The sequence below is a fragment of the Povalibacter uvarum genome (assembly GCF_014202975.1).
Taxonomy (GTDB): domain Bacteria; phylum Pseudomonadota; class Gammaproteobacteria; order Steroidobacterales; family Steroidobacteraceae; genus Steroidobacter; species Steroidobacter uvarum.
In genome coordinates this window covers 403,700-461,370 of the sequence record NZ_JACHHZ010000001.1, presented here as the reverse complement: position 1 = coordinate 461,370, position 57,671 = coordinate 403,700, and the positions used below count along the sequence as shown (strand labels likewise).

The window sequence follows — 57,671 nt, the reverse complement described above, 5'->3', positions numbered from 1 at the left end:
TGCTCATCGAACGGCTGCCGGCTCTCGTCGCTCTTGATGATGCGCGGCATGACGAGTTCGGCGCTTTCGAACGTCGTGAAACGTTCGCCGCATTTCAGGCATTCGCGACGCCTGCGGATCTGCTGCCCCTCGCTCGCGAGCCGCGAGTCGATGACTTTGGTTTCTTCGAAGTTGCAGAAGGGGCAGTGCATGAGGAAGTGATTGGCGGACGGCGGACGGTGAAGGAAATCTTGACTGCCTCTTCACCGTCCGCCGTTCGCCGTCCGCCCTTCACCGCGTGCCGTACACCGGAAACTTCCGGCAAAGCGCCTCGACCTTCGTGCGCGTGGCATTCACCGCGTCCTCGCCTCCATTCGCATCGAGGATGTCGGCAATCCAGCCGGCGAGCTCGATGACTTCAGCTTCCTTGAAGCCGCGGGTCGTCGCAGCAGGTGTACCGATACGCAAGCCGCTCGTGACGAACGGAGGACGGGGATCGTTCGGCACGGCGTTCTTGTTCACGGTGATGTGCGCGCGGCCAAGAGCGGCATCAGCCTCCTTGCCCGTGATGTCGCGACCGATGAGGTCGACGAGGAACAGGTGATTATCGGTGCCGCCGGAAACGATCTTGTAGCCGCGCTTCATCAACGCACCTGCCATCGCACGCGCGTTCGCCAGCACTTGCATCTGGTAGGCCTTGAAGTCCGGCTGCAGCGCTTCGAGCAGCGCGACCGCCTTCGCGGCGATGACGTGCATCAGCGGACCGCCCTGAGTGCCGGGGAAGACGAGCGAATTCAGCTTCTTCTCGATCTCCGGGTTGGCGCGCGCGAGGATCAGGCCGCCACGCGGACCGCGCAGCGTCTTGTGAGTCGTCGTCGTGACGACATCCGCGAACGGAACCGGGTTCGGATAGATGCCCGCGGCGATCAGCCCTGCGACGTGCGCCATGTCGACTACGAAATAGGCGCCAACGCCGTCAGCGATGCGGCGGAAGCGTTCCCAATCGACGACGCGCGAGTACGCCGAGAACCCGGCGATGATCATGCGCGGACGATGTTCCTGCGCGAGCTTCTCCACCTGCACGTAGTCGATCTCGCCAGAGACGGGATCGATGCCGTACTGCACGGACTTGAAGATCTTTCCGGAGAAGTTGACCTTGGCGCCGTGCGTGAGGTGGCCGCCGTGATCGAGGCTCATGCCAAGGATCGTGTCGCCGGCGTTGATGAGCGCGAGATAGGCAGCAGCGTTCGCCTGCGATCCCGAGTGCGGCTGCACGTTGGCGTAGTCGGCACCGAAGAGCTTCTTGGCGCGATCGATCGCGAGCTGTTCGGCGATGTCGACGAATTCGCAGCCGCCGTAGTAGCGCTTGCCCGGATACCCCTCGGCGTACTTGTTCGTCAGCACCGACCCCTGAGCCTCGAGCACGCGCGGGCTCGCATAATTTTCGGAAGCGATCAGCTCGATGTGATCTTCCTGGCGACGGACTTCCGCATCGATGGCGGCCTTGAGCTCAGGGTCGAAACCGGCGATTTTCTGATCGGCTGGGAACATGGAGGGGCGACTCGTACCGCGTGGGGAAAGGGCCGAGATTGTACGAGAAAGAAGCAGCGCGCGGTTGGCCGGCTCCCGTTGTGGGTCCGACTTTGGTCGGACGTCATCCGTCCGGAGCGCGCCAGCGCGTAACGTCCGGCTAAAGCCGGACCCACAGCCAGAACCCGAGCCGGCACCGAACCAGCCACCCTGGTGGGCTCAGGAATCGAGCAGCGCCTCGACCACCCCGCTCCACGCCCGGGCCAGGTTGCGCCGGTTGTAGCCCCCGCCGCCCATGGCCACGACGCGGCCGTGTCCCAGACGGTCTGCGATCGCGCACAGGCGCCCGGCGGCGACCTTGTGGGCTGCGGGCGTGAATTGCATGTGCGTCAGGGGATCACCGTCGACGCTGTCCGCGCCGCACTGAAGGAGGATGAATTCCGGACGCCCGGCTTCGACGTACTCCTCGACCCGCGACCAGGCCTCCTGGAATGCCTCATCCGAGGCGCCCGGCGGTAACGGGATGTTGAGCTTCGTCCCCTCCGCCGGACCGCGCCCCGTCTCGTCGTCGCGACCCGTGCCGGGGTACAGATGGCGGCCGTCCTCGTGGAGGTCGGCGAACAGCAGGTCGGGGTCGGATTCGAACGCGTAGAAGACGCCGTCGCCGTGATGGGCGTCGATATCGACGTAGGCGATCCGCCGCAGCCCATGCTTGCGACGCAATTGCTCGATCGCCACGCCGCAATCGTTGAACACGCAGAATCCAGCGGCGCTGCGACGGGCCGCATGGTGCAATCCCGCGATCGGGATGAAGGCGCGCCCCGCCCTGCCCTCCATGACGGCGTCGACAGCATTGAGAGTCGCGCCGACGACATGGCTCGCCGCCTCGAAAACCCCCTTCCAGGCAGGCGTATCACCACCGTCGAGAAACCCGAGCCCGCTGATGGAGCGGCTCTGGACGAGATCGATGTACTCGGGCGTATGGAACGACTCGAGCTCCTCCCGCGTCGCCTCGCGTGGCTTGCCGCGCACGACCTTCTGGTCGAGCCCCCGCTGCTGCAGTTCGCGCATGAACGCCTCGTGGCGGTCAGGCCCGAAAGGATGGCCGTCAGGGAACCCGTACCGGGCGATCTGCTCGCCGGCGACGAGGAGGACGGGTTTGGGAGATGGGGTCACAGAGCGGCGACTGTCAACCGTCAACTGTCAACCGTCAACTCCCGGTATCATCCGCCCCCTCCCCAGTCCAGCCGAGCAGAGCGAATGGCCCAGTTCATTTACACGATGAATCGCGTCTCCAAGGTGGTCCCGCCGAAGCGGGTCATCCTGCGCGACATTTCCCTGTCCTTTTTCCCCGGCGCCAAGATCGGCGTGCTCGGTCTCAACGGCTCGGGCAAGTCCTCGCTGCTGCGGATCATGGCCGGTGTCGACAAGGAACATGACGGCGAGGCGCGACCGCAGCCCGGCATCAAGATCGGCCTGCTTTCGCAGGAGCCAGGACTGGATGCGACGAAGGACGTGCGCGGCAATGTGATCGAAGGCGTCGGCGACGTGCAGTCGCTGATCGATCGCTTCAACGCCGTCAGCGATCGGTTCTCCGATCCCGAGCTCGGCGAAGACGAAATGAACAAGCTGCTCGAAGAGCAGGCCAAGCTGCAGGATGCCATCGACGCGAAAGGCGGCTGGGAACTGGAGCGCAAGCTCGAAGTGGCCGCTGACGCATTGCGCCTGCCGCCGTGGGATGCCGACGTCACGAAGATCTCCGGCGGCGAACGCCGCCGCGTTGCTCTCTGCCGCCTGCTTCTATCGCAGCCCGACATGCTGCTGCTCGACGAACCGACGAACCATCTCGACGCCGAATCTGTCGCCTGGCTGGAACGCTATCTCGAAGCCTATCCCGGTACGGTCATCGCCGTTACGCACGATCGCTACTTCCTCGACAACGTCGCCGGCTGGATTCTCGAGCTCGACCGCGGCCACGGCATTCCGTGGCAAGGCAACTACTCTTCCTGGCTCGACCAGAAAGAAAAGCGCCTCGCGACCGAAGAGAAGCAGCAGGAAGCGCTGCGCAAAGCCCTCGAGCGCGAGCTCGAGTGGGTGCGTGCGAATCCCAAGGCACGCCAGGCGAAGAGCAAGGCGCGTCTGCAGCGCTTCGAAGAACTGTCGTCGCAGGAATTCCAGAAGCGCAACGAAACGAATGAAATCTACATCCCGCCGGGCCCGCGCCTCGGCGACCTCGTGATCGAAGCCAAGGCACTGAAGAAGGGCTTCGGCGATCGCCTGCTGTTCGACAACCTGAATTTCAATCTGCCGGCCGGCGGCATCGTCGGCGTCATCGGCCCGAACGGCGCCGGCAAGACGACGCTCTTCCGCATGATGACGGGCCAGGAGAAGCCGGATTCCGGCGAACTGCGGCTCGGCCCCTCGGTGCAGCTCGCATACGTCGATCAGTCGCGCCAGTCGCTCGACGATTCGAAGACTGTCTGGCAGGAAATCTCCGGCGGCCTGGACATGATCACGGTCGGCAACTACGAAACTTCGTCGCGCGGCTATGTCGGCCGGTTCAATTTCCGCGGCACGCAGCAGCAGCAGGTCATCGGTGAGTTGTCCGGCGGCGAACGCAACCGCGTGCACCTGGCCAAGGTGCTCAAGTCCGGCGGCAACGTTCTCATGCTCGACGAACCGACGAACGACCTCGACATCGAAACACTGCGAGCGCTCGAAGAAGCGCTGCTCAGTTTCCCCGGCTGCGCGATCGTGATCTCGCACGATCGCTGGTTCCTGGACCGGATCGCCACACACATCCTCGCGTTCGAAGGCAACAGCGAAGTCGTCTGGTTCGAAGGCAACTACGCGGAATACGTAGAAGACCTGCGCCGTCGCAAGGGCGACGATGCCGATTCGCCGCATCGCATCCGGTACAAGAAACTGGAGGCGTGATCACAGAAGCGAGGAGGTGACGAACGGCCAGAGTGTATGCAACGCACTCTCGACGTTCGTCGCTATCGTCACTCGGGGTCATCGGCAGTAAGCTCTCGCCCATGAGCTCCGCGCGCACCCTGTATCTCGATGGGAAGAATCTTTCGCTGGCACACCTGCGCACGTTCGAGAACGAGCGACCGCGCGTCGAGCTCGCGCCCTCAGCGCGAGCGCAAATGCAATCGAGCATCGATGTCGTTCGCGAGGCTGTTCGCACGGACCGGCTGAGCTACGGCATCACGACGGGCTTCGGTGCTTTCGCCAACAAGCGGATTTCTTCGGATCAGCTGCGCCAGTTGCAACTGAACCTTCTGCGCAGCCACACCACCGGCGTCGGCGCGCCACTGCGTGCGCCTCTGGTGCGGCGAATGCTGCTGCTGAAGATCAACAGCCTGGCGGCCGGTTTCTCAGGCATCCGCCATGAAGTCCTCGAAGGTCTGATCGCCCTGCTGAACGCCGACGTGCTGCCGATCATTCCCGAACGCGGCTCGGTCGGCGCATCGGGCGATCTCGCACCGCTCGCGCACATGTCGCTTTGCCTCATCGGCGAAGGCGAAGCGATGCGGGGCGAGCGACGGCTCGAAGGTCCCGCCGTCTGCGAAGCCGCCGGATTCGCACCGCTGACGCTCGAGGCCAAGGAAGGACTCGCGCTGATCAACGGGACGCAACTCAGTCTCACCCTCGCGCTCGATGGGCTCTTCCGTGCCGAGTCGCTCATCGATGCGTCTGTCGTCGTCGGAGCACTCACCGTCGACGGCCTCGCGGGCAGTTACACGCCTTTCGATCGACGTATTCACGAGGCGAGCCGCCTGCCCCACCAGATCGAAATCGCGCGACGCTTCGGCGTTCTGCTCACCGACAGCGCGATTCACAGCGATCACGAGAACTGCGATCGCGTGCAGGATCCATATGCGGTGCGCTGCATGCCGCAGGTGTTCGGCGCCGTCGAGGCGGCTCTCGACCATGGCCGCAACGTTCTGGGCGCCGCGATCAACGGCGTTTCGGACAATCCACTGATCTTCGGCAACGACATTCTCTCGGGCGGAAACTTCCACGCCGAACCGCTTGCGATGCTCAGCGACTACCTGGCCATTGCGGTGTCGGAACTCGCGAGCATTTCAGAGCGACGCACCGACCTGCTCGACCGCCGCGTGAACCCCGCGCTCAACATGTTCCTTACGACGGAGCCAGGACTCGAATCGGGCTTCATGATCGCGCACGTCACCGCAGCCGCCCTGACCTCGGAGAACCGCACGCTTGCGCATCCCGCGTCGGTGGACAACGTCACGACTTCCGCGGGGCAGGAAGATCACGTGAGCATGGCACCGTGGGCCGGCTACAAATTACGTCGCATCTGTACGAACACCGCCCACGTTCTTGCGATCGAGTTGCTTGCCGCCGCTCACGCCATCGATAAGCTGACACCCCTGAAGACGACGGATAGCCTGCAACAAGTGCATGCCTTCGTGCGTCGTTACGTGGAGCACCGTCCATACGATCACCGGCTGGACAAGGATATCGCCGTGCTGGCGGACCTGATCGAGCGCGGCGACCTGAGCAACTTCCTGAAGGATTGAGTGAGAAGTGATCGGATCCGTCTCCTACTCTTGCTAACCGCCAACCGCTAACCGCCAACCGCCTCTCCCAATGAACTCCGACGCCATTGCGCTAATCATCGCGATTTTCGGCGGCTTGCTGCTGATCCTTGCCTGTCAGCGTCTGCTGCGCGCGAGATTCTTCGCTGCGGGCGGCACTGCTCTCATGGGATTCCTCCTGCTTGCATGCGCGGGGTTGTTCTTCGTCGTCTCGCTGAACATGCACACCTATGCGCGGCTGACCTACGAACGACCGGTCGCTGAGATCGTGTTCGAAGGCCGAGGGCCCCAGAGCTACCGCGCGACGCTCACCGAAATGCCCGGCGGCGAGATGCAGATTTTCATGCTCGCGGGCGACGAATGGCAGCTCGATGCCCGCGTGCTCAAATGGAAAGGCTGGGCGAACCTGCTGGGCCTCGATGCGCAGTATCGACTCGAGCGCGTCGGCGGCCGCTATCGCGACATCGAACAGGAACGGCATGCAACGCGAACGGTGTACGCGCTGAGCGAGAACCCGGGTATCGACCTGTGGCAGGTGTCGACGGAGCACCCGCGCTGGCTGCCGTTCGTGGACGCGGTTTACGGCAGCGCGACGTACATGCCGATGGCCGACGGCGCGCGTTACCAGGTGTCGATCACGCAATCAGGACTGATTGCGCGGCCACTGAATCCGGCGGCGGACGCGGTGGCGAAGATGAAGATGGTCGGTGACGAGTGACCTGGTTGTGGGTCCGGCTTTAGCCGGACGTCATCGCGCCAGCGATCCGCGGGCCTTCGGCCTGACGTCCGACTAGTGTCGGACCCACAGGCAGATTCACCCCACCCACACTCTCGCATTCCTGAAGATCCGCATCCACGGGCTGTCCTCGCCCCATTCGTCCGGATGCCAGGAATTCTGCACGGTTCTGTAGACGCGCTCCGGATGCGGCATGACCAGCGTCACGCGTCCATCCGGCGTCGTGATGCCCGTGATGCCCTGAGGCGAGCCGTTCGGGTTCGCGGGATAGCGTTCGGTCGGGCGACCCGCATTGTCGACGAAGCGCAGCGACAGCAGTCCCGTGTCCGCGCACGCCATCAGATCGGAAGGCGAGCGGAATTCAGCCAGTCCTTCGCCGTGTGCGACCGCGATCGGCATCCGCGATCCTTCCATGCCCTTGAGGAAAATCGACGGCGACTTCATGACCTCGACGAGGCTCAGGCGACCTTCGAACTGTTCGGAACGATTGCGCACGAAACGCGGCCAGTGCTGCGTTCCGGGAATCAGCGTGCTCAGCGCGGACATCATCTGGCAGCCGTTGCAGACACCGAGCGAGAAGGTGTTCGTGCGGGCGAAGAATGCGGTGAACTCATCGCGCAATCGCGAATGGAACAGGATCGACTTCGCCCAACCCTCGCCTGCGCCGAGCACGTCGCCGTACGAGAAGCCGCCGCAGATCACGAGGCCGAGGTAATCCTGAAGCTGCGTTCGCTGCGCGAACAGATCCGTCATGTGCACGTCGAACGGTTCGAAACCGGCGCGATGAAACGCTGCCGCCATCTCGACGTGGCTGTTCACGCCCTGCTCGCGCAGGATTGCCACTTTAGGCCGGGCACCCTTTGCGATGAATGGCGCGGCGATATCGGCTTGCAGGTCGAACGTCAGCCGGGCGTTCAGGCCCGGGTCCTGCGGATCAACCGCAGTCTCGAACTGCTCGACCGCGCACTTCGGGTTGTCGCGCAGTTCAACCATGCGATAGCTGGTCTCCGACCAGGCACGACGCAGGTCCGTGCGTGACTCGTCGAGCACTGTCGCGGTGCCAGCACGCAATCGCACGCGATCTTCATTCGTGACCTTGCCGAACGTATGGCAGATCGATGCGAGACGATGCTTCGCCAGCACCGCGTTGACGGCAGCGACGTCCCGCTCGCGAACCTGGAGCACGGCGCCGAGTTCTTCGCTGAAGAGTCGCTGAGCGGCGCTGCCCGCATCGCCACCGATGTCAGCGTCAATGCCACAGCGCCCGGCGAAGGCCATCTCGGCGAGCGTGGCGAACAAGCCGCCATCCGAGCGGTCGTGATATGCCAGCAGCAGACCACCGGCCCGCAATTCAGTGATCGCCGCGAAGAACGACTTCAGTACCTGAGGATCTTCGCAATCAGGTGCATTGCTGCCGAGCTGGCCATAGACCTGCGCGAGACACGACCCGCCGAGTCGATTGCGACCCGCACCAAGATCGACGAGCACCAGCCGCGTCTCACCCTGGTCTGTTCGCAATTGCGGTGTGAGCGTGCGACGCACGTCCTTCACGGGAGCGAACGCGGAAATGATCAGCGACAGCGGCGCCACCATCTTTCGCTGCGCTCCGCGATCGTTCCAGGTGGTCTTCATCGACAGCGAGTCCTTGCCGACCGGGATCGTGATCCCGAGGGCCGGACAGAATTCCTCGCCGACAGCCTTCACTGTTGCGTAGAGATCTGCATCCTCACCGGGTTCGCCGCACGCAGCCATCCAGTTGGCGGACAGGCGTACGTCGGAGATCTTCTCGATGTCCGCTGCGGCAATGTTGGTGACCGCCTCAGCGACTGCCATTCGCCCCGAAGCCGCGGCGTCCAGCAACGCGAGCGGCGTGCGCTCGCCCATCGCCATCGCTTCGCCCGAGTTCGACGTGTAGTCGCTCACAGTGACCGCCACATCGCTCACCGGCACCTGCCACGGACCGACGAACGGATCGCGGCTGATCATGCCGCCGACCGAACGATCGCCGATGGTGATGAGGAAGGTCTTGTCCGCAATCGCGGGATAGCGCAGCAATCGATAAGCCGCGTCGCGGATATCGATGCCCGTCGTATCGAAGCCATCGCTCAAAGCCGGGATCGACTTCACGTCGCGCGTCATGCGCGGCGGCTTGCCGAGAATGACGTTGAGCGGCACATCGACGGGTGACGCTTTCAGTTTCGGATCGGCGACCTTCAGCCAGCCATCGTCGGTGATGTCGCCAACCACTGCGTACGGACAACGCTCGCGCTCGCACATCGCTGCGAACGTATCGAGCTGGTCTTGCGCGATGGCGAGCACGTAGCGCTCCTGCGCCTCGTTGCACCAGATCTCGAGCGGCGACATGCCCGGCTCGTCCGACGGCACTTTGCGCAGGTCGATGCGACCGCCGCGCTTGCTGTGATCGATCGATTCCGGGATGGCGTTCGACAGGCCGCCAGCGCCTACATCGTGAATGAGAAGGATCGGATTGCGCTGGCCCATTGCCCAGCACTGGTCGATCACTTCCTGCGCGCGGCGCTGGATTTCAGGATTGCCGCGCTGCACGGATGCGAAGTCGAGATCCTCGGCGCTGGTGCCGCTGCCGACGGACGAAGCTGCGCTGCCGCCCAGCCCGATCAGCATCGCCGGTCCGCCGAGCACGATCAGCTTCGCGCCCGGCACGACATCGGATTTCTCGACATGCATGCGCCGGACGTTGCCGACGCCGCCCGCGATCATGATCGGCTTGTGATAGCCGCGAAGACCTGCGCGCTGCCCGCTGTCCGCCTGCAGCTCGAAGGTCCGGAAGTAACCGAGAATGTTCGGCCGGCCGAACTCGTTGTTGAACGCAGCGGCGCCGAGCGGACCCTCGATCATGATGTCGAGCGCAGAGGCAATGCGCGCCGGCCGGCCGTGATCCTTTTCCCAGGGCTGTTCGAAGCCGGGGATGCGAAGGTTCGAGACGGAGAACCCCGCGAGCCCGGCTTTCGGCTTGCCGCCGCGTCCGGTCGCGCCCTCATCGCGAATCTCGCCGCCTGAACCCGTGGAAGCGCCCGGGAACGGAGAAATGGCGGTCGGATGATTGTGCGTCTCCACCTTCATCAGGATGTCGATCGTCTCCTCATTCGACTCGTAACGATGCGTCCCCACATCCGGGAACCACCGCTTGCCGACGGGGCCTTCGATGACGGCCGCGTTGTCGCGATACGCCGAGAGCACCCCGTGCGGGTTGAGCTCGTGCGTGTTGCGGATCATCGAGAACAGCGACTTCTTCTGCCGCTCGCCGTCGATGAGCCAGTCCGCATTGAAGATCTTGTGCCGACAATGCTCGGAGTTCGCCTGCGCGAACATCATCAGTTCGACATCCGTCGGATCGCGGCCGAGCTTGTTGAAGCTTTCGACGAGGTAGTCGATTTCGTCCGCGGAAAGCGCGAGACCCAACTGCCGATTCGCATCTTCGAGAGCCGCGCGCCCGCGAGCGAGCAACGCAACGGTCGCGAGCGGACGAGGCTGCTCATGCGAGAACAGCTGCGCCGCTTCGTCGAAAGAAAGGACGGCGGCTTCGGTCATCCGATCGTGCAGCAATGGCGCGATCGATCGCAGCGTCTGCGCATCGAGCGGCATGGAAGCGCGCACCCAGAAAGCGATTCCGCGCTCGAGACGCTCAATCGCGTCGAGCCCACAGACATGCGCGATGTCCGTTGCCTTGCTCGACCACGGCGAAATGGTTCCAGGCCGGGGAATGATGACGAGCGACGCGGCCGTGCCCGAAGCCTCAGCGTCGGAGCGAGGTCCGTACGTCAGCAACGCCTCGACGACGCGCCGCTCTTCGGACGTGAGATCGCGTCGCGTCTGCACGAAGTGCACGAAGCGCGAACCCAGGGACTCGATCTGTGGATGCCGCGCGCGGACCGCGGCCAGGAGTTTGCTGATGCGAAAGTCAGAGAGCGCAGGCGCGCCAGTCAGTGTCAGCATTCTTGAGGAGCCAGTCGGCCCGCGGAAAGCGCGAGCCGCGAGAGAAAATACGGGAGGGGATGATACAGGGAGAAGCGGCGAGCTGCGAGCGGTGAGCGGCGAGCCAGGGGACCGGAAGTCGGAACCCCGGCTACTCGTGGTGCCGTTGTTCGCGCTCGCAGCTCGTCGCTCGTCGCTTCCTCGCTACTTCTTCTCCGGCGTATACATCGGCACCGGAAACGGCGCGACGTTCGAGCCGCCTTCCAGCACGCTGATCTTGCTGACGCCCTGCTTGCGGACTTCGTCGATCCGGAGCACCGAATGCATCGGCAGATAGGTGCGTTTCACCCCTTCGAACTCGGACTTGATCCTTTCTTCCGAAGGATCCAGGACCACCGTCGAACGCTCTCCGAACACGAGCTCTTCGACCTCGATGAAACCGAAAATCGAGCCGTGGCTGACTTTGCGGGCATAGATCTCGTAGACCTTGCCCTGGTTGACGAAAACGACCTTAAAAATGTGAACAGTTGCCATATCTGGGGGCTACGGGGGTTGGTACGCTGGGAGCATATTACATAGCGCGGTCCGCCGGCCTTAAAGGCCTGGTCCGGATCGGGTTGTTCATGCGACGGCGGCTGCAGGAATCCCTCATCCAATGGCCCTGAAACTGAGAGTCATCAGCGACCATTACAAGGCGCTCGGCAAGCGCAGCTCGCAGCTGTTCGGTGTCACCGGCGGCCGGATCGGGCGTGCGCAGGATAACGACTGGGTGCTGCCGGACCCGGATCGATACGTGTCCAGCCACCATGTGAAAGTCGGCTTCCGGGGCGGCAAGTGGGTTCTCGAAGACACCAGCACCAACGGCACGTTCATCAACGGGTCGGATACCCCCGCTTCGCTCGAAGGTCCCTATTCCCTGCAGGACGGCGACCGCCTGCGCCTGGGCGACTATGAGCTGCTGGTCAGCATCGACGAGCGCAACGATTTCCCTTCGGATGCCACCGGCCAGTTGCCGACGCCCAAGCGGGTGCGCAACGGCACCAAGGCGCCTGAACCTCCCGAAGATCTGGGCGAAGAGCTCGACATCACTGACCTCCTGAGCGACTCGTTCCTGATGAACGACCCGGCACCCGTGCCGGCGCCGGTGACGAAGTCGGGACTCAAACCCGATCCGTTCGTGCTCACCGACGATCTGGAGCTGGCCGCGCCGGCGGACCCTCGCGCCGCGGCAAAGCCGACGCCAGCAGCGACCCAGGGTGGATTCAATTCCCTGCTCGAAAGCCTGACCCAGGACGAAGGCGAGCGGACGGTCGCACACGGCAAGAAGTCTGACGACTGGCAGATGCAGACGCGTCCGTACGATCGTCGCACGCTGGCAGCTCTCACTCCCGCATCGCTGGCACCGAAGGCGGCACCAGCCGCAGCCCCCACACTTCCCCCCGCACCGCCGAAGCCGGCCGCTGCGCCAGCCCCGACGCCTGCACCCCGCGATCCTGAACGGTCGCGACGGGCCGGCGATCACGTGGATGGCGGCGTCGATGCATTCTGCCGCGGCGCGGGCATCGATCCCTCAGCCCTGCCCTCCGACGCCCAGGTCGCACTGCTGACGCTCGCCGGTCAGTTGCTGCGCGAGACAGTGATGGGCCTGACCGAGACGCTCAAGGTCCGGTCCGACGTCAAGGACAAGATGCGCCTGTCGCAGACGATGATTCAGCCGGCCGAGAACAATCCGCTGAAGTTCTCGCCGAGCGTCGATGAAGCGCTGCTCAAGCTGCTCGCCCCGCACGGCAGCCGCTATCTCGGGCCGGTCGACGCGATCCGCGATTCCTTCGCGGACCTGCGCGCCCATCACAACTCGCTGATGACGGCGATGCAGGCCGGCATGGATGAATTCATGAATCGCATCGAGCCCGGCGAGCTCCAGGAACGCTTCGATCGCGGCCTCAAGCGCGGCTCACTGCTCGGCGCCGCCAACAAGATGAAGTACTGGGATCTCTACGGCGAGTTCTACCAGGCACTGAATCAGCGCAATGAGCAGGGTCTGCCGATCGTGTTCGCCGAAGAGCTGGCGCGCACCTACGCCGAGAGGGCGCAGAAGAAAAAGTGATGGCGTGATCCCCTGAGGCTCACGTGATCACTCGATCACCGGATCGCCTGTCCCTCTCTGTGCCGGCGGTCCTGAATCCGCCGCCACCCAATCCAGAATGTCGATGTAGCTGCGGATGTTGTCCACGAACCGCACGGGTTCCCATCCGCGCGCGTAGCCCCGCTTCACTTGCGTGTACCACTTCGACTGCGTGAGCAGTGGCAGGTGCTCGCGCACGTCGTTCCATGAGTCCGGGTTCTTGCCATGGATCTGCGTGAGGATTCGTGCGTCCTCGAGATGTCCGAGCCCGACGTTGTAAGCGGCAAGCGTCATCCACGTGCGATCAGGCTCGAGGATGCGATTCGGGATCTGGTTGCGGACGAGCAGGAAATACTGCGCGCCGCCGAAGATGCTTTCACGTGGATCGAGACGGTCCTGCACACCGAGACCCCGTGCCGTTTCTTCAGTGAGCATCATCAGGCCGCGAACGCCTGTGGGCGAAGTCGCCGTCGGCACCCAATGCGATTCCTGGTAGCCGATCGCGGCCAGCAAGCGCCAATCGATGCCGACCTGGGCAGCCGCCTCCTTGAACCAGTGACGGTATTGCGGCAGGCGCTCGGCGATGTCGTCGATGAAGACGCGGGCCTGGATGTAGTCGAAGCGATCGACGTCGCCGTAATAAGTGTCGAGGATCGAAGCGAGCCGGCCTTCGGCTTTCGCCGACGCATAGAAGGCGATGACTCGCTGCAAGAGGCTGGGATCCCGCGCGTCGACCGCCCATGCGAGCGCCTTGCCGCCCGTCAGATCGAAGGCGATGCGGATGTCGGGATGGAAAGCACGTCCGATCGCGAACTCGTTCGAATCCGCAACCGTGTAGTCGATCTCGCGCCGGGACAGCCGATAGAGCAGTTCTTCCGTCTCAGTCGCCGCGTTCTCGACCCAGGAAAGCTTGGGAACGAGCAATCGCGAAGCTTCGAGCGATGCCGCATGCGCGCTGCCCGCGACCACTTCGATATGCGAGTCGACGGTCTGCTGCAGATTCCGGGCCCGCGTCGAGCCCTGCCGGTAGATCAGGTGTTCCCTGACTTGCTGATAGGGAGGTCCGAATGCGAGCTCCGGCGGCAGCTTCATGCCACGGGTCAATCCCGCAGCTCCGATATGCGCGCGCTTCAGCGCGAGCTCGCGAACGACGTCGCCGACGTTGGGAACGGAATAAATGTACAGCCGGACGCCCAGCTCGGCCGCCATCTGGCTGGCGAGCTCGTATTCGGGCCCCTGCGGCCCGGAGGCACCGAGGTAATAGGTGCTGGGCAGGTTGCGGGTAACGACGCGCAGCTCACCCGCCTCCATGATCTCGTCCAGCACCGAAGGCGGCTGAGAACAGGTCCCGAGGAGCAGGAGCGCGACGATTGCCAGGGCAATCTTCAACGGCGCCCCCCGTTTCGGGGGACCTGGGTCCAGAATGTGAACAAGATCCGGCTACCTCAGCCGCTAAAGATTGCGCACAGCCTACAGTCTTGCGCCCGGCCTGGTATAGAATGCGCGCCCTCGCGCGGAAGGGTACCGAAGCGGTCACAACGGCACCGATTCGAAATCGGTTGAGGGCATAACCGCCCTACGAGGGTTCGAATCCCTCCCCTTCCGCCACTTACATGAAAGGCCCTCCGGAAACGGAGGGCCTTTGTCGTTTGTGGGTCTTTGTGGCTCCCACCGAACCGATCGCGGCCCTGCCGGTCCAATCCGGCGCGCTTTACATTCCTGGCGGCGCGGCACCACACTTCCCTTCCGACCCGGTCGAACGCACTGATGCGAAAAATCCTCACATTCCTCGGGACTGCGCTGCTCGCCTTTGCCGCGGGCGCACAGACCAATGTCGGCGACGATCTGCCCGATATCGGCAGCCCGGCGCAGACGATGATGACGCTCGAGGATGAGTACCAGATCGGCCGCATGGTGGTGCGTGGGTTGCGCGATCAGGACCAGGTCCTCGACGACCCGGAGGTCGCCGAATATCTCCAGTCCCTCGGTTCACGCCTGGCTAGCGAAGCCCACGATGGCGTCCAGCGCTTCACCTTCTTCGCGGTGAAGGATCGGGCGATCAACGCGTTTGCCCTGCCAGGTGGCTTCATCGGCATGAACGCCGGGCTCGTCCTCGAAACCAAGAATGAGAGCGAACTGGCCGGCGTCATGGCGCACGAAATCGCGCACGTTACGCAACGCCACATCGCGCGCAGCATTGCTGCACAGAGCCGCACGAGTCTCGTATCGACCGCTGCGATGCTCGCTGCGATTCTCCTGGGTGCCGCTGCAGGCGGCGGCGATGGCGCAATGGCAGGTGTCGCGGCAGCGCAGTCCCTCGCCATCCAGCAGCAGATCAGCTTCACCCGCGCGAACGAAACTGAAGCCGATCGCGTGGGCCTCGGCATTCTCGCCCGCTCGGGCTTCGATCCCGAAGGCATGCCCGCCTTCTTCGAAACCATGAGCCGCCACGCCGGCAGCAGCGAGCTCAACATTCCGGAAATGCTGCGCACGCACCCTGTGACGAGCACTCGTATCGCCGAGACGAAGCAGCGCGCCGAGCAGATCGAGATAACCCCGAATCCGGACAGCGTCAGCTATGCCTTGAGCCGCGAACGTCTGCGCGTACTCTCGACACCGGCGGGCAAGGATCCGCTCGAGTACTACACGGCAGTCATTCACAGCGAGCCCGACGCAAGTTCAGCCGAGATCTACGGGCAAGGGCTCGCGATGATGGTGTCGGGTCGCGCCGACAAGGCGATCGGCATCTTCCAGCGTCTGCGCGACGCGGACCCGACAGTCATGCAGTACCACACGGCTCTCGGTCAGGCGCAGCTGAAAGCCGGCAAAGGCAAGGAGTCCCTGGCTACGCTGGAAAAGGCACGCGAACTCTTCCCCCGCAACGTCGCAGTTACAGTGCGCTACGCCGAATCGCTGATGCAGACCGGCGATTCCAAGCGGGCTCACGAAATCCTGCTCGATCTGTTCAACGTGGTGCCGCCGACGCCGGAACAGGCACGATTGACGGCACTCGCCGCCAACGCCGCCGGAGACGTCGCGGACTCGTATTTCTACATGTCCGAGTACCACATCATGAGCGGCGACCTGCCGCTTTCGATCAATCAGCTGCAACTTGCGCTCGCCGTCCCGAAGATCACATCGGTGCAGCGCGCCCGCTTCCAGGCGCGGCTCGAAGAAGTGCAGCAAGCGATGCCCAAACGCGGAGCACGCCGCGCGTCTACCGGGCAGTCAAGACTGCAGGACATGAATTGATACAATGCCCCGCGGCGCCGCTCTTCCAAAGCGGTTCCTCTTTCATCGAAGCCAAGGATTTCTTCACCGCATGTCGTCCCTGATCCGCGGCGCAATCGCGCCGATGCGCGCGATCGCAATCATCGCAATCCTCCTCACTGCCGCCGGCTGCGCAACGACGCCCGGCCGCACTCGCAGCGACGATCCCTGGGAAGGCGCGAATCGCGGCATCTACAAATTCAACGACACGCTGGATCGCGCCGCCCTGAAGCCTGTAGCCAAGGGCTATCGCGCGATCACGCCACGCTGGTTTCGCACCGGCGTGGGCAATTTCTTCTCGAACCTCTCTTACCCCGCGACGGTCGTGAATCAGTTCCTGCAGGGCAAGCCGGGCACAGGCGCTCGTGACGCCGGCCGCTTCCTGTTGAACTCAACGATCGGTGTCGCCGGCCTGCTCGATGTTGCAACGCCGCTCGGGCTCGTCGCGAACGACGAAGATTTCGGTCAGACGCTCGCCGTGTGGGGCGTGGGATCCGGCCCGTACATCACGATGCCGCTGTTCGGCCCCTCCTCTTTGCGCGATGCGCCATCGAGGATCTTCGACTACTTCCTCGGTCCGCTCGAATACATGCACATCCCCTGGGAAGCCGAATGGGGCTTGCGCGGGATCGACATCGTGCACACGCGATCGGAGTTGTTGTCCCTCGATGCGACATTGCAGAGCGCATTCGATCCGTACGCCTTCATCCGGGATGCGTGGGTGCAGCAACGCGAGTTCGCGATCTACGACGGCAACCCGCCGCCGGAAACGCTGGAAGATTTTTCGGATGAGGAAGAGCCGGCGACGGGAGAGTCCGCTGCGGACGCACCAGCGCCGGAAGAACCTGCGACTGCCGAAGAGCCGGCGGCGGAGCCACCGACGCCCTGAACGTAGTCATCCCCGCGCAGGCGGGGATCCATCTTTGTCGAAAGGCATGGATTCCCGCGTACGCGGGAATGACGAATCGCGCTACGCCTTTTCGGCCGGGGCGTCGACCATCGGCGTAGCCGGCACCACACCCGAGCCGTTCTCGAGCAGCAGATCGTCGACTTCGCTGATCCGTGCAAGCGCCATGATCTGCTGCGGGACATCCTGGAAATAGATCTTGCCGCCGACGCTTCGCGTCTGGCGCAACCACTCGAGCACCAGCGCGAGACCCGCACTGTCACTCTCCTTGACCAGGGAGAGATCGACAGTGATGCTGGCATGCCCCTCGAACTTGCGGCTGCTCTCTTCGAGAATTCCCGTCACGGTGCTCGCGTCGAGGATTCCGCTTACACGAAAGCGGCCATCCCCGAGAGATTCGAGCTTCGCCTTGGGTGTCTGAGCGCGACTCACAAAGAAGACTTCAGGAAGCTTTGGCCGTGGGCTTCTGGACGGTGCCGCTCGCGATCTGGTCCTCGAGTCGCTTGATCACCGCCTCCAGGCCCTTCTGCTGGATCTCGGCGCCGAAGTCCGTACGGAACGACTTCACGTACGACACACCTTCGATCTGCACGTCGTACGCCTTCCAGCCGGCCGGCGTCTTGCGCAGCGAGTAGTTCACAGGAATGCGCGAACCGTTGTCGCGACGCACTTCGCTGCGGACCGTCACGTTCGAGTCCTGGGGATTACCCTGGAACGGCAGGATCTTCAGACGATCCGGCGTGAACTCGAGCAGCGCCGAGCCGTAGTTCTGCAGCATCGACTGGTAGAACGCGTCGATGAAGCGCTTGCGCTGTTCCGGCGTCGCCGTGCGCCAGTTCTTGGCGAGCACGAGCTGAGCGGCATACGCGGTGTCGAAGTACGGCAGCATGTTCTTGTCGACGAGCTCGCGCACCCGCGCCGGATTCTGCTTGTACTCGGCGCGATGCGCGTCGAGATCCTTCAGCGTGTCCTGCGCGACCTTGGTCACGAGCTCTGCTGGCCCGAGCTGCGCCGCGTCCTGGGCAATGGCCCGCCCACCCGTCGCCAGAAGGAATGCAGTCGCGAATCCGGCTGCAACCCATGCTCTGCGATTCATCATTGCTTCGTCTCCTCTGCTGCAGGCTCGTTCGCCTTGCTTGCGTCACCGCTGCCGCGCGCGAAAGTCGCGAACAGCTGATTGATCAGGTTCTCCAGCACGAACGCATCCTGGACCAGTTCGATGCGGTCGCCTTCCTTCAGGAATTCTTCCGCGCCGCCGGCCGTAATGCCGATGTACTGACCGCCCAGCAGACCCGACGTCATGATCGCGGCGTCGCTGTCCGTGGGAATGCGGTTGTAGGCCGAGCTGATGCGCAGCTTCACGACCGCCTTGTAGATCTGCTGGTCGTAGCCGATCGAGTCGACGCGGCCGATTGTGACGCCCGCCATCGAAACGGCGGCTCCCGGCTTCAGGCTGCCGACGTTCTCGAACTGCGCGTTCACCTGGTAACTGCCGCCGGAGATCGCCAGTTCCCGATTGGTGATCTGCGTCACCAGGAAGAACAGCGACGCGAATCCGAGCAGCACGAACAGCCCGGTGGAAATTTCTACAGCGCGTGTCGAACGCATGGCAAACCTCGGGTCAGATCACAGCATCAGGGCTGTGAGCATGTAATCCAGGATCAACGTCAGCACGGCGGACGTCACGACGGTACGGGTCGTTGCGCGACCTACGCCTTCGGCCGTGGGCGTCGCCGTGTAGCCTTCGTAGACCGCAATCAGGCTGCAGGCGAATCCGAACACACAGCCCTTGATGATGCCTTCGTAGACATCGTCGACACCGACGCTGGAACGCATCTGCGACCAGAACGATGCCGAGTCGACGCCGAACAACTGCACGCCGACGACCTGCACGCCGAAGATGCCGATCGCGATGAAGATCACCGTCAGCAGCGGCATCGCCAGGACACCGCCGAGAAAGCGTGGCGCCACGACGCGGCGAATGGGATCGACAGCCATCATTTCCATCGCGGTGAGCTGATCCGTGGCACGCATCAATCCGATCTCGGACGCCAGCGCGGTGCCGGCGCGCCCGGCGAAAAGCAGAGCGGTAACGACGGGCCCCAGCTCCTTGACGAGCGCCAGCGCCGCAGCGGTTCCCAGCGCATCTTCCGAACCGAAGCGCTGCAGCAAGTCATAGCCCTGCAATCCCAGCACGGCACCGACGAAGAGTCCGCACGTCATGATGATGACGAGCGACAGCGCACCGGCGTTGTGGACCTGCTCGATGATCAGTCCCGGACGCAGGAACGCTCGCGGCACCTGCGCAAGCACACGCCCCAGAAACAGGGTGGTCGCGCCGATGGTGGCGATGAACTGGCGCAGATTTTCCAGCAGCTCGCGCAGCAGGTTCATGATTTACCCGAGAGGAGCTGCTCGTAGTAATCGGGCGCCGGGTAGTGGAACGGCACCGGACCGTCGGCCAAACCGTTCATGAACTGATTCACGATTTCCGACGCGTGATCCTTGAGCTCCACGAACGTCCCCGCCGCGGCGACCTTGCCGCCGGCGATGATGTAGCTCGTGTCCGCCAGGATCGAAAGCTCCTCGACGTCGTGCGATACGACGATGCTCGTGATGCCGAGCGCGTAGTTCATCTGGCGCACCAGCCTCACAATCATGCCCATCGAGATCGGATCGAGGCCGGTGAACGGCTCGTCGTAGATGAGCATTTCCGGATCGGTCGCCATCGCGCGCGCCAGCGCGACACGACGCGCCATGCCCCCCGACAACTCGGACGGCATGAGTTGCGCTGCCCCGCGCAGACCAACGGCCTGCAGCTTAGTGAGCACGATGTTCCGGATCAGCGAATCGGGCAGATCGGTGTGCTCGCGCAGCGGAAACGCCACGTTCTCGAATACGTCGATGTCCGTCAGCAGCGCGCCGTTCTGGAACAGCATGCCCATGCGCATGCGCAGGTCATACAGCTCCTGGCGCGAGAGGCGGGAAACGTCGACGCCGTCGAAAAGGATCTGCCCGCGGTCCGGCTTGATCTGGCCCGTGACGAGCCGCAGAAGCGTCGTTTTGCCCGTGCCGCTCGGCCCCATCACGGCCGTGATACGGCCGCGTGGGATCGACATCGTGAGACCAGAGAAAATCGGCCGGTTGCCGACCGAGTAGTGAACGTCGCGGATCTCGACGATGTAGTCGGTGGCAGCGGACCGTGCGACTTCGGGTTGCGCCGTCACCGATTGCAACATTCAGCCTTCTTTGTGAGGGGCAGGGAAGCGGCTCAAGCCGCTTCCTGCTCCTGCTTGGACGAGTAGCTGCCGGTCTGCGCAAGACCGGTGAGACGCGCACGACGAGCGAATGCGCCCTGGCCGGCCGAGAAGTTCTCGGGCTTGCCGCCCCAGGCCTTCAGAGCCTCATCCTGCAGCGCGCGGCCGTACGAGAACGTCAGTGCCCACGGCAACGGGCCCATCTGATTCATGAGGCTCAGGTGTTCGGTCGCTTCCGCGGCGCTCTGTCCACCCGACAGGAATGCGATGCCCGGCACGGCGCCAGGCACGTAGCGCTTGAGAGTGCGCACCGTTGCTTCGGCGACCTGCTGCGCGTTCGCACGCGATGCTGCCTTCTTGCCCGAGATGACCATATTGGGCTTCAGGATCATGCCTTCCAGGTGAATGCGATGTGAATGCAGCTGCGAGAACACCTCCGAAAGCGTGTTCGACGTCACTTCTTCACAACGTTCGATGCTGTGAGCGCCGTCCATCAGCACTTCCGGCTCGACGATCGGGACGATGTTCGCTTCCTGGCACAGCGCCGCGTAACGGGCGAGTGCATGTGCATTCGCTTCGATCGCGAATGCCGTGGGGATGTCCTGTGCGATGTCGATCACCGCGCGCCACTTGGCGAAACGCGCACCGAGCTTGTAGTACTCGGCGAGACGCTCACGCAGGCCGTCGAGGCCTTCGGTGATCGTCTCATTGGGGAAATTCGTGAAGGGCTTCGCGCCCATGTCGACCTTGATGCCCGGGATGATGCCGAGCTTGCTCAGGTACTGCGGGAACGGCACGCCGTCCTTCGTCTTCTGCCGCAGCGTTTCGTCGTAGCAGATCACGCCGCTGATGTAGTCGGCCGCTTTCGGCGTAGTGAACAGCAGCTCGCGATACGTGCGACGGGCTTCTTCCGTCGACTCCAGTTTGATCGTGTCGAAACGCTTCTTGATCGTGCCGCTCGACTCGTCGGCCGCGAGGATGCCCTTGCCTTTCGCGACCATCGCTTTCGCGGTGGTCTCGAGTTCACTGCGATTCATACGTCCTGCACCTCTTGTAATTGCAGGGCCAGCCGTCGGATCAGCGCCTCGGATGGGCGCCTCGGGGCCGGGCCTGCGTTCGGGGGCGCGTAGGATAGCAAAATCATCCCCTCCCTCCCCTGTCGACGCTGAGCGACGGCGTTGTTGTCAGCATCAGACATCGCCGACGGGAAAAGTTGCCTTCGCATTTTGCAGTGGCTCGATCCGGTCCATTGGGACTAAAATAGTCCCATATTCGTCAGCCCCTGCCGGGTCCCATGCTCCGCATCAGCAAACTCACTGACTATGGAACGGTCATCCTCGCGTATCTGGCTTCGCAGCCGGATCGGCTCCTGGCCGCCGCCGAAGTGGCCGAGCGCACGCGCGTTGCGCTGCCGACCGTCAGTAAGCTCTTGAAAACACTGCAGCGCAGCGGCCTCGTCACATCGACCCGCGGCAGCCATGGCGGCTATCAGCTTGCCCTGCCCGCCGCGGAAATCACCGCGGCCAGGATCCTCGACGCACTCGAAGGGCCTTTTGCTATCACCGAGTGCAGCGGCCAGCACAGCAGCTGCGGTATCGAATCGAATTGCCGCGTCGGGCACGTCTGGCAGCGGGTGAATTCGGCGATCCGCCGGGCCCTGAACGATGTGACGCTGGCACAACTGGCCGGGGTTGAACGCGCCGGCACCACCACCATTCCATTGACCCGCATCACTCGCGCGACACACGAGTGAAGCCAACGATTATGTCCAGCAATCCGCAGACCGATCCCGCGCTCGAAGCCCTGGTTGGCCAGAAGTACCGCCACGGTTTCGTCACCGATATCGAATCCGACACCGTCCCTCCCGGGCTGGATGAGGACGTCATTCGTCTCATCTCCCGCAAGAAGAGCGAGCCGGAGTTCATGCTCGAGTGGCGCCTCAAGTCGTTCCGCCACTGGCTGACGATGCGTGAGCCGCACTGGGCACACCTGCGCGTCGCGCCGATCGACTACCAGGGCATCTCGTACTACTCCGCGCCGAAGTCGAAGGCGAATGCACCGAAGAGCATCGAGGAAGTCGATCCGAAGCTGCTCGAGACCTACGACAAGCTCGGCATTCCGCTGCATGAGCGTGCCCGTCTCGCGGGTGTCGCCGTCGACGCCGTGTTCGACAGCGTGTCGGTCGCGACGACATTCAAAGAACGCCTCGCCAAAGCAGGCGTCATCTTCTGCTCCTTCTCGGAAGCGGTCCGCAATCATCCCGAGCTGATCGAGCGTTACCTCGGCAGCGTCGTTGCGTATACGGACAACTTCTTCGCGACCCTGAATTCGGCGGTGTTTTCCGACGGTTCCTTCGTCTACGTGCCGAAAGGCGTGCGCTGCCCGATGGAGCTGTCGACCTACTTCCGCATCAACGCGGCCAACACCGGCCAGTTCGAGCGCACGCTGATCGTCGCCGACGAAGGCTCGTACGTGAGCTATCTGGAAGGTTGCACGGCGCCGATGCGCGACGAGAACCAGCTGCACGCCGCCGTCGTGGAGCTCGTCGCCCTCGACAATGCGCAGATCAAATACTCGACCGTACAGAACTGGTACCCGGGCGACGAACAAGGTCGCGGCGGCATCTACAACTTCGTCACCAAGCGCGGCGAATGCCGTGGCGCGAACTCGAAGATCAGCTGGACGCAGGTGGAAACCGGCTCCGCGATCACCTGGAAATATCCGAGCTGCATCCTGACGGGCGAGAACTCGGTCGGCGAGTTCTATTCGGTCGCGGTGACGAACAACTACCAGCAGGCCGACACCGGCACGAAGATGATCCACATCGGCCGCAACACGCGCAGCACGATCGTGTCGAAAGGCATCTCGGCCGGCCACGCCCAGAACAGCTATCGCGGCCTGGTGAAGATCCTGCCGAGCGCAACGAACGCCCGCAACTTCACGCAGTGCGACTCGCTGCTGATGGGCGATCAGTGCGGCGCACACACCTTTCCCTACATGGAAGTGCGTACGCCGACGGCCAGCGTCGAACATGAAGCCACCACGTCGAAGATCGGCGACGACCAGCTGTTCTATTGCCTGAGCCGGGGCATCTCGGAAGAAGACGCGGTGAACATGATCGTGAACGGCTTCTGCAAAGCCGTGTTCAAGGAATTGCCGATGGAGTTCGCGGTGGAAGCTCAGAACCTCCTCGCGGTGAGCCTGGAAGGCGCGGTGGGATAGGAATTGGGAGTGGGAGTTTCACACCGAGATCACGCAGTGCACGGAGTGAAGAATTCGTTCGCTTACGATCTGCGTGATCTCCGTGAACTCCGTGTGAAACGTCTTGGGTCTTGAGATCGAAGAAATGCTGAAGATAGAAAACCTGCAGGTGAAGGCCGGCGACAAGCAGATCCTCAAGGGACTGAACCTCGAGGTGAAGGCCGGTGAAGTGCACGCCATCATGGGCCCGAACGGCTCCGGCAAGAGCACGCTGGTGCAAGTGCTCGCGGGCCGTGAAGGCTATGAAGTGACCGGCGGCACCGCGACGTACAACGGCAAGGACCTGCTCGCCATGGCGCCGGAAGAGCGGGCGCGCGAAGGTGTGTTCCTCGCCTTCCAGTACCCTGTTGAGATCCCCGGCGTGAACAACGTCTACCTGCTCAAGGCCGGCCTCAATGCGATCCGCAAGCATCGCGGCGAGGCGGAAGTCGATGCGTTCGAATTCCTCTCGCTCGTCCGCGAGAAGATGAAGCTGATGCAGATGGACGAAAGCTTCCTCAATCGTGGCGTGAACGAAGGCTTTTCCGGCGGCGAGAAGAAGCGCAACGAGATCCTGCAGATGGCAGTACTCGAACCGGCGCTGGCCCTGCTCGACGAAACCGACTCCGGCCTCGACATCGATGCGCTTCGCGTCGTGGCCAACGGCGTCAACAGCCTGCGCCGCCAGGACCGCGCCATTCTCATGGTCACTCACTATCAGCGCCTGCTCGACTACATCGAGCCCGATCGCGTGCACGTGCTTTCCGGCGGTCAGATTCTCAAGAGCGGCGACAAGTCGCTCGCGCTCGAACTGGAGAAGCGCGGCTACGACTGGATCCGCCAGGGAGCTGCAGCAGCATGAGCGCTGCCGCCCCAAAAGCCACCACGTCTGTCGATCGGTATCGATCGCTGTTCGACGCGCGTCCGCTGCCCGACAACGCACTGACGCAGTGGCGTCGCGCTGCGTTCGAGAGATTCGCAGCGATCGGACTGCCGACGCAGCGCGAAGAGGACTGGAAGTACACGAACCTGCGTCGACTGGAGTCGCGGCAGTTCACGCCGGCGACCCCTGCCCCTGTCGCGACCGACGAAAGCCGCTGGATCGCGAATGCAGGCGCCCGGATCGTGCTGGCGAATGGACATGCGCTTGCCTCGCTGTCCACCGTGTCGCCCCAGCCTCCGGGCGTCACGCTGCTCACGCTTGGCCAGTGGATCGCGAACAGCCCCGAACAGGTCGCTGAGTTTCTCCAGAAGCAGCGTCGCGACGCATCCTCGTTCGAACTGCTGAACGCAGCTTTCCTCGAGGATGGCGTCGTCATCGATCTCGCCGACGGCGCCCGCTTCGATCAGCCCATCTATGTGATTCACCAGATGGGCCCGGGCAACGGCATGAGTCATCCGCGGATCTTCGTCCGCTGCGGGCGCAACAGCGCATGCACGCTGGTCGAGCATTACATCGGTGCTGCTGACAGCGAGACGCTGACGAACAGCGTGGTCTCGCTCGATCTCGCGCAGGGCGCGAAGGTTGCGCACTACCGGCTGCAGCAGGAATCCAGCCGCAGCTTTCATATCGGCACTGTGCACGCGCACCTCGATCGGGACAGCCGCTACGCCTGTCGCGACATCGCGCTCGGCGCAACGCTTGCACGGACACACATCACAGCGACGCTCGCGGGACCTGGAGCCGAAGCGACGCTACAGGGTCTGTTCGCGCCGAGCGGCACGCAGCACCTGGATACCTACACGCTGGTCGACCACGCTGCTCCGCACACGCTCAGCAACGAAGAATATCGGGGCGTCGCGGATGGTCGCGGCCGCGGTGTCTATCGCGGCAAGGTCATCGTCCGCAAGGACGCCCAGAAGATCGATTCGCGCCAGTCGAGCCGCAACCTGCTTCTCTCGCCGACCGCCGAGATCGACACGCGGCCGGAACTCGAGATCTACGCGAACGACGTGAAATGCAGCCACGGCGCCACGACCGGCCAGCTCGACTCGACTGCCCTTTTCTACTTGCGATCGCGCGGATTGTCTGAAGACGAGGCACGCGGCCTGCTCATCCGGGCATTCGCCGAATCCATCCTTTCCACCATCGAACTGGAACCGCTGCGACAGCATCTCGAGCAGCAGCTGAACGAGCGGTTCGCCAGCAGCGAGGCTCGAGCATGAGCGCCCGCCCAGCCCCCCGACCCAGCAGCTTCGACGTTGCGGCGATTCGTCGCGACTTTCCGATCCTCGACCAGAAGATCAACGGCAAGCCGCTCGTCTATCTCGACAACGCCGCATCGAGCCAGCGTCCGCAACAGGTGCTCGACGCTATCACGCACTATTACACTCATGACCACGCGAACGTGCATCGCGGTGTTCACACGCTGAGCCAGCGAGCGACGGATGCGTACGAAGGGACCCGCGAGATCGTTCGCCAGTTCATCAACGCCCGCGACACGAAGGAGATCATCTTCGTCCGCGGCACGACGGAAGCGGTCAATCTCGTCGCGCAGAGCTTCGTCCGGCCGAAGGTCGGCCCCGGCGACGAGATCCTGATTTCCGGCCTGGAGCATCACGCCAACATCGTGCCGTGGCAGCTCGTTTGCGAGCAGACCGGCGCGTCGCTGAAGGTCATTCCGATCACGCAGAGCGGCGAAGTCGATTTCGCTGCGTTCGAGAAACTGATCGGCCCGCGCACCAAGCTGCTGGCCCTCGCCCACGTATCGAATGCGCTGGGTACTGTCGTGCCGGTCGAGAAATTCATCGCGGTCGCGCGCCAGCATGGCGTTCCCGTACTGCTCGACGGTGCTCAGGCTGTCCCTCACGGCAAGGTCGACGTGCGTGCGCTCGGTTGCGACTTCTATTGCTTTTCGAGCCACAAGATGGTCGGCCCGACAGGCATGGGCATCCTCTACGGCCGCCAGGCGCTGCTCGAAGCCATGCCGCCGTGGCAGGGCGGCGGCGACATGATTCTCTCGGTCTCGTTCGAGAAGACGACATACAACCAGCTGCCGTGGAAGTTCGAAGCCGGCACGCCGAACATCGCCGGCACAATCGGTCTCGGTGCCGCCATCCGGTATCTGGAGTCGATCGGCCTCGAAAGGATCGCGGCCTACGAGCACGAGCTGCTCGTGTACGCGACCCAGCGCGTACAGGAAATTCCCGGCGTGAGGATCATCGGCACCGCTCCGCAGAAGGCAGCGGTCGTATCGTTCGTGATGGACGGCATCCATCCGCACGACATCGGCACGATCCTCGACACGGAAGGCGTCGCCATCCGCACCGGCCATCATTGCGCCATGCCCGTCATGGACTTCTTCAGGATTCCCGCGACCGCGCGCGCTTCGATGTCGTTCTACAACACGTTCGAAGAGGTCGATGCGCTGGCCGCGGCACTCGAACATACGCGCAAGGTACTGGGCTAGATGGATCTCAAGGATCTCTACCGCGACGTGATCGTCGATCACAACCGCAATCCCCGGAACTTCGGCAAGCTGGATCCGGCCGATGCGCACGCCGACGGTCACAATCCGCTCTGCGGCGACCGGTTGTCGCTGTACGTGAATCTCGATGGCGACCGCATCCGCGAAGTGAAATTCGACGGCAGCGGCTGCGCGATCTCCGTCGCCTCCGCGTCCCTGCTGACCGAAGCCGTCAAAGGCAAATCGCGTCCGGAAGTGAAGGCCCTCTTCGACGACATGCACTCGCTGCTGACGCAGCACGACTCCACCGTCGACGTTTCGAAACTCGGCAAGCTTGCCGCGCTCTCCGGTGTCCGCGAGTTTCCGGCGCGAGTGAAATGCGCGAGCTTGTGTTGGCACACGCTGAATGCCGCGTTGGATCAGCAAGCAGAACCAGTGAGCACGGAATAACACCATGCAGAGGAAGATCTCCACGGGGCACACGGGGAAGCACGGGGATAAGAGGAAGCTCTTTATCGTTTCGCCGGCTTGTCCCCGTGATCCCCGTGTACCCCGTGGAGAATCCTCTCTTCTCTTCTGACCATGTACCGACACGAACAAGTCCCTTTCACGCTGCAACGCGACGTCGAAGCCATCATGGTGCCGGCGGGTGTCCCCGTGACCCTGCGCGCCGACAAGACCGGCTTCATCACGCAGGCGCTCGGCGGCAGCTTCACGGTTTACATCGAAGGCAATCTCTTCCGTGTTCCCGGCAAGGATGCGGACGCGCTCGGCCAGGAGGTCGCACTGGGACCCGAACTGCCGCCGGATGCCACGGACGAGGATGTGAAGAACCTCGTGTGGGACCAGATGCGTACCTGCTACGACCCGGAGATCCCGGTGAACATCGTCGAGCTGGGGCTGATCTACGAGTGCGAGATCTCCCACGAAGAGTCGGGCGAGCGTATCGCGACGATCAAGATGACGCTGACGGCGCCCGGCTGCGGCATGGGCGAAGTGCTCGTGCAGGACGTCAAGGACAAGGTCGAAGCCGTGCCGACGATCAAGCGCGCCGATGTCGAGCTCGTATTCGATCCGCCGTGGAATCAGACGATGATGTCGGAAGCGGCGCGGTTGCAGACAGGAATGATGTAACCGCCCATGACCTGGATTGCCGTGGCACCAGCGGTCTCTGTAGTCCCCGGAGATTACGCGCAGGTCGAGATCGATGGGGCATTGGTTGCTGTGTTCAACGTGGCCGGCAAGTTCTACGCGATCGACGATGTGTGCACCCACGACGGCGGTGAGCTCGCCGGAGGTGCCGTCGAAGAAGATGTTGTCATCTGCCCTCGTCATGGCGCACGCTTCTGCCTGCGGACAGGCGCCGCGCTCACTCCTCCCGCCTACGAGCCCGTCCGCACCTACGAAACCCGTGTCGTCGATGGCGTCGTCGAAGTCCGGTCGCTGGACTGACGTCGTCACAACATCACCCGATCACCTCATCCTCTGCCCATGCTCCGCCTCACCCTCGTCCGCCACGCCAAGACCGAACCCGCTGTTGCTGGTCAGGAAGACTGGGATCGAGTACTCGAACCGCGTGGGCAACGTGACGCGCCCGAAATGGCAAGGCGCGTGAAGGATGCGTACGGGAAGCCCGACAAGGTCATAGCAAGCCCTGCCGTGCGGGCGATCACCACCGCCAACATCATGGCCCGCGTTCTCGGAGTAACCGCGGCAAGGATCGTTCAGGACGAACGGCTGTATCTCGCGTCGCCGCGCACGATGCTCGAAGTCGTCCACGAGTCCGGCGGGGCCGAAAAGCATCTGATGATCGTCGGCCACAATCCCGGCATCACCGAATTCGCCGACAAGCTCGCTGGTGAGCGCTCGGTCGACAACATGCCGACCTGCGCTGTCTTCTCGCTGGAGTTCGATGTCACCCGCTGGGATGAGCTCGTCTGGGCCACCGGCGTCAACGCCGACTTCGACTACCCGAAGAAGGCGTGAGCGATCAAAGATTTCACACGGAGATCACGGAGTCCACGGAGGCCTGAGAGTCTCAACCCTCCATCTCCTCGATCTCCTCGATCTCCTCGATCTCCTCGATCTCCGTGATCTCCGTGAACTCCGTGTGAAACTCCGCCTCTTCACTCCGCTTCTTCACTCCGCCGCGATCGTGAGCAAGCTCGCGTTGCCGCCGATGGCAGCGGTGTTGATCGTGATCGTCTGCTCGGTCGCAAACCGATGCAGGTAGTACGGACCGCCCGCCTTCGGGCCCGTGCCGGACAAACCGCGACCGCCGAATGGCTGCACGCCCACCACCGCACCGATCATGTTGCGATTCACGTAGACGTTGCCTGATCGCACACGCGACGCGATGTAGCGCGCCGATGCATCGACGCGGGTATGGATACCGAGCGTCAATCCGTAGCCCGTGTTGTTGATGGCATCGATGACCTTGTCGAGGTCCTCGGCCCGATAGCGGATCACGTGCACGATCGGTCCGAAGACTTCGCGAGTGAGCTCCGCGAGAGAGCTGATTTCGACGGCCAGCGGCGCGAAGAATGAGCCGCGCCGTTGTAACTCGACCGACATCTCCTCGGCATGCTGCCAGCGAGCGCTCTTCGTGATATTGCGTGCATGCGCGCCGAGCACGCTGCATGACGGCTCATCGATCACGGGACCGACATCCGTGGAGATGTCCGCCGGGTCGCCGATCTTCAGCTCATCCATGTAGCCCGCAAGCAGCTGCAGTACACGATCCGCGATGTCGTCCTGCACGAAGAGCGCCCGCAACGCGGAGCAACGCTGGCCCGCGCTGTTGAAGCCCGACTGGACGACGTCGAGAACGATCTGCTCGGGCAACGCCGAGCTGTCGGCGATGAGCGCATTCTGGCCGCCCGTTTCGGCAATGAGCACCGGAATCGGACCGCTGCGGCCCGCGAGCGATCGGTTGATCGCCTGTGCCGTTTCCGTGGACCCCGTAAATGCAACACCCGCGATGCGTGGATCGGCAACCGCACGCGCACCGACGCTGGCGCCATCGCCAGTGAGCAGGTGCAGGACATTGGGCGGCACTCCCGCTTCGAGCAGCAGTTCCACTGCGCGTGCCGCGACGAGCGGCGTCTGTTCGGCGGGTTTCGCGATGACGGAGTTCCCCGCGGCCAGCGCGGCGGCAATCTGCCCCGTAAAGATCGCGAGGGGAAAATTCCACGGACTGATGCAGACGAAAACGCCACGACCATGCAGCTTCAGTTCGTTGCTCTCACCCGTCGGGCCGGGCAGCGACAAACCCTTGCCGAATCCCTCCTCGGCCCGGGCTGCGTAGTAGCGCAGGAAATCCACGGCCTCGCGTACTTCCGAGATGCTGTCCGGAATCGATCGGCCGCCTTCCCGCACGCAATAAGCGACGAGCTGCGCCAGATGCTTTTCATACAGGTCGGCAGCCTTCAACAGAATCGCTGCGCGCTCAGCGGCCGCGGTCGAATTCCAATCCGGCTGTGCGGCAACGGCGGCTGAAATCGCCGCGTCGACGGTCGCTTCGCTTGCGACGCTGACCGTGCCGATCACTTCCGAACGATTCGCCGGATTGGTGACAGACATTGCCTGCGCGGCAATGGCCTTGCCGGACACGATCGGACCCGCTCGCCACGGCTGCAGGCTGGCCTGCTGCATTCCGCTCACCAGCGCCTGCAGCTCTGCAGGGTCCGGAAGATTGACGCCCTTCGAGTTCAGGCGCTCGTCGCCGTAGAGGTTGCGCGGCGCGGGAATCCGCGGATGCGCCTTCTGCTTCAATGAGTCGACGACGCTGACCGGATCGCGAATGATCTCGTCCACCGCCGTGTCCGCGTCGACGATGCGATTGACGAACGACGTGTTCGCGCCATTCTCCAGCAGGCGACGCACCAGGTACGGGAGAAGCTCTTCATGAGACCCTACCGGTGCATAGATGCGGCACGGCACATTGAGCTTGTCGGGACCGACGAGCTGCGCGTGCAGATCCTCGCCCATGCCGTGCAGCCGCTGAAACTCGAACGGCCGGCCGGCGCTGCGAGCCAGCTCCAGAATCGTTGCCACGGTCTGGGCGTTGTGCGTCGCGAACTGCGGGTAAATGGCGTCGCCAGCTGCAATCAGCTCACGCGCGCAGGCGATGTACGAGACGTCCGTGTTCACCTTGCGCGTGAACACCGGATACCCCGCGAGGCCGCGCTCCTGCGAGCGCTTGATCTCGCTGTCCCAGTACGCACCCTTCACAAGTCGTACGTTGAGACGCCGACCGGTCGACTTCGCGAGCGCGACGAGGAACGCGATCACATCGAGCGTTCGCTTCTGGTACGCCTGAACGGCAAGGCCGAATCCCTGCCAGCCTTCGAGCTGCGGAGCGCGGGCAACGTGTTCGATGAGTTCCAGCGACAACTCGAGTCGCTCGGCCTCTTCAGCATCGACCGTCAGCGCGATGCCGCCGTCGCGAGCCGCAATCGCAAGCTCGAGCAGCCTCGGCGCGAGTTCCTGGTGCACGCGCTTGCGCTGTGTGAACTCGTAGCGCGGGAACAATGCGGAGAGCTTCACGGAGATGCTCGGCGCGGATTCGATCGGCGTTCCCTTGGCGACGCTCGCAGCAACTTCCCGGATCGCCGAGTGATAGGCGCCCATGTAGCGCAATGCGTCCGCACTCGTGAGCGCGGACTCGCCGAGCATGTCGAACGAGTGGCGATAAAGACGATGCTCGGTACTGTGCGAACGTTCGAGGGCTTCGCCAATCGTGCGCCCCATCACGAACTGGTGCCCCATGATGCGCATGGCCTGGCGGAAAGCGGCGCGAAGCACCGGCTCGCCGATCCGGCCGGCGATGCGCGCCACGAAGCCGCGCGGATCATGAGTATCTTCGTCCGTTGGCCGCACGATGCGGCCGGTCAGCATCAATCCCCAGGTGGAGGCGTTTACGAACAGGGACTCTGCCTCACCGAAGTGGGAAGCCCAGTCCCCACGCGTAATCTTGTCGGCGATCAGCTTGTCGGCCGTTGCATCGTCGGGGATGCGCAGCAGTGCCTCCGCGAGGCACATCAGGATCACGCCTTCCTGCGATGACAGGTCGTACTGGCGCAGGAAAGCATCGAGGCCGCTGCGCTCCGTCTGGTTCTGACGCACGCCCTCCACGAGCTGCTTCGCCTGTGCGGCGATGCGGCGCTGCTGATCGGGCGCAAGGCGCGCGCGATCGGCGAGAGCAGCGACGATCTTCTCTTCGTCGCCGAGGTAATTGCGGTTGATCTGCTCGGCGACGGATCGCTCGGCGCTCATGATGTCGTGCTCGTCGTATACAAGTGGGTGGCGAAACGCAGCCCGCGTTGTCGTACGTTTGCGGGCGGATGCGTGTTGTACCGTACGGATTGTCCGACAGCCAGCCTTGCAATCCGCATGTCGTGCAGCATGCAACGCAGCTGACGAATCCGCTGTTTCCGCGCGTCCCCTTCCTGTTGAGAAAGGGCCATCCGGTGGACGCTGCCGGGGTCTTGCGCGCGAGTCGGAATCTGTTGCATTCATGCCTCGTATACCGCGCGATGGAGATTGAACTCCCGGCCGAACTCCGGGCGCTTACAGGCATCCAACAGGCGTCCCGGAATTTCGCATCTGTCAGCGAACACAGACAGCGAGCGCGCGGCCCGGAGAATGCGCTTGAATTGCCGCCTCGATGCCCACATGAGTATCGCGCCGGCCACCGGATCGACCGACCTTCAGGAGCCTTAGTGACCACGACAGACTCGCTTGCAACCCATGTGACGGTGACCGCCGGCAGCTTCATGACCGATGTGGTGGAAGCCTCTGCCCATGTGCCGGTGCTGGTGGATTTCTGGGCCCCGTGGTGCGGGCCGTGCAAACAGTTGATGCCCATCCTCGACCGGCTCGCCGCGGAGTACGGCGGCCGCTTCAAGCTCGCCAAGGTCAACACCGACGAGCAGCAGCAGCTCGCGCAGCAACTCGGCATTCGCAGTCTTCCGACCGTCGTGCTGTTCAAGGACCGCACGACCGTCGATCACTTTGTCGGCATCCTGCCCGAAGCGCAGATCAGGGAGCTGCTGGACAAGCATTTGCCGACAGTCTCCGATGGGCCGCTCGCCCAGGTGCAGCGACTGAAAGCGGCAGGCGACTACGCTGGCGCACAGGAAGCCATCGGACATCTGCTTGCACGCGATCCGGAGAACGTCGGCCTGCGGACTGAAGCGGCTGAATTGCACGTACTGGACGGCGATGTCGATGCAGCGAAGCAGATCCTCACGCAGCTGCAGGCGAAGGAACCGAATCATTCCTTAGTGAAGCGGCTCGCGGCGCTGATCACGTTCAGCGATGTGATCGCGCGGCACCCGGACGTACGCAGCCTGAGAGAGCAGCTCGCGGCAAACCCGGCTGACCTGGAGCTGCAGCACGCGATGGCTGTCCATCAACTGCTCGCGGGCGACGTCGAGCCGCCGCTGCAGACCTGGCTGGAGATGATGCGCAGCCATCGTCAGTTCCAGGATGACCTGGCACGCCGCAGCCTGATCCTTGCTTTCGAACTGATCGGTGACGCTGATCCGATCGTGCCGCAAACGCGTCGTGCGATGGCGCGGCTGCTGTTCTAGATCCTCAGGACGGTTGAGGCGCGGACTGGCGTATCACGAGCAGCTTGTCTCCCGGACGCAGGCGCGACTCAGGGTCCTTGAGATCCATGTCGCGGCCGTCGCGGACGATACCGACGATCAGCGCGTCCAGCTCCGCGGTCCCGTGGCCGATCTCATCCGGCCGCGGATCCCGCTCGACCAGCACGACGCGGCCATTGGCACTGATCAGATCCATTACATAGTCCGACAGCGCCGAGGTCTGCAGGGCACCGGCCATCAGGATGCCGCCGACGCGCGATGGCAGGATCGTCGCGTTAGCACCGCTCTGGCGCAGCAGCTTCTCGTTCTCCGCCTCCTCCACGCGCGCCACGATGCGAACATGCGGTGAGAGCGAACGAGCCGTCAGCACGATCAGCACATTGGTGTCGTCACGGTCCGTGCATACGAACAATCCACGAGCCGTCGAGAGCATCGCCTCCTTCAGCGTTTCTTCCTTGGTCGCATCGCCGAGAATGCCGATGAAGCCCTGCTCGGCCGCCTGCTCGACCAGCTGACGGTTCGCGTCGACGACGAGTACCCGCTGCTTGTCGACGCCGCGAACGACTAGCTCATGCGCGGCGCACGCACCGGAGTGCCCGAATCCGCAGACGATCACGTGCCCTTCGAGCCTTGCCTGAAGTCTGCGCATCCGGAAATCCTCGACGAGACGTTGCAGCACCAGTTGGTAAGCGGTACCGAGAAAGATCAGCCAGACGAAGAGTCGAATGGGCGTGACCAGAATACTGTCGACAATGCGTGCCCTCGGCGTGACGGGCACGATGTCGCCATAGCCCACCGTGGTCAGCGTAACGGCCGAGAAATAGACCACGTCGACGAACGTGATGTGATTGTCGATGTTGTCGCGCAGACCTTCACGATCCGCCCAGAACACGCCGATGACGAGCATGTAGAGCGCGACGACGAGGGCCGCCCGGGCGACCAACGTCTGGCGCACGCTGAGGCCTCCCCCCATGAAGAGCCGCTTCGTGTCCTGCTGCATCGGTCGATCCAGCGACCGGTCGATCGGTGACCGCAAAGGCAATCCTCTCCAGGCCTCGCAGCGATACGCCTGGCCGCATTGTCATTCACTGGCGGGCTGCCGACAAATCGTCCCGGATTCCGCACTCGGGTCCAATATCCGTGTTGATGCATATCGGAGAATCGGCGCCGCTGACTAGAATGGCCCGAACCCTGGGAGACCGACGTGAATCCGAGACGCCTCACCGCATCCCTCATGGCCGCAGCGGCACTTGGAATCGCGGCGCCAGCGGCCTTGGCTGCGCCCTCGCAGTACTACGGCCTCCTGCGTTCCCGCGATCTGACCGCGTTCGGCTTCCTGCGCCTGGACATGCGGCCGGCCTACGCCGTTTCGATCGAACCCGGCACCTGGGCGATCGAAACCGAGCTCGGCTATCAGAACACCTGGGCGTTGAGCGAGAACGTCGAGGAATACCTGACCTCGCTGGAACCCACCGGCCGTCGCGATCTCGGACCCGACGAATATGCGGCGATCCAGGCGCTCCCTGGCGAGAACTACCTGCTCGATCTCGAATCGGCGTCGTTCGACCTGACTTTTCACTACAAGTTTTCCAAGAACTGGACCGGCTACGCCATCGTCAGCGCCGTCAGCTACCAGGGCGGATTCCTGGACAGCACGATCGAAAGCTTCCACGACGCTTTCGGTTTCAGCACCTTCGGGCGGCTGGGAGCCAAACGCAACGACATCAACCTGATCTATGACCTGAAAGGCGCGCAGGTCGCCAGCTTCGGTTCCCCTACCGACGGCGGCTTCACCGATCCGACGCTGGGCATTCGCTTCTCGGGCATCGACATGCCGGAGAAATGGGCTCTTTCATTCGAAGGCGCGGTGAAGATTCCTGTCGGCGGCGAGCGCACGCTGCTGTCGACTGGCAAGACCGACGTGGGCGTGCAGATGTCCGTGCAGCGCTTCTACGATCACCACGCGCTGTATCTGAACCTCGCCGCGGTTTACTACGCCGGTGCCGAGTTCCCGGTGGAGCAGGACGCCACGTTCGTGCCGACATTGATCTTCGGCTACGAGAAGGCAATGACCGACCGGACCAACATCAATCTGCAGGGCTACATCAGCAAGAGCGTGTACGACAGCGACCAGACGGATCTCGACGAACTGCTGAGCGAGAAGTACCAGCTCACGCTCGGCGTGCGCCACCGGATCAATCAGTTCCTGATTTCCTTCGGCATCACCGAGAACCTGCAGAACTTCAACAACACGCCGGACATCGGGCTGCAGCTCGGCGTCGCATACCTTCCGTCACGCGTCGAACGCACGCGCAAATAGTCAGATCGCCGCGCCGAAGAGCTTTCCAATCGCGGATGTGAAAGCCATCGCGATCGCGCCCCACAGCACCACACGCACTGCCCCCTTGAGCGCCGGCGCTCCGCCTGCTCGTGCGGCCGCGGCGCCGAGCAGCGCGAGAGATGCGAGCGATGTCGCCGCAATCACCATGTTCGCTTTGTCGAGCGGCGCTACGACACTCATCGCCAATGGCAGGAGTGCTCCCGCTGCGAAAGCCCCGGCTGACGCCAGGGCAGCCTGAACCGGCCTCGGTCGCGCATGAGGCGTGAGTCCCAGCTCATCACGCGCGTGCGCTTCGAGCGCGTTGTGCTTGGTGAGCTGAGCCGCCACTTCGCGCGCCAGTGCAGGTGTGAGTCCGCGACGAACGTAGATTCCCGCGAGCTCTGCTCGCTCCGCCTCGGCATTGGTTGCAAGCTCCTGCCTTTCGACCTCGAGCTCGGCCTGCTCGGCATCGGACTGCGAACTGACAGAGACATATTCGCCCGCCGCCATCGAAAGAGCGCCTGCGACGAGGCCTGCGACGCCTGCAATCAGCAACTGCTCGCGTGTCGGTGTGGCCGCGGCGACGCCGACGAGCAAGCCCGCCGTCGACAGAATTCCGTCGTTCGCACCGAGCACCGCGGCTCGCAACCAGCCCGTGTTGTTCAGACGGTGATGTTCGTGGTGACGGCGCACGGGTGCGATCCTCAGAACGTATCCCAGATGAGCTTGATCGATACCAGGAAGAGCACCGTCTGTACGATCGTGAAATAAGTGCGCTGCGGCAGGATCCGGACCAGCCGGACGCCGATGAACGTACCGGCAATGGCAATCGGCATGAGCCAAGCGGATGTCTTCAAGTTGCTCGCATTGAATTGCCCCAGGGCCCAGTACGGCAGCAGCTTCACTGCATTCACGACGGCGAACACGATGGTCGTCGTCCCGGCGTAGACCGTCTTCGGCAGTTGCTGCGGCAGAACGTAGACCTGATACGGCGGACCGCCGGAGTGCGACACGAAACTGCTGAATCCCATCAGCGTGCCCCAGAAGACGCCGCGGGGCACGTCCGCCGGTTTGGGCTGCACCACGACATGTCGCTGACGCCAGGCGTTGAAACAGAACGTCACGCCGATGAGGCCGACGATGAATCCCACCCAGCGCTCGGTGATGATCGACGCGGTCGCCCAGCCGAATCCGATACCGATCACGCCGGCGCTGATCAGGATGACGAGGTTGCGCCGGTCGAACTCGCGGCGATAGGACCAGAGCCCGAACATATCGCTCACCACGAAGATCGGCAGCAGCAATGCAGCGGCCGTCACGGGCGAGATGACCAGGGCGAGCATCGGTACAGCGACGCTTCCGATGAGACTCAGGCCGCCCTTGGACAGTCCTACGAGCAGCGCCGCCAATGCCGCCAGCGTGAGGACGAGCGGGTCCGATAGATTCATTCTTATGATCGCCCCAGGCGTGCCTGTACGTTCCGTGCCGCAGCGACTGCGCTGTGCCAGGCACCATGAATGGTTCCGAAGTACGCGGTCGAACACGCCTCGCCCGCAAAGAGAACCCGGTCGCCGAGCGGATCGCTCAGTCGCTCGCGCATTTGCGCCATGCCCGGCCGCGCATACGAATAGGAACCCTGCGACCACGGGTCCGACACCCAGCCGGTCGTGAGCGTCTGCTCGATCCCTCCAACGAAGCCGGCACCGAACATCTGCCCCAGCTCTTCGCGCGCGAACGCCTCTAGTCCGCCACTCAGTTCGAGTTCGCGTGCGAGCGCTCCGCCGAAATACGCGAGCAGGACTTCCTGACCCGACGGCCACGTCTGGTAACTGCCGATCCGCGAGCTCGATTGCGTGCGCACGAAGTGAATCGACTCCGGATGCGGCAGCATTCCCGGGCGCATGCGAAAGAAGACCTTGTTCGTGGCGCCGAGCGGGATGGCCTCGAACGCCTCGGCGAATGGCGCAGGCAGCTGGGGACGAAATCGCACGCCTCCGCTCGCAAGGATGCTCGTCGGCACCGTGACGATCACGGCACGCGCTTCCAGCGTCCCTTTTGCCGTGATGATCTTGATCAGCGAACCGCTCCAGTCGATTTCCTGGACAGGTGTATCGAGCCTGACATCGAGCGTGCGCGCGGCGTGTGCAACGACTGCACCCAATCCTGCCGCCACCGCCCAGTTGATCTCCGAGTCCGCGTATCGCGCGAAATCGAGACTCGACACGTGGTCGCTGGATTCGCCCATCAGGAAGTTCACGACCGAATCGAATCGGGCCCGGTACTTGTCGTCCGGGATCAGCGTCGAGATCGGTGCATCGACTCCGCTCGCTGCCGCGTCGGTCAGCAGCGCTTCATTGCGAACAAATGCAGCGCCCCATTCACGCCGCTCCGCGTCAGGGATCGGATCTCGTCCGATCCACGCGCCCCAGGCCGGCAAGCGCTCGATGAGGGAGAAGCCCTGCTCACGCGCATAGGCAGTCCAGGGATTCTCATCGGCTGAATGCAGCCAGGCGCAGCCCATGTCGACGGGAAAGCCGAATGCGTCGCTGTTCGTCCAGGCACGGCCGCCGACGCGATCACGGGCTTCGAGAACGACGGCTCGATGACCTTCAGCCGCGAGCGTGCGTCCCGCAGCGATTCCCGCAGCGCCGGCACCAACGATGACGACATCGACACTCACGCCGAACGCGCCTGAGCCTGCAGCTGGTGCGCCGTGCCCTCGCCCAGGTACTTGTGGATCGCGCGACGCGTGAGATAGATCAGCGGAATGAGCGCGAAGGCCATCAGCACCTTGTAGGCATAGTTCACCGACGCGACCGCCATGAACAGCGGAATCGGCCACTTCTGCGGCCCGAGCACGAAGGCGATATAGAGCACCACGAAACTGTCGATCAGCTGGGAGATCAGAGTCGAGCCCGTCGCGCGCAGCCAGATCCATTTCTCGCCGGTCAGCAGCCGGATGCGATGAAACACCGTCACATCGACGAGCTGGCCGATCAGGAACGCGATGACGGAGCCGGCGATCGTCCACATCCCCTGGCCGAAAATATTGCTGAACGCGCTCTGCATGTCCGGCACGCCCCGCTCCTGGTTCACGGTGATCCAGAAGTCCGCGGGGACCAGGCCGATGGTGACGTAGGCGGCAAAGAATCCGTAGACGATGAGTCCTACGGTGAGCCAGGAGATGAACTGCACGCCGCGGCGGCCGAAGTACTCGTTGATGATGTCGGTCATCAGGAATACGAACGGCCACAGGAGCACGCCGCTGGTGAACGAAAGCGATCCGCTCTGCCCGAACAGGTTCCAGTTGAGCGTATCCATCCCAAGGGTCGGCTCTAGAGCGAAGATCTTCACCCCCACGAACTCCGCGCAGAGGGCATTCACCGCCAGGAACGAGGCCAGGAGCACGAACAGGCGCGTCGTTCTCGAACCCAGGGGATTCGGACCTTGGGGACTCGAACCCTGGAGATCCGGACCTTGGGGATTCGCGCTCGTTGCCGACATGATTGCCTGCTTTCTTGTTGCGTCCGGGAGTCAATTGGAGCGGCGGCAGTATGCATTAGCCAGCAGTAACGACGCCATGAACCTGCGTGCGCGGATATGAATGGCTACACTCGCGGCCATGGCCACCATCACCGCGCTGAACGTCTACCCCATCAAGTCCTGCAAGGGGATCGCGCTCCAGAGCGCAACCGTCCTGGACACAGGCATCGCGCACGATCGCCAGTGGCTGATCGTCAAACCGAACGGTCAGTTCGTCACTCAGCGGGAAATCCCGAGGCTCGCGTTGATCGGCACGGCGCTGACGAGCACGGATCTGCAAATCACCTCGCCCGATTCGGGAACGCTGAGCATTCCCCTCGCCGCCGAAGGTCCATCGACCGAAGTGACGGTCTGGAAGGATCGTTGTGCGGCATTCGACATGGGCGACGAAGCAGCGCGCTGGCTGGAGGCGCACACCGGCAAGCCGCACCGACTGGTCAGGTTCGATCCGTCAAAGAAGCGGCCCTCCAGCGCCCAGTGGACACAGGGCGTGGAAGCCCTCAACCAGTTCTCCGATGGATTCCCGTTCCTCGTGATCTCCCAGGCGTCGCTGGACGACCTGAACTCGCGACTCCCAGCGCCGCTGCCGATGAATCGGTTCCGGCCGAACATCGTCGTCGATGGTATTGCTCCGTACGCGGAGGACGATGTCCATGACTTCACGATGGACGGCGTCACGCTGCGCGGAGTGAAGCCCTGCACGCGCTGTGCGATCACTACGACCAACCAGGTTACGGCGGAACGCGAGGGCGACGAGCCGCTACGCACGCTGCGCGGCTATCGATTCAGCCCGGAACTGAAGGGAGTGCTCTTCGGGCAGAACGCGATTCTGATCGAGGGCGCGGGCAAGACGCTACGGGTGGGACAAGAGATTCAGGTGGACTGAAGTCGAACCCACAACTGGAGTCGACCCACTGAGCGTGGGTATCACACTCCGACCTTCTGCACCTCATGCGCAAGACGCTTGAGGCCGGCACTTTCCCAGCCGAAGCGATCTTCGCCTGCAGGATCTTCCGCGACTTCACTCTGCACCGCTGCGATGTGCGGCGCAACGCGACGAATGACGGTGCTCTCCCAGTCGTCGCGAACCAGCGTGCTCTCGGGGTCGAAGTTCACGTCTTCTTCCTCCGTCGGCTGAGGAGGAATGACCGCCGGGCGTTTCATCTTCACCGTCTCATCGGCATCGGATTCCACGCTCTTATCAATGCTCAGGGACGGATCACGCTGTGCTGTCATAATGCCGGTCGCCTCGCTGCGTTCAACGGGTACGCTACAGAATCGATGTTGCAATCGATGTGTGGCGCATCACAGCGTGGTGACGCACTCCATCGAGTGCCCGCGCGTGTCGCGCCCATTCCGCAAATCAAATGATGTGATCGGCGCACCCCGCGCACGATCAAGTAATGAACGAGTCGGCGACGACTTAAGTTCCGCGTGAGCTAGGGAGGGAAAAGCGCGGATTCTGCGGGAGAATTTCGGACAGGAGAACCAAGAGCAAGAATCTCCACGGGGGACACGGGGATCACCGGGTTACAGAGCGGAAACAGACTTTGCCTGATTCCTCTTTACCCGGTGATCCCCGTGTCCCCCGTGGAAATCTTCCTGCTTCTCTTCAGTACCCAGCGAGCTGAGCGTAACGATCCGTGTGGTAGTACGCGTCGCCGAACGTTTCGGCGGCGACTCGTGCGCGTTTCATGAAGAATCCGATATCGAATTCATCGGTCATGCCGATACCGCCGTGCATCTGCACCGCTTCGTTCGTTGCGATGCGTCCGATGTCGCTCGCCTTGGCCTTGGCGAGGCAAATGAGGCCCGCGGCCGCCGGTTCCTGCGCGTCGAGCGCCTGCAGAGCACGGAGCACAGCCGAGCGGACCAGCTCGATCTCGCAGAACAAGTGGGCAGCGCGATGCTGCAATCCCTGGAACGTACCGATCTTCACGCCGAACTGATCGCGCTCGCGCAGGTAGCCCAGCGTGCGTTCGAACGACTCGTCGGCGACACCCAGCAATTCGGCCGCGAGAACGGCGCGACCCGCATCGAGCACCGCATCGAGCAAGGCTGCGCCTTTGTCGACGCCTCCGAGCACGTCTTCGGCGGACACAGCAACATCGCGGAGCTCCACGACTGCGGCGTTGTGGCTGTCGACGAGGTTGGTCCGCGTGATCGTCACGCCTGCCGCCTTCGGATCGACGAGGAACAGCGTGATGCCGTCGCGGCTCTCGACATCGCCCGACGTGCGCGCCGAGACGATCAGCCGGTCGGCGACATGGCCATCGAGCACCAGCACCTTGCGGCCGCTGAGCTTGTACTTGCCGCCGCTGCCCGTCGCGCGAGTCGCAACATTGAACGGCGCATGTCGGCTGCGCTCATCCACGGCGAGAGCGAGCAGCGAGTCGCCGGATGCAACCGATCCCAGCACGCTCTGCTTCTGTGCCTCCGTGCCGCCCTTCAGCAGCGCGGTAACTCCGAGAATCGCCGTCGACAGCATCGGCGTTGCACTGAGGTTGCGGCCGATCTCCTGCGCGATGAGCCCGGCACCGACGTGGCCGAAGCCCACACCGCCGTATTCCTCGGGGATGAGCACGCCGGCCCACCCCATCTCCGCCATCTCCTTCCAGACGGCGCGATCGAACCCGGTGGCGTCACGGGAATCCCGCAGCCGACGAAGTTCGGCAACCGGCGCGCGCTCCGCGGCGAATCGCTTCGCCGAGTCACGAAACATGAGCTGGTCTTCATTCAGTACGAGCGACATGGAAACCTCGAAATTTTTCTCTGTCCGAATCTGGCGAATAGCTAGCAGCTAGTGGCTCACAGCTCTTCATCAAGCTCCCGGCAGCTTCAACACATGCTTCGAGATGATGTTGAGCTGGATCTCGGACGTGCCGCCTTCGATCGAGTTCGCTTTCGTGCGCAGCCAGATCGGTGCGAGCTCCTCCCCGCCTCCATCGCCGAACTTCAGGCCATCGACACCCGCGACCGACATCATCAGCTCCGCGCGGCGCTTGTTCAGTTCGGTGCCGAAGTACTTGAGCATCGACGACATCGCACCGGTTTCGTTACCGGCCTTCGCTTCCGCCTGCACGCGCTCCATCGTGAGCGCGAATGCATGAGCGTCGAGCTCGAATCTCGCGATGTCGGCACGCAGCACCGGGTCCGCCAGTCGGCCGCCGGCCAGGCCGAGATTGGTGACTGCGAGCTGACCGAGCGAGCCCTTGCCGCCGACACGCAGCCCAAGCCCCATTCCGCCGATCATGTTGCGCTCGTGCGTGAGCAGGTACTTCGCGATCGTCCAGCCCTTGTTCAGCTCGCCGAGCAGGTTTTCCTTCGGCACTTTGACGTTGTCGAAGAACGTCTGTGTGAAAGGCGAGTAACCCGAGATCAACCGGATCGGGCTCGTCGACACACCCGGTGAGGCCATGTCGAACAGCAGGAAGCTGATGCCGTCGTGCTTCTTGCCGTCGAAGTTCGTGCGTACGAGACAGAAGATCCAGTCGGCCTTGTCGCCGTAGCTCGTCCAGATCTTCGAACCGTTGATGAGGAAGTGATCGCCCTTGTCGTCCGCCCGCGTCTTGAGCGACGCGAGATCGGAACCCGCACCCGGCTCGGAATAGCCCTGGCACCAGCGGATTTCGCCGCGAACGATCCTCGGAATGTGTTCGCGCTTCTGGGTTTCGTTGCCGTACTTGAGCAGTGCCGGGCCCAGCATCGAGATACCGAACGATGTCAGCGGGAGACGGCAGCGCAGCGCGGACATCTCCTCGCGCAGCACCTTCGCCTCTTCCTTGCTCAGACCTCCGCCGCCGTAAGCCTTCGGCCACTCCGGCGTCGTCCAGCCGCGTGCCGCCATGCGCTCGAGCCATGCGCGCTGCGCGTCGTTCTTGAACTTCACATTGCGCCCGCCCCAGCAGACGTCGTCCTCTTCCACGACGGGCTGGCGCATTTCAGCCGGGCAATTCGCTTCCAGCCACTGGCGCGTCTCGCGGCGGAAGGCGTCGAGCTGTTCGCCGGAGCGGATTTCGGGTTGTGCAGACATGACGGGTACCTGGTGTGAAGCAGTTAGTGTCTTTGGGCGAGATTCCAGCCGATACCCGCGAAGATCTTCGCGGTCTCGCCGTAGCCGATCGCACGCTCATCGGCGGCGTTGCCCTGCAAGGCGCGGGCATACACCCCCTGCGTGATCGCCGCCATACGGAAATACGAGAACGCGAGGAAGAAGGACCAGTCGGGGATTTCCGCTCGGCCCGCGTGGCGCTGGTAAATCGCAAGGAATTCAGACTCCGATGGAATACCGAGCGGTGCGAGATCGAGCCCGGCGAGTCCGCCACCCACCTCGTTCCGCGAAGGCATGTGGTAGTACATGCACGCGTAAGCGAGGTCGGCCAGCGGATGCCCCAGCGTCGCCAGTTCCCAGTCGAGCAACGCGATGATCCTCGGCTCGGTCGGATGCAGGATCGTGTTGCCGATGCGGAAGTCGCCGTGGGCGATCGCAGTCTCGTCCTGCTTTGGCTGATGATCCGCGAGCCAGGCGATGAGCCGGTCCATGTCGGGATTCTCATCAGTCTTCGACGCGACGTACTGCTTGCTCCAGCGATCGAGCTGACGCGCGACGTAGCCGTTGGGCTTGCCGAAGTCCTCGAGCCCGCAGGCACGATAGTCGACCGTGTGCAGCGCTGCGGCGACGCGAGCGAAATCCGCGTAGACGGCCCCGCGATCTGCCGGCGACAACTGCGGCAAGGTCACACCAGTGATGACGCGGCCCTCGACATGATCCATCACATAGAACGGGGTGCCGATGATCGAAGCGTCTTCGCATAGCAGACGCGCGCGGGGCAGCGGCACCTGGTCGGAAGGCAAAGCCCTGAGAATGCGGTACTCCCGCTCGATGAGATGCGCGGACGGCAGCAGCTTGCCCGGCGGCTTCTTGCGAAGAACGTACTTGCGTGCCGGCGTTTCGATCAGGAACGTGGGATTCGATTGCCCGCCCTGAAACTGGCGCAGGGTCGCCGGTCCCGCGAAGTCCGGCAGATGCTGCTCGAGATAACGCCAGAGCGGCGCTTCATCGAAGCGGTGCTGAGGCAGCACGTCGACGACGACGACGTCGGAATCGCGCTGGCTGGATGCGGCTGTGGCCAATGGTGTCGATGCCCCTGTCATCAAGACCGATCGTGAGAAATCGGTGGCGAACGCCCGCGCAGCGCGGTACCGCTAATTCGAAAAGTCAGGAAGTGCCGCGATCAGGCTGGGTACTGCTTGCTGGAATCCTGTCCTGCCGGGCAAGGCATTGTATTCGCGCCCCGAGAGGATGGGGTAAAGAAAAATGAACAGGGGGTACTGCGGCCGCAGCGCGGAACGGCGGGGCCTCTCGCCTCCTGTGGGTCCGACCAAAGTCGGACCCACAACGAGGGTCTCAGCGGGAAATTGTCAGCTTCCCGAAGGCGACTCCCAGGTCCCATCCCCGACCGGTGCCGCTCAGCGCCAGACTGACCTCGCCCTTGGTCATCACGCTGGCCTTGGACGATTTCACGGCGCCTGCATGCGCCTCCGCCTCGACGTACGAACCGAAGATCTCATTGATGCTGGCGACGCCGGAGAACTCGCCGTTGCCGTTCTCGATGCTCGACTTGCCGAAGGTGAGCCCGCCGCCCTTGGCCTCGAGCTTCACGGTCGCCGTCTGGCCATTCGTACAGCGGACCGATCCCGTGCCGCTGGCGGTCTTGTAGAAGGCGGACCAGCCCTTCATCTGGAATGTCATGCTGCAGCTGACGTTTGCCGCGAACGAAGTCGCCGGACCGATCGCCAGCGCAACCAGAGCCATCCTCGCAATCCATCGACGCATGTTCATGATCTCCGCTGCTGTTCTTGTGTGCAGATGGTGGACGGTCGAAGTCTAACAAGCGCTGAACGGGGCCCGTGAATCGCAAGGCGAATCGCAGGGTTTGCCTGATCGCTTGCCCTGCTGGACGTCATCAGGGGCGTGCATGTCAGAATGCCGCGCATGAATCACAGGCCCGTATCGCTGACCGAATTCTTTCACGAGTACCGCGACAGTCGCCGAGCACTGGTTCTCGCAACGGTCGCGCAGACGATCGGCTCGACATATCGCAAGGCCGGCGCGCAGATGCTGATTTCCGCCGACGGCAGTGCGGCGGGACTGCTCAGCGGCGGATGCCTGGAAGCGGATCTGGTCGAACGTGCACGGCGCGTGATCGATACGGGCGAGGCGCTCATCGCCGAGTACGACACACGCAGTTCCGACGACATTCTCTGGGGCATCGGCCTGGGTTGCGAAGGCGCGATGCGCATCCTGCTGACGCGCCTCGATGCTTCAAACGACTACCAGCCGTTTGCTTTCTCAGACGAGTGCCGCAAGAACGACCGGCCCGGTGCTGTCGCGTTCGTCATCGCGAGCAGCAACCCGACGTATCCGCTTGGCGCCGCATTCAGAAGCGAGGCAGCCGACGCGGCTCCGGCCTCCGTACGCCTCACGCTCACTCAATCGCCTCACGCGGCAATGACGATCGACGGCGAGAACGCGACGTTCCTGATCGTCCCTGTCGAATTGCCGCTGAGGCTGCTGCTGCTGGGCGCCGGCCCGGACGCGATGCCACTCGTCGAGATCGCGGGACTCATGGGCTGGAGCGTGACTGTGCTCGATCATCGCCCCGCTTATGCGCTGGCCGAGCGATTTCCGAGGGCGCATCGCGTCGATCTGCGTCCCGCGGGAACGTTGAGCGAGTTCCTGCAGCACGCTCACTACGACGCGGCGGTCGTGATGAGCCATCACCTCACTTCAGACGAAGCCTATTTGCGCTCGCTCGCCGACAGCACCATTCCGTATATTGGTCTGCTGGGCCCTGCCCCACGTCGTGCCCGTCTCATGGCGGACATCGGCGAGAAGTCTCATCAGTTCGGCGATCGTCTTTACGGACCGATCGGTCTGGACATCGGTGCACGCACGCCGGAGGCGATTGCGCTCGCGATCGTTGCGGAGATTCAGGCGGTGCTGGCGAAGAGATCCGGCGGGTCGTTCAGGAATGCGTGATGAGCGTGTCTTCCTGGTGCCGGAATCCGGCTAAACCTTCAACGGCAGCGACCTGACTCGCTTCCCCGTCAGCGCAAACACCGCATTCGCAACCGCCGGCGCAATCGGCGGGACGCCTGGTTCGCCGAGCCCCCCCAGCGCCGCGTTCGACTGAATGAACTCGACCTTGATTCGCGGCGCATCCGCGATCTTCGGCAGCGGGAAATCGTTGAAATTGCTCTGCGCGACGCGGCCGTCCTGAATGGTGATCTCGTTGAACACAGCCGCCGACAGACCGAAGATGATGCCGCCCTCGATTTGCGCCGTTGCAGTATCCGGATTCACCACGTAACCGCAGTCGACCGCAGCCCAGACGTTGTGGACCTTGATGCGGCCGTCAACGATCTCGACTTCCGCTACTTCCGCGACGATCGAACCGAAACTTTCCACCAATGCGATGCCGCGCGCACGACCGGCTGCGGGCGCAGCGCCCCATCCGGAAATCCACGCCGCCTTCTCGAGCACAGCGCGGTGCCGGGGCGCATGCTCGAGCAGCCCGCGACGAAACTCATAAGGCTCTTTGCCCGCTGCATGCGCGAGCTCATCGATGAAACTCTCGGTGAAGAAGCCGTGCTGGGAATGTTCGACCGACCGCCACGACCCCTGGCGGACGTGCGAACCGAATTTGACGGCGCGAATGTCCTGATGCGCTATGGCATACGGAACATGCGCAGCTTCGCCGCCCGCACCATTGAACTTTGATATCCAGACGATCGGCGCCGCTTTGGAATCCACAGCGCCCTTGTAACGACCGATCACGGCGGGCCGGTAGTAGTCGTGCTGAATGTCCTCTTCACGACTCCAGATCAGCTTGACCGGTGCCGGCGACATCTCTTTGGCGATGCGCACCGCCTGATCGACGAAATCGTGAGCACCCGGCAAGCGCCGGCCGAATCCGCCGCCGAGCTGCTGGTTGTAGAGCGTCACCTGATCCGCATCGAGTCCTGACGCATCGGCTGCGACCTTCCTCGCGGCAAGCGGATCCTGCACGCCGGTCCAGACCTCGCAACGGTCGTTGGCGATCCGGGCCGTCGCATTCATGGGCTCCATCGTCGCGTGCGCAAGGAATGGCACGCGATATTCGGCTTCGATCGCCTTCGCCGCTCCGCCGATCGTCGCGGCTGCGTCGCCACTCGAGAAGATCTTCTTTGACTCATCGCCTTCCAGTGCGCGGCCAATGGTCGACGCCAGCGTTTCACTGTTCTCCTTGCGCTGCGTCGTTTCAGTGAACGTTGGAATCAGGGTGCGCAGTGCTTTGAGCGCGCGCCAGTAGCTGTCAGCAACGACGGCAACAGCGTTGTCGAGCTTCACGACCTTCTTGACGCCGGGCAGATTCGCGATCGGCGTCGCATCCACCGAGCCGAGTTGCGCGCCAAAGACCGGCGCCGCTGCAACCGTCGCGTACAACATGCCAGGTATAGCGACATCGATGCCGTACTTCGCGCTGCCATCCACTTTCGAAGGAATATCGATACGAGGAATCGGCTTGCCGACGATCGTGTATTTGTCCGCAGACTTCAGTTGCGGATGAACAGGCGGATCGAGCTTCGCCGCGTCCGCCGCAAGCTCGCCGTAGGTCGCGCTTCGGCTCGATCCCGGATGGATCACGCTAGACAGCTTCGTTTCGCACTCGCCGACCGGCACGTTCCAGCGCTTCGCCGCCGCTTCGATCAACATCGTGCGCGCAGCGCCGCCTGCGACTCGCATGCCGAGAAATCCCGTTCCGCGCACGGAGCTGCTGCCGCCGGTGACCTGCAAGTCCATGAGACGCGTCAGTCGGTAGGTGCCCCAGTCCACGAAACGCTCGGTAAATTTCGGTACATCACTCAGGCCAGGAACGAAGGCGCGGGCAATGTAGCCATTCGCATAGATTTCCTCTGCCGGCGCTTCTTCCATGCGCACGAGATTCCAGTCCGCATCGAGCTCCTCGGCGAGCATCATGGTGAGCGCCGTGTGCACACCCTGCCCCATCTCGCAGTGAGGCACGATCGCAGTCACCATATTGTCCGGCGCGATCTTCAGCCACGTCGTCAGCTGTGCCGCTTCCTTGCCGTCGCCTTTCGACAGAATGCCGATTCGATTCGGTGCGAACGCAATGCCGCCGACGCCGAGTGCGAGACCTCCGCCAACGAGGCTGCCGGCCGTGATGACCGCACGGCGTGTCCACTTACCCATGGCGCGCCTCCTTCGACTCTTCCCCGCGGGTCGCTTCGACATCTCCTCGGGAAATATTCAGGGCCGCGGCATGAATGGCGCGCCGGATACGCTCGTAAGTACCGCAACGACAGAGATTGGTGATCTCGGCATCGATGTCCTGATCGGTCGGATTCGAGTTCTTCGCCAGCAGCGACGCCGCTGCCATGATCATTCCGGATTGGCAGTAGCCGCACTGCGGCACCTGATGCTCGATCCACGCCTGCTGAACCGCATGCCGCTCGGCACCGCCCGCGAGACCTTCGATCGTCGTGATCGCCTGCCCTTGAACTGCCGCGGCTGGAATCGAGCAGGATCGCGCGGCGGTGCCATTGATGTGGACCGTGCAAGCGCCGCAAGCCGCGATACCGCAGCCGAACTTGGTTCCCGTGAGCGCCAGCGATTCACGCAGCACCCAGAGCAGCGGCGTATCCGCATCCGCTTCGACCGATCGCTGCTCACCGTTTACGAGTAGTTGTAGTTCCATCGGTGCTCCGGAGAAGCCTGCCTGCGAGGGATTCTAACCGCGGCGCAGATCGCGCAGTGCGCGCCGCTCGTGCTTGTCTGGTCGCCCGTCCGGCGACGGCGCAGAGAGCCGCGCATACTGGCTGCGAACTTCGCGCGCGGCGATGCTTTCGGGCGTCTCGCTGTAGTGGCGTTGAGCTTCGGGCGCAGGTCCACGGCGCTCGGGCATCGAGAGCACGATCACTTCCATGCGGGAGTCCCCGCGAGTGATCTGCAAGCGGTCGTTGATATGCAGATTACGCGACGCTTTGACGCGCTCGCCGTTGACGTGCACGAGCCCGCCCGTCACGGCATCGGTCGCAAGAGAACGGCTCTTGAAGAAGCGTGCAAACCAGAGCCATTTGTCGATACGCAGACCGGGCGCTGAGGATTCATTGGACATGGCGCGAGTGTACGCCTGTCCCCGCAGCCCCGGAATTTCGCCGCAGATCAGGAGGCAGAGAAGGACTCTCCACGGGGTGCACGGGGGGCGCGCACGGGGAGATTCACGGGGAGATTAATGCTTGCTTCGCGGACCCTCTCGATTCTGATCCCCGTGATACCCCGTGGGCCCCGTGGAGAATCTTCGTCTCTTTGGTGAAAGCTCTGCCCGCCGGCGAACAGTCGGCGGCCCGCGTGGACCGCCGACCCGTTCGTCAAAAGCGATACTGGAACTCCACCCCGTAAGTCCGCGGCGGCGTGAGACTCCAGGTCTGGAGAATCGTGCCATCGTCCTGCCGATCCGCCGTGACACCGTCGAGACCGTACTCATCGGTGACGTTGCGGCCGTAGAAGATGACTTCGTAGCGTTCCTTGACGTCCGTCCACGTCGCGCGCAGATCGACCTGGTCGAACGCGGGTGCCATCCGGTATTCGCGGGTGAACAGACCGGACTGCACTTCGTCACGCCATGCGTAGGTCCCAGACAGGTTCAGCGAACCGATCGCGAAATCGATCCGGTAGTTCGCGTTGAAGGCGACCTTGTTCTCAGGCTGCGCCGGAAGCTTGTTGCCTTCCAGTGCCTGGCCTTGCGACAACACCGTCCCGTTGCTGTTCAGGCGCGGCGGGCCGCACGGAACCGCATCGGGATGCTGCGCGAGCAGATCGAGGTTGTCCGATACGCCGCACCCTGACTTGAACTCCGCGTCGATGTACGCGTAGCTCAGCATCAGGGTCAGCGGGTCGAAGACCTGCCACGTCGTCTCGACTTCGAAGCCCATCGATTCGGCGTCGAGGTTCGTGTAGAGGTTCACGTTGGGGCCGGTCTCCTGCACGACGGAGATGGGGCTCTGCAGGTTCTTGTAGTCGTAATAGAACGCGGCGACGTTTGTCACGAGCGTGTCGGAGCCGAACTTCACGCCGATCTCGTACGCATTCAGCGTTTCGGGCTCGACCTCGTAGTCGGCGGCGATCGTGCCGAGACTGAACGCTCCGCCCTTCCAGCCGCGGCTGTACTTCGCGTAGCTCATCAGGTCATCCGAGATCGTCCAGTCGATGCCCGCGGTGCCGCTCCAGCCCGACCACTTGTTCTCGACGTTGCGCTCCGCGTTGACGATCTGAACGGCGGGATTGACCGTACCGAACGCCGTCAGATTCGTCGGATTCCAGAAGATCTGCCGATGATGCTCGTAGCCTTTCTTCTCGTCTTCGCTGTAGCGGGCGCCGATCACTGCCTTCAGGCTATCGGTGAACTGCCAGTCGAACTGGGTGAAAGCCGCATACGAGTCCATGTCCAGAACGCCGTCGGCGTAGTAGTACCAACCCTCCGGATTCGGCGCGGAACCAAACGGCGCCCTGAGCTCCGGCTGCATCGCATTCAGCACACCGCTCGGCTGCTCCGAATCCTCATGGAACTGGTACAGGCCGAAGATCCACTGCAGCGGACCGTCGTGCGTCGAGGTGAGGTTGATCTCGTTGCTGTAGTACTCCTTGATCTCCTTGTACGCGGTTGCGGCGTGGCCCCAGATCCGCACGGTACGGGCGGACGGCGTCGGCGGGTTGACCGCGCTCGCTGGCGGAATGTAGTCGTAGAAGTCGCGTGCGGCGCGATCGTAGTCGGTGATCGAGTTGTAGACGTAGTCCGAGTAGCCACCGATGTACTTCACATCCGCCCAGCCGGTGTGCCAGGTCAGATGCATGATGTACGTGTCGCTGCCCGTCAGCGTCTGTCGCGATGGAATGTTCGTGTTGTAGAGCCGCCGATCGTTGCCGGGCAACTGCTCCGTGTACTGCTGGACCGCTGGGATGAGGTTGTCGCCCGCGTTGAAGGTCGCGGAAGGACCGAGCGACGCAGTCGGGACGAGCGAAGCGCGACCACCGGGCACAGTTGCTTCGCGATAGTAGTCATAGGGAGCCTGGCTCGCGGTGCTGCGGCCGCTGAGATCCCACACGCCGCGGTACCAGCGCATGTACAGGTCGACCTTCTCGCCGATGTCGACCTCGACGCTTACGTCGTAGTCCTGGCGGTCTTCCACTCCGCCTTCACCGGGTCCGCCCTGCATGTTGCGGAAGTAGCCCTTCTCCTGAATGTAGTTGCCTGCGGAGACCCGCAGCCGCATGTAGTCGTTGATCGGGCCGGAGGCTGTCCCCTCGGCCTTCCACGCATCGTAGTTACCGACACCCGCGCGCAGCTCGGCCTCGAAAACGTCAGTGGGCCGTCGCGAAACGATGTTCATCGCTCCACCGACGGCGTTGCGCCCGAACAGAGTTCCCTGCGGGCCGCGCAACACCTCGACACGTTCATTGAACATGGAGGATTTGCTGCCGGAAGTCGTGCTGGATGTATAGAAGCCGTCGTTGTAGACCGCCACGCCCGGGTCGCTGCCGAAGTCGTTCGTGTAGCGGCCGACGCCGCGGAGGTTCAATCGATCGAGGGAGCTGTTGTACGTAAGTCCCGGTGTGAACAGCGTCATGTCCTGCACCGTCTCGACACCGATAAGATCGCGCATATCGGCCGTGAACGCCGTCACCGCGACCGGAATGTCCTGCAGGTTCTCGGAACGCTTCTGCGCCGTGACGATCACCTCTTCCAGCAATACGGAATGCGGTTTGCTCTCCTGTGCTCCTGCAACCCCATTCATCGCGAGCAGCCCGCCACAGGCGAGCGGCCACACACCGAGATGTCTGGTCTTCATACCTAACCCCCTTGTTCGGATCTCTACCTGATCCGGTATTTGTTGTCCGAACTCATCGGTCCGGTGCGAGGGATGTTAGGAATGCAACGAAGTCTGCACAATCGTAGAGAGGCGTTAAATGCCTCGCACTTGCGTTGAGCAGAGCAAATAAATGTGAACAAGTGCAAGGCATCCTCATGGCAGAATTGCTGGTGTAGGCAGTTCGCCGGATCGTGCCGAACACTCGCTGTTTGTGACATGAAAGTGCACCAATCGGCGGTTGCGCCGTCAACGGTGCGACCGGTCTGCTTCGCGGAATGTATCGCCCATCGACGAGCTGTTTTAGCGCATGACTGACTCATCCGGCCCTCTTTACGATCTCCTCATCATCGGCGGCGGCATCAACGGCGTGGGCATCGCCCGCGATGCTGCGGGGCGCGGACACAAGGTCCTGCTCGTCGAACAATCCGACCTTGCGTCCGCGACGTCGTCCGCAAGCACGAAGCTGATTCACGGCGGCCTGCGCTATCTCGAGATGTTCGAATTCCGCCTCGTGCGCGAAGCGCTCATCGAGCGCGAGCGCCTGCTCGGTATTGCGCCGCACATCATTCGTCCGATGGAGTTCGTATTGCCGCACGTCGATGGGTTGCGGCCGCGCTGGCAGATCCGCGCCGGCCTGTTCCTCTACGACAACATCGGTCGCATCTTCCCGGGTTCGCGCCGCTTGCGCCGGCGTCGCGGCGAGAAGCAGCGATTGGCGGCTTCGCGTTCCGTGCGCCTTGCGCCCGGCGGCTACGGCGACGCGATCAAGAGCGACATCCGCCATGGCTTCGTCTATTCCGATTGCTGGGTCGACGACAGCCGGCTCGTCGTCCTGAATGCGATGGATGCGGCACAACGTGGGGCAGTGATCCGAACGCGTACGCGCTTCGTCGGCGCGACACAGAAGGAGAAGCAGTGGCGCGTTCAACTGGAAGATCGGCATACAGGCGCGCCTTCAGTCGCATTCGCACGAGCCATCGTGAATGCAGCAGGCCCCTGGGTCGAAGAAGCGCTGCACAAAGTTCCGTGCAGCCGCAACGAAGCGCAGGTCCGGCTTGTGAAAGGCAGCCACATCGTCGTGCCACGGATGTACCCCGGCGAGCACGCGTTCCTGCTGCAGAATCCGGACGGTCGCGTCGTATTCACGATTCCCTACGAGGAACGATTCACGCTGATCGGTACGACCGATGTGCCGTATGAATCGGATCCCGCGTCGGTTTCGATCAGTCCGGAGGAAGTCGAGTACCTCTGCAGTACCGTCAACGGCTACTTCGCAGGATCGATCAGTCCAACTGACGTGAAGTGGACCTACTCTGGCGTGCGTCCGCTGAGCGACGACGAGTCCTCGAGCGCCTCCAAAGTCACCCGTGACTACAAGCTCGAGTTGACTGCTGCTGACAACCAACCCGCTGTGCTTTCGGTTTTCGGCGGCAAAATCACTACGTATCGCCGACTGGCGGAATCGGCGATGCAGAAGCTGCATCCCTACATCGGCGGATCGAAGCAGGGCTGGACGGATCAGGCGCCGCTACCCGGCGGCGACTTGCCGCGGCGCGACTTCGGCATCTTTTTCCAGGGCGTGAAACATCGCTGGCCGTTCCTGCCTGGGTCCCTCGCCTACCGGCTCGCGCGCGCGTATGGCACACGGATCAGTGACATCGTGGGCGCCGCAAAGACACTGGAAGACTTGGGCACGCACTACGGCGCAGGGCTCACTCGCGCAGAGGTCGACTATCTGCAGGGGCACGAGTGGGCACTGTCGGCCGAGGACATCCTCTGGCGTCGGACGAAGCTCGGACTGCACATGACGCAATCCGACAAAGACGCGCTGACTCAAGCCATCGACGCACAGCGATCGACCGCAGAAACGCAAAGGGCCGACCGGTCTCCCCGGTCGGCCCCCGCGTCGTTGCCGACGTAGTCCGTATCAGTGACTGCCGAAGCGGTACTGCAGTTCGATTCCGTACTCGCGCGGTGGCTGCCAGTTGTACGTGGGGAAGAAGGCCTGTCCCAGTGACGAAGGCGCCGTCGGCGTAGCAAGTCCTGTGCGACGACGATCTGTGCCAGCCGAGTCGGCAGCGTTTTCGTCCGTGAGATTGCTGCCATACAGGATCACCGTGTAGCGATCGCTCGCATCGGTCCACAACAGGCGCGCGCCAAGTGTGAAGAAGTCCGGCACGATCGCAGGTTCGGTTTCGAACACGTCGGAATACTGTTCCGCTCGCCATACGTAGCTGAGCGACGCAGTCAGATTGCCCGGCGCGAACTCGAACGTATACGCCGTATTCACCGCCACTCGATGCTCAGGGGAGTTCGCCAGCGAATTGCCGGAGAGATCCTGCGTCCAGCGCGGGAGATAGGTGTAAGTGTCGAGCTGATTTGGGATCTGCTGATACCGGTTCGCGTTCGGCAGCAACCCCGCGGGGTCATCCGGATTCTGGAAGCCCTGCCCTTCCTCGGTAACGCCTTCCTTGATCTCGGTATCGAGCCAGCCGTAACTCAGGTACATGCTCCAGTTGTCGGTGATCGCATAGTTGGCTTCGATCTCGACGCCGCGGCTTTCGCCCTTGGGCAGGTTGATGAAGCTGTTCAGCGTCGTGCACGTCGACAGATCGTTCGGATCTGAGCAACGCCCGAGGACGGGCAGCGAAAGCTGAATGTCGCGGTAGTCGTACAGGAACGCCGACGTCGAGAGTTGCAGCCGGTCGAAAAGCGTGCCTTTCCAGCCCACCTCGTAGGAGTTCACCGTTTCCTTGTCGACCATGGGCGGGTTGTAGTTGAAGCCGGCGTTGAAACCGCCAGGTCGATAACCACGCGCTACGCGACCGTAGATCAGCTGATTCGGAGTCGGTTTGAAGTCGAGGCCCACGGAGCCTGTCAGCTCGTCCCATTCGCCGTAGAAATCGCGCTTGCGGTAGCCATCGGCGGGATCGATGCCGTGATCGGCGACGACGCCGGGCTGCAACGGACTGCCGTCATAAGCCGGGGTCACATCCAGCGCACGTGGCGCTCCGAGCCCACCTCCAGCGAGGATGGGCGCAAGGCCTGCCGACACATTGTTGCCGATGTAGCGGAAAGCTTCGCGAACGTCTTTCTCGTCTTCGTTGTAGCGCACACCCAGCGTGGCCTTCCATTGGTCCGTGAAGTCGAAGGCAATCTGGCCATAGGCAGCGCGGCTGACCGTTTCGCCATTGAAGTAGCCGCGCACGGAGGCGAAGGGCGTGTCGTTTGGCTGGACGAACGTCGGCACACCGCCGATGAAGCGGATCGGATTGTTCAACTCCGGATATCCCGAGAAGCTCTGCGTCGACGGCTCCTGGAAGTAGTCTTCGTTCGACTGATACAAGCCGAAAATCCAGCTGAATCTGCTGTCGGTTGTCGAGGCAAAAGTCAGCTCGTTGCTGTACCACTCCCGCTGCTCGAGATAGAGATTCGTCCCGCCCGGACTGACGAGGCGTCCGGTGGGGAAAGCCGGCGTGGCCGGCAAGCGCATCTGCAGGACGTCGTTGCTCCAGCTCGCCTGGGATTGCGACGAGTCATAGTCCGTCCACTGCTGATACAGGTAGTTCTGGTGCCCACCGATCCACTTGATGTCGACCGGGCCGGTATGCCAGGTCAGGTGCGCGGTGTAGTTGTGGTGATCATCGAGCTTCTGTCGGCTGTGAAAATCGTTCGCGAACTGGCGATAGTTGTCCTCCGACAGGAACGCAGGATTGTTTGGAACGTCACCGAGGCGCACGCCTCCTGAACCCGGAAAGAGCCCATACGCGGCGAGGGGCATCAGCGCCCCGTCGATACCATACGGAGAAGGCGCGGACAGGTTGCCCGCATAGAAAGGCGACGTGCTGACACCGGTCCGGCGTGACTCGTCGTAGTCGGCGAACGAAGCCTTGAGAAAGTACTCGAAGTTGTCTCCAAGCGCGCCGTCGATCAGCAGATCGAAGACCTGGCGGTTGTTCGGCTGATCACCCTCGGTCTGCCCGCTCGACACATTGTCGAAGTAACCCTTGTCCTGGCGATAAACACCGCCGTTGAGCCGCACGCGCATTGCTTCTCCGAGCAGCGGACCGGACACCGTCATCTCTCCGCCGTAGCGATCGTAGTTGCCGGTGAAGGCGCCTACCTCAGCTTGGAATTCGCTCGTTGGGCGCTTGGAGTACGTATTGATAGCGCCGGCGATCGATCCGCGCCCGGACAATGCGCCCTGTGGACCACGCAGGATCTCGGTGCGCTCGACGAAGATCGGGCGACGTTGAGCATCCTGCACGCTGCTCGTGTACACACCGTCGAAGTAGTTGGCGACAGGGCTGTCGAGCGAGAAGAAGTTCGACTGACGCGCGATACCGCGGATCGAAGGGCGGTCCGTCGCCATGTTGAACGATACGCCGGGCGCAAAGTTCACCATGTCCTGAATGCTCATGATGCCCATCTGCTCGCGCATCGTGTCGCCGTACGCAGTGATGGAAAGCGGGACTTCCAGAATGCTTTCCGAGCGACGCTCTGCGGTGACGATGACTTCTTCGAGAAGCGAGCGCGATGGCTCCTGCTCCTGCGCTCCGACTCCATAGGTCGCACCCAGCGAAACCCCTGCGCAGGCCAACATACGGACGTAGTCGTACTTCGTTTTCACTTGAACCCCCTGCCGGGTCGAGCGACAGACCCGGATTTCTTAATTAGAAAATTGGTAATGCAATCGCTCAGGTCGGGCCTGATAGTAAGAACCCTGCTGCACAATGGCAACGGCAGGCCCTGTGAGGGTAAAAGCTGAAAAAATCCTTTCGGTATCGGGGCTTTGAGCGGCCTCGAGCATTCCACAAAGAACACGCGTCGCTTATTTGCACTTTTTCACAATGCAGATTGGAGATCGTCAATAGAAACCCGGGTATGCGCTGCGGGAATGACTTCGATGACCCGCGGGTCCGTACCGGTTGCTCAGTAAGTACCCGACAGCCCGCGACGGGCCTCGCGGTGGCAGAATCGCGCCCCTCGCTCAACGCCGGAAGTCACTGAAAGTGAAACAAGAATTCCTGAATCGCCTCGCCCGCGATACCGACCAGTTGCGTACCGAGGGACTCTTCAAGCCGGAGCGCCTGTTGACCTCGCCACAGCAGGCGGTCATTCGCGTCACTGATGGAGCGGAGGTCATCAACCTCTGTGCCAACAATTATCTGGGCCTCGCCAACCATGGGTCCGTCCGTGAGGCCGCCCGCCTCTCGCTCGACCGTTACGGCTACGGAATGGCGTCCGTGCGCTTCATCTGCGGGACTCACACGATCCACAAGGAG

The 57,671-nt window shown here is 63.0% G+C and carries 49 protein-coding genes and 1 tRNA gene (2 of these 50 running past the window's edge); 22 read left to right on the top strand and 28 right to left on the bottom strand.

Going from position 1 to position 57,671, the window contains the following annotated elements; all coding sequences use genetic code 11:
- The 3 genes from nrdR to HNQ60_RS01925 all read right to left on the bottom strand — a co-directional run.
- Positions 1–191, bottom strand: partial view of a transcriptional regulator NrdR gene (gene nrdR / locus HNQ60_RS01935; protein ID WP_184329332.1) — the start only. 328 nt of this gene lie to the left of the window's left edge; the window shows 191 of its 519 coding nt (coding positions 1–191); it begins with the start codon at positions 189–191; the stop codon falls past the left edge of the window.
- Positions 192–270: 79 nt separating this feature from the next.
- Positions 271–1,530, bottom strand: coding sequence for a serine hydroxymethyltransferase (glyA, locus tag HNQ60_RS01930; protein WP_184329331.1), 1,260 nt, complete (start codon positions 1,528–1,530; stop codon positions 271–273).
- A 198-nt stretch (positions 1,531–1,728) separates the two neighbouring features.
- Positions 1,729–2,685, bottom strand: coding sequence for an acetoin utilization protein AcuC (locus HNQ60_RS01925; protein ID WP_322096829.1), 957 nt, complete (start codon positions 2,683–2,685; stop codon positions 1,729–1,731).
- 84 nt (positions 2,686–2,769) lie between these two features.
- Between HNQ60_RS01925 and ettA the strand changes: the two genes are divergently transcribed.
- The 3 genes from ettA (at position 2,770) to HNQ60_RS01910 (ending at position 6,798) form a co-directional block, all read left to right on the top strand.
- Entirely contained in the window at positions 2,770–4,446 is a 1,677-nt protein-coding gene (gene ettA / locus HNQ60_RS01920; RefSeq protein WP_184329329.1) for an energy-dependent translational throttle protein EttA, read from the top strand.
- A gap of 101 nt (positions 4,447–4,547) precedes the next feature.
- Positions 4,548–6,062 (top strand): histidine ammonia-lyase, encoded by a 1,515-nt coding sequence (hutH, locus tag HNQ60_RS01915; RefSeq protein WP_184329328.1) that lies wholly within the window; start codon positions 4,548–4,550, stop codon positions 6,060–6,062.
- Between the two features lie 70 nt (positions 6,063–6,132).
- A complete protein-coding gene (locus HNQ60_RS01910) occupies positions 6,133–6,798 on the top strand; it encodes a cation/multidrug efflux pump (RefSeq protein WP_184329327.1) in 666 nt (221 codons plus the stop codon).
- Between the two features lie 96 nt (positions 6,799–6,894).
- On the opposite strand, the gene purL is transcribed toward HNQ60_RS01910, so the two are convergent.
- On the bottom strand, positions 6,895–10,791 hold the full coding sequence (purL, locus tag HNQ60_RS01905) for a phosphoribosylformylglycinamidine synthase (RefSeq protein ID WP_184329326.1): 3,897 nt from the start codon (positions 10,789–10,791) through the stop codon (positions 6,895–6,897).
- A 183-nt stretch (positions 10,792–10,974) separates the two neighbouring features.
- Positions 10,975–11,304 carry a DUF1820 family protein gene (locus HNQ60_RS01900; protein ID WP_184329325.1) on the bottom strand — a complete coding sequence of 110 codons (330 nt, stop codon included), beginning with the start codon at positions 11,302–11,304 and terminating at the stop codon, positions 10,975–10,977.
- A 121-nt stretch (positions 11,305–11,425) separates the two neighbouring features.
- On the opposite strand from HNQ60_RS01900, the gene tagH reads away from it, so the two are divergent.
- The gene (gene tagH, locus HNQ60_RS01895; RefSeq protein ID WP_184329324.1) at positions 11,426–12,877 is read left to right on the top strand and encodes a type VI secretion system-associated FHA domain protein TagH; all 1,452 of its coding nucleotides are present in this window, start codon (positions 11,426–11,428) and stop codon (positions 12,875–12,877) included.
- 27 nt (positions 12,878–12,904) lie between these two features.
- On the opposite strand, the gene mltF is transcribed toward tagH, so the two are convergent.
- Positions 12,905–14,284: a membrane-bound lytic murein transglycosylase MltF gene (gene mltF / locus HNQ60_RS01890; RefSeq protein ID WP_184329323.1), complete on the bottom strand. Its 1,380-nt coding sequence runs from the start codon at positions 14,282–14,284 to the stop codon at positions 12,905–12,907.
- Positions 14,285–14,410: 126 nt separating this feature from the next.
- Here mltF and HNQ60_RS01885 point away from each other — a divergent pair.
- The 3 genes from HNQ60_RS01885 (at position 14,411) to HNQ60_RS01875 (ending at position 17,054) form a co-directional block, all read left to right on the top strand.
- Positions 14,411–14,503: transfer RNA gene (locus HNQ60_RS01885), tRNA-Ser, on the top strand.
- 159 nt (positions 14,504–14,662) lie between these two features.
- Entirely contained in the window at positions 14,663–16,147 is a 1,485-nt protein-coding gene (locus HNQ60_RS01880; RefSeq protein WP_184329322.1) for a M48 family metalloprotease, read from the top strand.
- A gap of 70 nt (positions 16,148–16,217) precedes the next feature.
- Positions 16,218–17,054 (top strand): MlaA family lipoprotein, encoded by an 837-nt coding sequence (locus tag HNQ60_RS01875; protein WP_184329321.1) that lies wholly within the window; start codon positions 16,218–16,220, stop codon positions 17,052–17,054.
- An 81-nt stretch (positions 17,055–17,135) separates the two neighbouring features.
- Here HNQ60_RS01875 and HNQ60_RS01870 read toward each other — a convergent pair whose 3' ends face one another.
- Genes HNQ60_RS01870 through HNQ60_RS01845 form a run of 6 tightly spaced genes read right to left on the bottom strand, consistent with a single transcriptional unit; the run spans position 17,136 to position 21,366 of the window.
- Positions 17,136–17,504 (bottom strand): STAS domain-containing protein, encoded by a 369-nt coding sequence (locus HNQ60_RS01870; protein WP_184329320.1) that lies wholly within the window; start codon positions 17,502–17,504, stop codon positions 17,136–17,138.
- A 10-nt stretch (positions 17,505–17,514) separates the two neighbouring features.
- A complete protein-coding gene (locus HNQ60_RS01865) occupies positions 17,515–18,171 on the bottom strand; it encodes an MlaC/ttg2D family ABC transporter substrate-binding protein (RefSeq protein ID WP_184329319.1) in 657 nt (218 codons plus the stop codon).
- Complete coding sequence (mlaD, locus tag HNQ60_RS01860) at positions 18,168–18,680, bottom strand: outer membrane lipid asymmetry maintenance protein MlaD (protein WP_184329318.1); 513 nt, start codon at positions 18,678–18,680, stop codon at positions 18,168–18,170. Before mlaD ends, HNQ60_RS01865 begins: the two co-directional genes overlap by 4 nt.
- Before the next feature lie 18 nt (positions 18,681–18,698).
- Entirely contained in the window at positions 18,699–19,466 is a 768-nt protein-coding gene (gene mlaE, locus HNQ60_RS01855) for a lipid asymmetry maintenance ABC transporter permease subunit MlaE (protein WP_184329317.1), read from the bottom strand.
- On the bottom strand, positions 19,463–20,311 hold the full coding sequence (locus HNQ60_RS01850) for an ATP-binding cassette domain-containing protein (RefSeq protein WP_184329316.1): 849 nt from the start codon (positions 20,309–20,311) through the stop codon (positions 19,463–19,465). The genes mlaE and HNQ60_RS01850 overlap by 4 nt, the downstream gene beginning before the upstream one ends.
- A gap of 32 nt (positions 20,312–20,343) precedes the next feature.
- Entirely contained in the window at positions 20,344–21,366 is a 1,023-nt protein-coding gene (locus HNQ60_RS01845) for a class I fructose-bisphosphate aldolase (protein ID WP_184329315.1), read from the bottom strand.
- 257 nt (positions 21,367–21,623) lie between these two features.
- Between HNQ60_RS01845 and HNQ60_RS01840 the strand changes: the two genes are divergently transcribed.
- The 9 genes from HNQ60_RS01840 (at position 21,624) to HNQ60_RS01800 (ending at position 28,962) form a co-directional block, all read left to right on the top strand.
- Positions 21,624–22,082, top strand: a complete 459-nt coding sequence (locus HNQ60_RS01840) for an SUF system Fe-S cluster assembly regulator (protein WP_184329314.1) — start codon at positions 21,624–21,626, stop codon at positions 22,080–22,082.
- A gap of 11 nt (positions 22,083–22,093) precedes the next feature.
- Positions 22,094–23,551 carry a Fe-S cluster assembly protein SufB gene (gene sufB / locus HNQ60_RS01835; RefSeq protein ID WP_184329313.1) on the top strand — a complete coding sequence of 486 codons (1,458 nt, stop codon included), beginning with the start codon at positions 22,094–22,096 and terminating at the stop codon, positions 23,549–23,551.
- 124 nt (positions 23,552–23,675) lie between these two features.
- Positions 23,676–24,431 carry a Fe-S cluster assembly ATPase SufC gene (sufC, locus tag HNQ60_RS01830; protein WP_184329312.1) on the top strand — a complete coding sequence of 252 codons (756 nt, stop codon included), beginning with the start codon at positions 23,676–23,678 and terminating at the stop codon, positions 24,429–24,431.
- Positions 24,428–25,735: a Fe-S cluster assembly protein SufD gene (gene sufD / locus HNQ60_RS01825; protein ID WP_184329311.1), complete on the top strand. Its 1,308-nt coding sequence runs from the start codon at positions 24,428–24,430 to the stop codon at positions 25,733–25,735. Before sufC ends, sufD begins: the two co-directional genes overlap by 4 nt.
- Entirely contained in the window at positions 25,732–26,979 is a 1,248-nt protein-coding gene (locus tag HNQ60_RS01820; RefSeq protein ID WP_184329310.1) for a cysteine desulfurase, read from the top strand. Before sufD ends, HNQ60_RS01820 begins: the two co-directional genes overlap by 4 nt.
- Positions 26,980–27,426 carry a Fe-S cluster assembly sulfur transfer protein SufU gene (gene sufU / locus HNQ60_RS01815; protein WP_184329309.1) on the top strand — a complete coding sequence of 149 codons (447 nt, stop codon included), beginning with the start codon at positions 26,980–26,982 and terminating at the stop codon, positions 27,424–27,426.
- A gap of 132 nt (positions 27,427–27,558) precedes the next feature.
- Positions 27,559–28,110, top strand: a complete 552-nt coding sequence (gene sufT, locus HNQ60_RS01810; protein WP_184329308.1) for a putative Fe-S cluster assembly protein SufT — start codon at positions 27,559–27,561, stop codon at positions 28,108–28,110.
- Between the two features lie 6 nt (positions 28,111–28,116).
- Positions 28,117–28,428: a non-heme iron oxygenase ferredoxin subunit gene (locus HNQ60_RS01805; protein WP_184329307.1), complete on the top strand. Its 312-nt coding sequence runs from the start codon at positions 28,117–28,119 to the stop codon at positions 28,426–28,428.
- A gap of 39 nt (positions 28,429–28,467) precedes the next feature.
- Positions 28,468–28,962, top strand: a complete 495-nt coding sequence (locus HNQ60_RS01800; RefSeq protein ID WP_184329306.1) for a SixA phosphatase family protein — start codon at positions 28,468–28,470, stop codon at positions 28,960–28,962.
- Positions 28,963–29,115: 153 nt separating this feature from the next.
- Here the strand turns inward: HNQ60_RS01800 and putA are convergent, their stop codons facing one another.
- Entirely contained in the window at positions 29,116–32,253 is a 3,138-nt protein-coding gene (gene putA, locus HNQ60_RS01795) for a bifunctional proline dehydrogenase/L-glutamate gamma-semialdehyde dehydrogenase PutA (RefSeq protein WP_184329305.1), read from the bottom strand.
- 446 nt (positions 32,254–32,699) lie between these two features.
- Here putA and trxA point away from each other — a divergent pair, with 446 nt between their 5' ends.
- Entirely contained in the window at positions 32,700–33,572 is an 873-nt protein-coding gene (gene trxA, locus HNQ60_RS01790; protein WP_184329304.1) for a thioredoxin, read from the top strand.
- Positions 33,573–33,576: 4 nt separating this feature from the next.
- Here trxA and HNQ60_RS01785 read toward each other — a convergent pair whose 3' ends face one another.
- On the bottom strand, positions 33,577–34,626 hold the full coding sequence (locus HNQ60_RS01785) for a potassium channel family protein (RefSeq protein WP_184329303.1): 1,050 nt from the start codon (positions 34,624–34,626) through the stop codon (positions 33,577–33,579).
- A gap of 168 nt (positions 34,627–34,794) precedes the next feature.
- Between HNQ60_RS01785 and HNQ60_RS01780 the strand changes: the two genes are divergently transcribed.
- Entirely contained in the window at positions 34,795–35,910 is a 1,116-nt protein-coding gene (locus HNQ60_RS01780; protein ID WP_184329302.1) for a DUF3187 family protein, read from the top strand.
- Here HNQ60_RS01780 and HNQ60_RS01775 read toward each other — a convergent pair whose 3' ends face one another.
- Genes HNQ60_RS01775 through HNQ60_RS01760 form a run of 4 tightly spaced genes read right to left on the bottom strand, consistent with a single transcriptional unit; the run spans position 35,911 to position 39,414 of the window.
- Positions 35,911–36,612 (bottom strand): VIT1/CCC1 transporter family protein, encoded by a 702-nt coding sequence (locus tag HNQ60_RS01775; protein ID WP_407676428.1) that lies wholly within the window; start codon positions 36,610–36,612, stop codon positions 35,911–35,913.
- A 2-nt stretch (positions 36,613–36,614) separates the two neighbouring features.
- Complete coding sequence (locus HNQ60_RS01770) at positions 36,615–37,358, bottom strand: sulfite exporter TauE/SafE family protein (protein WP_184329300.1); 744 nt, start codon at positions 37,356–37,358, stop codon at positions 36,615–36,617.
- 2 nt (positions 37,359–37,360) lie between these two features.
- Positions 37,361–38,590: a flavin monoamine oxidase family protein gene (locus tag HNQ60_RS01765; RefSeq protein WP_184329299.1), complete on the bottom strand. Its 1,230-nt coding sequence runs from the start codon at positions 38,588–38,590 to the stop codon at positions 37,361–37,363.
- Positions 38,587–39,414: a queuosine precursor transporter gene (locus HNQ60_RS01760; RefSeq protein ID WP_184329298.1), complete on the bottom strand. Its 828-nt coding sequence runs from the start codon at positions 39,412–39,414 to the stop codon at positions 38,587–38,589. Before HNQ60_RS01760 ends, HNQ60_RS01765 begins: the two co-directional genes overlap by 4 nt.
- Before the next feature lie 100 nt (positions 39,415–39,514).
- On the opposite strand from HNQ60_RS01760, the gene HNQ60_RS01755 reads away from it, so the two are divergent.
- Positions 39,515–40,339, top strand: coding sequence for an MOSC domain-containing protein (locus HNQ60_RS01755; RefSeq protein WP_221303968.1), 825 nt, complete (start codon positions 39,515–39,517; stop codon positions 40,337–40,339).
- Positions 40,340–40,380: 41 nt separating this feature from the next.
- On the opposite strand, the gene HNQ60_RS01750 is transcribed toward HNQ60_RS01755, so the two are convergent.
- From HNQ60_RS01750 to HNQ60_RS01730, 5 genes are all read right to left on the bottom strand, one after another.
- Positions 40,381–40,623 carry a hypothetical protein gene (locus HNQ60_RS01750; RefSeq protein ID WP_221303967.1) on the bottom strand — a complete coding sequence of 81 codons (243 nt, stop codon included), beginning with the start codon at positions 40,621–40,623 and terminating at the stop codon, positions 40,381–40,383.
- 442 nt (positions 40,624–41,065) lie between these two features.
- Complete coding sequence (locus HNQ60_RS01745) at positions 41,066–42,205, bottom strand: acyl-CoA dehydrogenase family protein (protein ID WP_184329296.1); 1,140 nt, start codon at positions 42,203–42,205, stop codon at positions 41,066–41,068.
- Positions 42,206–42,274: 69 nt separating this feature from the next.
- Positions 42,275–43,486, bottom strand: a complete 1,212-nt coding sequence (locus tag HNQ60_RS01740; RefSeq protein ID WP_184329295.1) for an acyl-CoA dehydrogenase family protein — start codon at positions 43,484–43,486, stop codon at positions 42,275–42,277.
- A 23-nt stretch (positions 43,487–43,509) separates the two neighbouring features.
- Entirely contained in the window at positions 43,510–44,607 is a 1,098-nt protein-coding gene (locus tag HNQ60_RS01735; RefSeq protein WP_184329294.1) for a phosphotransferase, read from the bottom strand.
- Positions 44,608–44,860: 253 nt separating this feature from the next.
- On the bottom strand, positions 44,861–45,295 hold the full coding sequence (locus tag HNQ60_RS01730; RefSeq protein ID WP_184329293.1) for a hypothetical protein: 435 nt from the start codon (positions 45,293–45,295) through the stop codon (positions 44,861–44,863).
- 153 nt (positions 45,296–45,448) lie between these two features.
- Between HNQ60_RS01730 and HNQ60_RS01725 the strand changes: the two genes are divergently transcribed.
- Positions 45,449–46,495 (top strand): XdhC family protein, encoded by a 1,047-nt coding sequence (locus HNQ60_RS01725; RefSeq protein WP_184329292.1) that lies wholly within the window; start codon positions 45,449–45,451, stop codon positions 46,493–46,495.
- Positions 46,496–46,525: 30 nt separating this feature from the next.
- Here the strand turns inward: HNQ60_RS01725 and HNQ60_RS01720 are convergent, their stop codons facing one another.
- The 4 genes from HNQ60_RS01720 to HNQ60_RS01705 all read right to left on the bottom strand — a co-directional run bounded on the left by HNQ60_RS01720 (position 46,526) and on the right by HNQ60_RS01705 (position 52,365).
- Entirely contained in the window at positions 46,526–48,709 is a 2,184-nt protein-coding gene (locus tag HNQ60_RS01720; protein ID WP_184329291.1) for a xanthine dehydrogenase family protein molybdopterin-binding subunit, read from the bottom strand.
- A complete protein-coding gene (locus tag HNQ60_RS01715; RefSeq protein ID WP_184329290.1) occupies positions 48,702–49,214 on the bottom strand; it encodes a (2Fe-2S)-binding protein in 513 nt (170 codons plus the stop codon). The genes HNQ60_RS01720 and HNQ60_RS01715 overlap by 8 nt, the downstream gene beginning before the upstream one ends.
- Before the next feature lie 33 nt (positions 49,215–49,247).
- On the bottom strand, positions 49,248–49,634 hold the full coding sequence (locus HNQ60_RS01710) for an RNA-binding S4 domain-containing protein (RefSeq protein WP_184329289.1): 387 nt from the start codon (positions 49,632–49,634) through the stop codon (positions 49,248–49,250).
- A gap of 253 nt (positions 49,635–49,887) precedes the next feature.
- Positions 49,888–52,365: a TonB-dependent receptor gene (locus HNQ60_RS01705; RefSeq protein WP_184329288.1), complete on the bottom strand. Its 2,478-nt coding sequence runs from the start codon at positions 52,363–52,365 to the stop codon at positions 49,888–49,890.
- 328 nt (positions 52,366–52,693) lie between these two features.
- Between HNQ60_RS01705 and glpD the strand changes: the two genes are divergently transcribed.
- Positions 52,694–54,307 (top strand): glycerol-3-phosphate dehydrogenase, encoded by a 1,614-nt coding sequence (glpD, locus tag HNQ60_RS01700; protein WP_184329287.1) that lies wholly within the window; start codon positions 52,694–52,696, stop codon positions 54,305–54,307.
- 6 nt (positions 54,308–54,313) lie between these two features.
- Here the strand turns inward: glpD and HNQ60_RS01695 are convergent, their stop codons facing one another.
- Positions 54,314–57,016, bottom strand: coding sequence for a TonB-dependent receptor (locus tag HNQ60_RS01695; RefSeq protein ID WP_184329286.1), 2,703 nt, complete (start codon positions 57,014–57,016; stop codon positions 54,314–54,316).
- A 382-nt stretch (positions 57,017–57,398) separates the two neighbouring features.
- Here HNQ60_RS01695 and HNQ60_RS01690 point away from each other — a divergent pair, with 382 nt between their 5' ends.
- A protein-coding gene (locus tag HNQ60_RS01690; RefSeq protein ID WP_184329285.1) for a glycine C-acetyltransferase crosses the window boundary here: on the top strand, positions 57,399–57,671 show its 5' portion. It continues 918 nt past the right edge of the window; only the first 273 of its 1,191 coding nucleotides appear in the window; its start codon is at positions 57,399–57,401; its stop codon lies off the right edge, out of view.

What these genes read in the sequence shown, in the direction of transcription:
- glyA (WP_184329331.1), bottom strand. Translation starts at nt 1,530, where the DNA reads ATGTTCCCAGCCGATCAGAAAATCGCCGGTTTCGACCCTGAGCTCAAG.
- ettA (WP_184329329.1), top strand. Translation starts at nt 2,770, where the DNA reads ATGGCCCAGTTCATTTACACGATGAATCGCGTCTCCAAGGTGGTCCCG.
- hutH (WP_184329328.1), top strand. Translation starts at nt 4,548, where the DNA reads ATGAGCTCCGCGCGCACCCTGTATCTCGATGGGAAGAATCTTTCGCTG.
- HNQ60_RS01910 (WP_184329327.1), top strand. Translation starts at nt 6,133, where the DNA reads ATGAACTCCGACGCCATTGCGCTAATCATCGCGATTTTCGGCGGCTTG.
- purL (WP_184329326.1), bottom strand. Translation starts at nt 10,791, where the DNA reads ATGCTGACACTGACTGGCGCGCCTGCGCTCTCTGACTTTCGCATCAGC.
- HNQ60_RS01900 (WP_184329325.1), bottom strand. Translation starts at nt 11,304, where the DNA reads ATGGCAACTGTTCACATTTTTAAGGTCGTTTTCGTCAACCAGGGCAAG.
- tagH (WP_184329324.1), top strand. Translation starts at nt 11,426, where the DNA reads ATGGCCCTGAAACTGAGAGTCATCAGCGACCATTACAAGGCGCTCGGC.
- HNQ60_RS01880 (WP_184329322.1), top strand. Translation starts at nt 14,663, where the DNA reads ATGCGAAAAATCCTCACATTCCTCGGGACTGCGCTGCTCGCCTTTGCC.
- HNQ60_RS01875 (WP_184329321.1), top strand. Translation starts at nt 16,218, where the DNA reads ATGTCGTCCCTGATCCGCGGCGCAATCGCGCCGATGCGCGCGATCGCA.
- HNQ60_RS01865 (WP_184329319.1), bottom strand. Translation starts at nt 18,171, where the DNA reads ATGATGAATCGCAGAGCATGGGTTGCAGCCGGATTCGCGACTGCATTC.
- mlaD (WP_184329318.1), bottom strand. Translation starts at nt 18,680, where the DNA reads ATGCGTTCGACACGCGCTGTAGAAATTTCCACCGGGCTGTTCGTGCTG.
- mlaE (WP_184329317.1), bottom strand. Translation starts at nt 19,466, where the DNA reads ATGAACCTGCTGCGCGAGCTGCTGGAAAATCTGCGCCAGTTCATCGCC.
- HNQ60_RS01850 (WP_184329316.1), bottom strand. Translation starts at nt 20,311, where the DNA reads ATGTTGCAATCGGTGACGGCGCAACCCGAAGTCGCACGGTCCGCTGCC.
- HNQ60_RS01845 (WP_184329315.1), bottom strand. Translation starts at nt 21,366, where the DNA reads ATGAATCGCAGTGAACTCGAGACCACCGCGAAAGCGATGGTCGCGAAA.
- HNQ60_RS01840 (WP_184329314.1), top strand. Translation starts at nt 21,624, where the DNA reads ATGCTCCGCATCAGCAAACTCACTGACTATGGAACGGTCATCCTCGCG.
- sufB (WP_184329313.1), top strand. Translation starts at nt 22,094, where the DNA reads ATGTCCAGCAATCCGCAGACCGATCCCGCGCTCGAAGCCCTGGTTGGC.
- sufC (WP_184329312.1), top strand. Translation starts at nt 23,676, where the DNA reads ATGCTGAAGATAGAAAACCTGCAGGTGAAGGCCGGCGACAAGCAGATC.
- sufD (WP_184329311.1), top strand. Translation starts at nt 24,428, where the DNA reads ATGAGCGCTGCCGCCCCAAAAGCCACCACGTCTGTCGATCGGTATCGA.
- HNQ60_RS01820 (WP_184329310.1), top strand. Translation starts at nt 25,732, where the DNA reads ATGAGCGCCCGCCCAGCCCCCCGACCCAGCAGCTTCGACGTTGCGGCG.
- sufU (WP_184329309.1), top strand. Translation starts at nt 26,980, where the DNA reads ATGGATCTCAAGGATCTCTACCGCGACGTGATCGTCGATCACAACCGC.
- sufT (WP_184329308.1), top strand. Translation starts at nt 27,559, where the DNA reads ATGTACCGACACGAACAAGTCCCTTTCACGCTGCAACGCGACGTCGAA.
- HNQ60_RS01805 (WP_184329307.1), top strand. Translation starts at nt 28,117, where the DNA reads ATGACCTGGATTGCCGTGGCACCAGCGGTCTCTGTAGTCCCCGGAGAT.
- HNQ60_RS01800 (WP_184329306.1), top strand. Translation starts at nt 28,468, where the DNA reads ATGCTCCGCCTCACCCTCGTCCGCCACGCCAAGACCGAACCCGCTGTT.
- putA (WP_184329305.1), bottom strand. Translation starts at nt 32,253, where the DNA reads ATGAGCGCCGAGCGATCCGTCGCCGAGCAGATCAACCGCAATTACCTC.
- HNQ60_RS01770 (WP_184329300.1), bottom strand. Translation starts at nt 37,358, where the DNA reads ATGAATCTATCGGACCCGCTCGTCCTCACGCTGGCGGCATTGGCGGCG.
- HNQ60_RS01760 (WP_184329298.1), bottom strand. Translation starts at nt 39,414, where the DNA reads ATGTCGGCAACGAGCGCGAATCCCCAAGGTCCGGATCTCCAGGGTTCG.
- HNQ60_RS01755 (WP_221303968.1), top strand. Translation starts at nt 39,515, where the DNA reads ATGGCTACACTCGCGGCCATGGCCACCATCACCGCGCTGAACGTCTAC.
- HNQ60_RS01745 (WP_184329296.1), bottom strand. Translation starts at nt 42,205, where the DNA reads ATGTCGCTCGTACTGAATGAAGACCAGCTCATGTTTCGTGACTCGGCG.
- HNQ60_RS01740 (WP_184329295.1), bottom strand. Translation starts at nt 43,486, where the DNA reads ATGTCTGCACAACCCGAAATCCGCTCCGGCGAACAGCTCGACGCCTTC.
- HNQ60_RS01735 (WP_184329294.1), bottom strand. Translation starts at nt 44,607, where the DNA reads ATGACAGGGGCATCGACACCATTGGCCACAGCCGCATCCAGCCAGCGC.
- HNQ60_RS01730 (WP_184329293.1), bottom strand. Translation starts at nt 45,295, where the DNA reads ATGAACATGCGTCGATGGATTGCGAGGATGGCTCTGGTTGCGCTGGCG.
- HNQ60_RS01725 (WP_184329292.1), top strand. Translation starts at nt 45,449, where the DNA reads ATGAATCACAGGCCCGTATCGCTGACCGAATTCTTTCACGAGTACCGC.
- HNQ60_RS01720 (WP_184329291.1), bottom strand. Translation starts at nt 48,709, where the DNA reads ATGGGTAAGTGGACACGCCGTGCGGTCATCACGGCCGGCAGCCTCGTT.
- HNQ60_RS01715 (WP_184329290.1), bottom strand. Translation starts at nt 49,214, where the DNA reads ATGGAACTACAACTACTCGTAAACGGTGAGCAGCGATCGGTCGAAGCG.
- HNQ60_RS01710 (WP_184329289.1), bottom strand. Translation starts at nt 49,634, where the DNA reads ATGTCCAATGAATCCTCAGCGCCCGGTCTGCGTATCGACAAATGGCTC.
- HNQ60_RS01705 (WP_184329288.1), bottom strand. Translation starts at nt 52,365, where the DNA reads ATGAAGACCAGACATCTCGGTGTGTGGCCGCTCGCCTGTGGCGGGCTG.
- glpD (WP_184329287.1), top strand. Translation starts at nt 52,694, where the DNA reads ATGACTGACTCATCCGGCCCTCTTTACGATCTCCTCATCATCGGCGGC.